The following is a 40,672-nucleotide window of genomic DNA, read 5'->3' on the forward strand; positions in this document are numbered from 1 at the left end:
CCCGATCGGGAGGCGGCCCTCGGCGTCTCCGGCTAGTGGCTGGCGACCTTGCGGTATTGCAGCAGCGCCGCGGGCATGGCGACGGCCAGGATGACCAGTGAGCAGATCACCGCGTAGAGCACGCAGTTGTCGGCGGGCCAGCCGGTGGGGGTGCCGAAGCTGGGTGGGGCGTCGTTGTCGAACAGCTTGCGGCCCGCCGCCGAGACCGCGGTGATCGGGTTCCATTCGGCGATGGTGCGCAGCGGCCCGGGCAGGGTCTGGGCGGAGATGAACGCCGAGGAGATGAACGACAGCGGGAACATCCAGATCAGGCCCGCGCTCTGGGCCACCTCGACCGTCGGCGAGATGAGGCCGGTGAGCGCGCCGACCCAGGACATGGCGAAGGCGAACAGCAGGATGATGCCGAAGGCCAGGGCCGCGTCGGCGATGCCGCCGTTGATCCGCCAGCCCACGATGTAGCCGCAGATCACCATCACGCCCAGGCTGAGGATGTTGACCACCAGGTCCGAGAGCGTGCGGCCCATGAGCACCGCCAGCCGCGACATCGGCAGTGTGCGCATCCGGTCGATGATGCCCTTCTGCAGGTCACCGGCCAGGCCGACGGTGGTGAAGGCGGCGTTGAAGGCGACCGTCTGGGTGAAGATGCCCGCCAGCAGGAACTCGCGGTACTGGTCGCCGCCGAGCGAGGCACCGAAGATATAGGCGAACAGGAACACGAACATCAGCGGCTGCACGGTGGCGGTGACCAGCAGGGTCGGTACGCGCAGGATGGTCAGCAGGTTGCGGTAGGCCACGATGCCGCTGTCGCGCAGGAAGCGGGCGCGCGGCTGCGCGTCGACGGGCACCGCCGGGCGCGGGGTGGGCTGCTGGATGGGCAGGTCGCGCGTTTCGTAGTCGTCGACCGCGAGGTCCGGGGCACTCACGACAGGATCTCCTCTTGCACATCGTCGGTTTCGGGTTCCGGGGCGGGCGCGGCCGGGGTTCCGGTGAGGGACAGGAACACGTCGTCGAGGGTGGGCCGCACGACGTTGGCGTCGAGCACGCAGACACCGGCGTCGTCGAGGCGGCGCAGCGCTTCGACCATGGTGCGCGAGCCGTTGCCGACCACCACCGAGACCTCGTCGGTGCCGGGTTCGTGGATCGGCTCGCCGACGCCCACCTGTTGCAGCACCGACACCGCGGGCCACGGGCTCTGCCCGGCGGCGAGGGTGACGGTGAGCCGGTCGCCGCCGATGGAGGTCTTCAGCTCGTCGGCCGAGCCGCGCGCGATCACCCCGCCCTTGTCGATCACGGTGATCCGGTCGGCGAGCAGGTCGGCTTCCTCGAGGTACTGGGTGGTGAGCAGCACCGTGGTGCCGTCGTCGACGAGGTCGCCGATCACCTTCCACATGTCCAGCCGGCCGCGCGGGTCCAGGCCGGTGGTCGGTTCGTCGAGCACCACCACCGGCGGCCGGGCCACCAGCGCGCCCGCGAGGTCCAGGCGCCGGGCCATGCCGCCGGAGTAGGTGCCCGCGCGCCTGCCCGCGGCGTAGTCCAGCCCGAACGCGGTGAGCAGTTCCTCCACCCTGGCCACCGCCTGCTTCTGCGACATGCCGTACAGGCGCGCCACCATGCGCAGGTTCTCGTAGCCGGTGAGGTTCGCGTCGACCGCCGCGTACTGGCCCGAGAGCCCGATGCGGGTGCGTGCGGTGGCCGGGTCGGCCAGCACGTCGACGCCGGCGACGCGGATGGAACCGGCGTCGGGTCGCAGCAGGGTGGTGACGATCCGCACGGTCGTCGTCTTGCCCGCGCCGTTGGGTCCCAACAGGCCCAGGACGGTCCCCGCCGGGATCTCCAGGTCGATCTCCTTCAGTACGCGCACCTTGCCGTAACTCTTGGCCAGGCCACGCACTTCTACCGCCAGACTCACGGACGCATCTCCTTCTGGCCGCCGCCGCACACGGTGATCTCGGGGACCGCGTCGAGGTGGCGATGCAGCACGGGGCCGATCGCCGCCAGCGATTCCGGAGTGGTCATCGCCGCGTGCCTGCAGGGCAGGTCGTGGTTGTGGATGTTGCCGGTGACGAACGGCTGCCAGGCCTCGGCGCAGCGGCCGGGGTCGGCGGCGTTGATCTCGTCCGCCGCGGCGGTGAAGAACAGCAGGTCGCCGTCGAACAGGCGCGGCCGGAACTTGTTGGCCATCACCGTGCCGTCGGCGTAACCGGTGTAGAGCCGCTGCAGGTTGTCCACCGAGAGCGCGGCGAACGGGCCCGGCTGGGACCGCAGCAGATCCGCCGCTTCGTGCAGATCCAGATCGGCGGGCAGGGGTGCCCCGTCGAGCAGATCGGCACCGAACTCGCCGAGGATGTCGGCCACGCTGGGCAGCGCGGTGTCGAGCCAGCGGTCGCCGAGCTGGTAGCTGTCGAGCATGGCCAGCAGCGCGACGTCCTCGCCCATCTCCTGCAGCTGGACCGCCACCTCCTGCGCGATCAGGCCACCGAGCGACCACCCGAGCAGGTGGTAGGGACCGTGCGGCTGGATCGACTTGATATGGGCGACATAGTGTCCCGCGGCCTCGGGGATCGAGGTGAAGCTGTCGTCGCCGGAGACGTGCGGGGCCTGCAGGCCGTAGAGCGGGCGCTGCGGGGCCAGGTGCGCGAGCAGGCCCGCGTAGCACCAGGACAGGCCGATCGCGGGGTGCACGCAGAACAGCGGAGTGTCGTGCGGGCCGGTCGACGGGCGCAACGGCAGCACCGGCCCGGTGGCCGCGGCCATCACCGCGGCCGCGTCGCCGGAGTCGAGCCGCTGCGCGATGCCCGCCGGGCTGGCATCGCCGAACATCATCTGCACCGGCATGTCGTAGCCCCGGTCTCGCAGCGCGGCAACGACCTTGGTGGCCAGCAGCGAGTTGCCGCCGAGTTCGAAGAACCCGTCCTCGGCACCCACCCGCTCGAGCCCGAGCACCTCGGCGAACACCGCGCACAGCGCCACCTCGGCGGGGGTGACCGGCGCGCGGTAGCCCTCGGTGGTGCTGAACACCGGCTCGGGCAGCCGGGCCCGGTCGAGCTTGCCGACCGGGTTGAGCGGCACCTCGTCGAGCAGCATGATCACCTGCGGGACCATGTAGTTGGGCACGTGCGCGCCCACGTGCTCGCTCAGCTCGGCCACGGTCGGCGCCGCACCGGCCCGCGCCTTGACATAGGACACCAGCGCGGTGACACCGGCGGCGGTCGTGTGCCCGATGGTGAGGGCGAACTCGACCTCGGGGTGCCTGCCGAACGCGACATCGATCTCGCCGAGTTCGATCCGGAAACCGCGCACCTTCACCTGGTGGTCGGTGCGCCCGACGTATTCCACCTCCAGCGCCGAACTCGCGCCCGCCCGCCAGCGCACCAGGTCACCGGTGCGGTACATGCGCTCGCCGGGGGCGCCGTACGGATCGGCGACGAAGCGCTGCGCGGTCAGGCCGGGCCGGTTGTGGTAGCCGCGGGCCAGCGCCGAACCGGCCAGCTGCAGCTCCCCGGTGACCCCGATCGGCGTCGGGTGCAGACGCCGGTCGAGCACGGTGGCCGCGACCCCGCGGATCGGGCCGCCGATGGTGATCGGCCCCTGCGGGCTCATCGGCTGCGGCATCAGCGTGACGATGGTCGTCTCGGTGGGGCCGTAGACGTTGTAGAAGTTGCGTCCCGGCGCCCAGCGGGCGAGCAGGTCCGGCGGTAGTGCCTCGCCGCCGACCAGCACGTGCGCGAGCGAGTGCACGCCCGCCGGGTCGACGGTGCCCAGCGCGGCGGTGGTGATGAACGCGTGGGTGATCCGCTCCCGGATGAACAACTGCCGCAGGTCCTCGCCACCGATCACCCCGGCCGGGGCGATCACCAGGGTCGCGGCGCCGCCCAGCGCGAAGAGGATGTCGAGCTGCGCGCCGTCGAAACTCGGGGTGGCGAAGTGCAGGATCCGGCTGCCCGGGCGCACGTCGTACCGGTCGGCGGTCTCGGCGGCGAAGTTCGACAGGCCGCCGTGGGTGACGACCACGCCCTTGGGCGTGCCGGTCGAGCCGGAGGTGTAGACGACGTAGGCCGGGTTGGCCAGGCGCAGCGGCCGGATCCGGTCGGCGTCGGTGATCGGTGAGTCGTCGGTGCCCAGGACGGTGGCCCGGGTGTGCGGGTCGTCGAGCACCAGCCAGCGGGTGTCACCGGGCAGCCGGTCGCGGTGCGCGAGCAGGGTGAGCCCGAGGGCCGCGCCGGAGTCGGTGAGCATGTGACTGATCCGCTGCGGCGGGTAGTTCGGGTCGACCGGCACGAACGCCCCGCCCGCCTTGGCGACCGCGAGCATGGTCGCCACCGATTCCACCGAACGCGGAATACCGAGGGCCACCAGGCTTTCCGGGCCGATGCCGTGGCCGATGAGCACCCGGGCCAGCCGGTTGGTCCACCGGTCGAGGGCATCGTAGGTGACCACGGTGTCGCCGGCGCTGAGCGCGACGCCGTCCCGCGAACGGGCGACCGCGGCGCCGAACACCACGGGCAGAGTGACCGGGCGGTCGGCCCTGGCGCCGTGGACCGGTGCCAGCGCGGTCCACTCGACGGCGTCGAGCAGGGCCAGGTCGCCGACGGCGGTGTTCGGGTCGGCGGCCACCGCGGTGAGCAGCCGCACCAGCCGGTCACCGAGCCTGCGGGCGGTGACCTCGTCGAACAGGTCGGCGGCGTAGTTCACCGACAGGGCGATGCCGTCACCGACGCGGTCGGCGGTCTGGGTCTCCTGGAAGGTGAACTGCAGGTCGAACTTGGCGATGCCGGCGTCGGTGTCGACCGCCTCGATCCGCAGGCCGGGCAGCTCCAGCATCCGCACCGGGGTGTTGCGGACCGAGAGCATCACCTGGAACAGCGGGTGATGCGCCTGCGACCGGGCCGGATTGAGGACCTCGACGAGCCGTTCGAAGGGCAGATCGGCGTGCGCGAACGCGTCGAGATCACCGTCGCGCACGGTGCGCAGCAGCTCGACGAAGGCCTGGTCGTCGGCGACTTCGGTGCGCAGGACCAGCGTGTTGACGAACATGCCGATCATCGCGTCGAGCGCGGGATGGCCGCGGCCCGCGCTCGCGGTGCCCACCGCGATGTCGTCGGTGCCGGTGACCCGGTGCAGCAGCACCGCGAGCGCGGCGTGCAGCACCATGAACATGCTGACGTTGTTGGCGGTGGCGATGCTGCGCAGCGCGCGGTGGGTGGCCGCGTCGACCGCGCAGTCCACGGTGCCGCCCCGGTAGGAGGGCACCGGCGGGCGGGATCGGTCGGCGGGCACGGAGAGCAGTTCGGGCAGGCCGTCGAGCACGCCGCGCCAGTGCGCGAGCTGCTTGCTGATCAGCGCGTCCGGGTCGTCCTCGGTGCCGAGCAGCTCGTTCTGCCACAGCGTGTAGTCGGCGTACTGGATCTCCGGGATCTCCGCGCCGAACGGTTCGCCCGCCCGGATGCCGCGGTAGGCCGCGGCCACCTCGGCCGCCAGCGGTTCCAGCGACCAGCCGTCCATCGCGATGTGGTGCACGACCAGCACCAGCACGTGCTCCTTGGACCCGGCCACGGCCAGCTTGGCCTGGGCGGGCACCGGCAGCCCGGTGTGGTCGACGGTGATCAGCGCCGCGCGCATCGGGACCGCCGACGCCAGATCGAAACCGGGCGTGGCGAACCGGGTGACGGCACTGTCGACTTCGTGCGGTGCCGCCGTGGCGTGGAACAGGGTCACCGCGGCGATCTCCGGATCGAGCACCAGCTGCTCCGGCTCGCCGGCGTTCTCCGGGAACACCGTGCGCAGCGTCTCGTGCCGTCGTTGCACCGTGTGCAAAGCGGCGATGAGTGCGTCGAGATCGACAGTGCCGTGCAGGCGCAGCACGACCGGGATGTTGTAGGCGCCCACCGACTGGCTCTCGCCCCCCGCACCGGCGTTGAACCGGTTGAGGAACCACAGCCGGTGCTGGGCGGCCGACAGCGGAATCCGTTCCGGACGCGACCGCCGCACCAGTTCGGGGCGGCCGTCGTCGCCGGAGGGACCGGACTCGATCAGCGCGGCCAGTTCGGCGACGGTGGGCGCGGCGAACACCGTGCGCACCTCGAGCCGCACATTGCTGGCCGCGGCCAGCCTGGCCACCAGCTGAGTGGCCAGCAGCGAGTTGCCGCCGACGTCGAAGAAGCTGTCGGTGGCCGAGACCTCGGTGACGCCGACCAGCTCACCGATCACCCGGGCGACCAGCCGCTCCGATTCCGTGCGCGGGGCCCGGCCCGCGGCGGTGGTGAACTCCGGCTCGGGCAGCGCGCCGCGGTCCAGTTTGCCGACCGGTGTCAGTGGCACCCGGTCCAGCAGCGTCAGCGCGGCGGGCACCATGTGCCCGGCCAGCCGCGCCGCCGCGTGGCCGCGCACGGCGGCCAGCTCGGCCGGATCGGTGCCCTCGGCGAGCTGGACCCAGGCCACGATCCGGTCGTCGCCGGCGATCGTGCGCACCTCGGTATGGGCGAAGCGGACGTCCGGGTGGCTGCCGAGCACGGCGCTGATCTCGCCGAGCTCGATGCGGAATCCACGCACCTTCACCTGGTGGTCGCTGCGGCCGAGGTAGTCCAGCTCGCCCGCGGGCGTCCAGCGCACGACATCGCCGGTGCGGTACATGCGGCTGCCCGCCGGGCCGAACGGATCGGCGACGAACCGTCCCGCGGTGAGGCCGAGACGCCGGTGATACCCCTGGGCGATCCCCGCACCGCCGATGTAGAGCTCGCCGGGCACCCCGACGACGACCGGTCGCAGCCGCTCGTCGAGGACCAGCGCGCGCGAGCCGCGCACCGGCGTGCCGATGGTCACCGGAACACCCACGCGCAGTTCGGACATGGCGGCGATGACGGTGAACTCGGTGGGCCCGTAGGCGTTGACGAACCGCCGTCCCGGCGCCCAGTTCTCCACCAGGTCCGGCGGCACCGCCTCGCCACCGGCCATCAGCCCGCGCAGGTGCGGCAGCGGCCAGCGCTGGGCGTCGATCGAGGCCAGCACGGCGGGGGTGAGGAAGGTGTGGGTCACGTGCTCGCGCTCGAGCAGCGCGCCGAGTTCGTCGCCGCCGTAGATGTCGATCGGGCCGATCACCATCTCGGCGCCGGAGTAGACCGCGAGCAGCATGTCCAGCACCGAGACGTCGAAGCTCGGGGTGGAGAAGAAGAACGTCTTGGAGAAACGGTCCAGGCCCATGCGTTCGCGCAGGTCCACCGCCAGGCTCACCAGACCGCCGTGGGTGACGGTGACGCCCTTGGGCAGACCGGTGGAACCGGAGGTGTAGATCTGATACGCCAGATCGGCCGGTCGCACCGGGCGGACCCGCTCGGCGTCGGTGATCGGCGCGCCTGGGTATCCGGCCAGCTCGGTGTGCAGGGTCTCGTCGTCCATGAGCAGCCACTGCGTGTCCAGCGGCCCGGCGGCCTCGCGCAGCGCCTCGGCGTCGGCGCTGCTGGTGAGCACCGCCCGGGCACCGGAGTCGGTGAGCATGTGGCGCACCCGGTCGGCCGGGTAGCGCGGGTCGACCGGCACGAACGCGGCACCGCTGGAGGCCACCCCGAAGATCGCCAGCGCGCAGTCCAGCGAACGGGTGAGCCCGACCGCCACGCGGTCGCCGGTGCCGATGCCCCGCGCGATCAGCGCCCGGCCGAGCCGGTGTGCCCGGTGGGCGACGTCGGCGTAGTCGAGTTCGCCGATCTCCCCGGCGACGCTGCCCCCGGCGAACCAGCGCAGCGCGGGCCGGTCCGGGAAGAGCGTGGCGGCGCGTTCGACGATGTCGGACAACACCATCGGGGTCACCATGGCGGGTCCCTGCGCGGGCACCAGGGTGCGGTGCTCGGTGACGGTGAGCGGATCGAGTTCGCGCACCAGCTGCCGCGGGTCGGCGGTCACCTGGGTGAGGATCTGCACGAACCGTTCGGCCAGCGTCTGGATCGTCGACTCGTCGAAAAGCTCGGCGGCGTAGACGAATTCGTAGCGACGCTCGTCGGTGCCGGGCGCGACGCGCAGTTCCAGGTCGAACTTGGCGCGGGCGATGTCGAGTTCCTCGGCGCTCAGGCGCAGACCGGGCAGCTCCAGTTCCGGTGTCCGGTCGTCCTGCATGCTCAGCGCGACCTGGAACAGCGGATGCCGGTTGCTGGCCCTGCTGTCGCGACCGAGCGCGTCGACGACCCGCTCGAACGGCAGATCGGCGTTGGCCAGCGCGGCCAGTTCGGTGTCGCGGTCGGTGTGCAGCAGGTCGGCGAAACTGCGGTCGGGGTCGACGTCGGAACGCAGCACCAGGGTGTTGACGAACATGCCGACCAGCTCGTCGAGCTGGACGTCGGTGCGCCCGGCCACCGGGGTTCCGATCGGGATGTCGCGCCCGCCGGTGACCCCGCGCAGCAGCACCGCCAGCGCCGAGCGCACCACCATGAACAGGCTCACGCCCGTACGGGAGGCCAGTTCCGCCATGGCGTCCTGCAGGGGTGCCGACACCGCGCAGGTGACGGTGCCCGCCTCGCCGACCGGCTCGGCCGGACGCGGCCGGTCGAAGGGGAGCGGCAGCTCGTCGGGCAGTTCGGCCAGCGCCTCGCGCCAGTACGCGGCCTGGGTGGCGGCGATGCTCTCCGGGTCGTCCTCGGCACCGAGCACGGCCCGCTGCCACAGGCTGAAGTCCGCGTACTGCACCGGCAGCGGCTCGCGCAGCGGGGCCGAGCCCGCGGCCCTGGCGACATAGGACACCGCCAGATCGCGGGTGAGCGGGCCGAGCGACCAACCGTCGGCGGCGATGTGGTGCACGACCACGCCGAGCAGGTGTTCGTCGGCGGCGGTGCGCTGCAACGAGATCCGCAGCGGGGTCTGGCGGGTGAGGTCGAACCCGGTGCGCGCCAGGGTGGTCAACGCCGCCCGCGCGCCTTCGTCGTCGGTGTCGACGGCCTCGACGGTCGGTACCGCCTGAGCCAGCGGCAGGACCACCTGCTGGGCGCCGGACAGGTCCTCGGGGAACACCGTGCGCAACACCTCGTGCCGGGCCACCAGGTCGGTGAGCGCGGCGCGCAGGGCGCCGATGTCCAGATCTCCGCCGATTCGCAAGACGAATGCGATGTTGTAGGCGCTGGATTCGGGAGACAATCGGTTGAGGAACCACAGCCGCTGCTGCGGCAGCGACAGTGGTATGCGTCCCGGGCGCGGGGTGTGTACCGCCAGCGCCACCCGCTGCGTCCGGGGCGCTTCCGCGATCAGCCCGGCGATGCCCGCGACGGTGGGCGCGTCGAAGATCTGGCGCACCGGCAGGTCCACCTCGAAATCCGCGTGCAGGGCCGCGGCGAGCCGGGTGGCCAGCAGCGAGTTGCCGCCGATGTCGAAGAAGCTGTCCTCGGCGCCGGGGACGGGCCGTCCGAGCACCTCGGTGAACACCGCGGCGACCCGCATCTCCAGGTGGGTGCGCGGGGCACGCGAGCCACCGGCGGCGGCGAATTCCGGTGCGGGCAGGGCCTTGCGGTCCAGTTTGCCCGCGGGAGTCACCGGCATCCGGTCGAGCACCGTCAGCGCGGCGGGCACCATGTACCCGGGCAGGCTGCCCCGGGCGGTGTCGAGCACCGCGGCGGGGTCGACCGGGCCGTCGACGGTGACATAGGAGGCCAGCCGCTGCTGGCCCTGCTCGTCGACGTGCACCAGCGTCAGCGCCGAACGCACCCCCGGGTGCTCGCGCAGGACGTGGTCGATCTCGCGCAGTTCGACGCGGAAGCCGCGGATCTTGATCTGGTCGTCGGCGCGGCCGAGGAAACGCAGCCGCCCGATGCTGTCGGCGACCACCAGGTCACCGGTGCGATACATCCGCTCCCCCACCCGTCCGTGCGGATTGGCGACGAAGCGCTGCGCGGTGAGCGCGAGCTTGCCCAGGTAGCCGCGCGCCAGACCGGGCCCGGAGACGTACAGCTCGCCCGGCGTGCCCGGCGGCACCGGGTGCAGCCGCGCGTCGAGCACGAACAGCCGCATCCCGCGCACCGGACCGCCGAGCGGCACCGGCTCCCCCGGCACCATGGCCGTGCTGGCGGTGACGGCCACGGTCGCCTCCGACGGGCCGTACATGTTGTGCATCCGGTAGCGGCCAGCCCAGGTGGCGACGAGCTCGTCGGAGCACGCCTCACCACCGACGATCACCGTGCCCAGCTCGGGGAAGTCCCCGGCGGGCACGGTAGCCAGCGCGGCCGGGGTGATGAAGGCGTGGGTGATGTGCTCCGAGCGCAGGAACGCGGCCAGCTCCGCCCCGCCGTAGAGGTCGGCGGGGGCGACCACCAGGGTGGCGCCCGCGGCGAAACCGAGCAGCAGTTCCAGGACCGAGGCGTCGAAACTGGGTGAGGAGAAGTGCATGGTGCGCGAGGCGTCGCTCACCTTGAACAGCTGGGTCTGCTCGCTGGCCAGCGACGCGATGCCCGCGTGGGTCACCACGACGGCCTTGGGCGTGCCGGTCGAGCCCGAGGTGTAGATGAGGTAGGCGGGCTGGCCCGGCCGCATCGGATACCTGCGGTCGGCGTCGGTCACCGGGCCCGCCGCGCGGCTCGCGCAGTCGGCCTCGAAGTCGGCGGTGCCGAAGACCAGCCATTCCGGGGCGCGGCGATGCTTGCCGGTGGTGGTGGGCAGGGCGGCGAGGTGCTCGGGCAGGGTGAGCCCGAGCACCGCGCCGGAATCGCCGATCATGTGCGCGATGCGTTCGGCCGGGTAGGCCGGGTCCACGGGCACGTAGGCGGCGCCGGTCTTGGCGACCGCCCAGATGGCGACGATCGATTCGAGGCTGCGCGGCAGGGCCACCGCGATCACGGCCTCGGGGCCCGCACCGTGCGCGATCAGGCTGCGCGCCAGCCGGTTCGAGCGTTCGTCGAGTTCCCGGTAGGTGGTGTCGAAGCCGAGGTAGCGCACGGCGACGGCGTCGGCGAGGCGCTGGGCGGTGTCGCCGAACAGCCGCGCCAGGGTGCCCGCCGGCTCCGCGGGGGCGCCGGCGATGGGAACCAGCCGCGCGATCTCGCGGCGGTCGAGCAGGTCGAGATCACCGATCGGGGTGGTCGGGTCGGCGATCACCGCGGCCAGCAGGGCGGTGAACCGCCGGGCGATCGACTCCACCGTGCCACGGTCGAAAACATCGGTGGCGAAGCCGAATTCGGCTTCCAGCGGTCCGTCGTCGTGGTTGTCGCGTACCTCGAGTTGCAGGTCGAACTTGGCGACGCCGGTCTCGAGCGGGACGAGTTCGGCGGCCACGCCGGGCAGCTCGATGCGCAGTTCGGGGGTGCGGTCGTAGGACAGCATCACCTGGAACAGCGGGTGCCGGGCGGTGGAGCGCTCCGGGTTCACCAGTTCGACGAGCCGCTCGAACGGCACGTCGGGGTTGGCGAAGGCGTCCAGATCGGTGTCGCGGACCTGGGCCAGCACGCGGTCGAAGCCCGCGGCCGGATCGAGTTCGGTGCGCAGGACCAGGGTGTTGACGAACATGCCGACCAGCTCGTCGAGCGCCGGATCGGACCGGCCCGCGATCGGCGTACCGACGGTGACGTCGGTGCTCGCGCACAGCCGCGACAGCAGGGTGGCCAGCGCGGCGTGCAGCACCATGAACATGCTGACCCCGTGTGCGGTGGCGAGATCGGCTGCCGCGCGCCGGATCTCGGCGTCGAGGGTGAAGGCGACGGTGTCGCCGCCGGTGTCGCGTTGCAGCGGCCGCGGGCGGTCCAGGGGCAGGTCGAGCTGATCGGGCAGGCCGGCCAGCGCCTGGCGCCAGTGCCCGAGCTGCTTGCCCAGCGGGGCCTCGGGATCGGTTTCCGCGCCGAGCAGTTCGCGCTGCCACAGTGCGAAGTCGGCGTACTGCACGGGCAGCGGCGTCCACTGCGGTGCGGTGCCGCCCGCCCTGGCGCCGACCGCCACCATCAGATCGCGCGCGAGCGGGGCGACCGACCAGCCGTCACCGCTGATGTGGTGCAGCACCACCAGCAGCAGGTGATCGTCGGTGCCCACCCGGTACAGCGCCACCCGCAGCGGGGTCTCGGTGCGCAGGTCGAAGCCGCGACCGGCGACCTCGGCCGCGAGGGTGGGCACGTCGGCGGCGATCGCGTCGACGGGCTCGAGGTCGATGGCCACGGCGGGCTGGATCAGCTGATAGGGGCCCTCCGGCCCTTCGGGGAAGCTGGTGCGCAGGCTCTCGTGCCGGTCGAGCACGTCGCGCAACCCGGCGCGCAGGGCACCCAGATCCAGCGGTCCGGTCAGCCGCAGGGCCAGCGGCATGTTGTAGGCGGCGGCGTGTTCGGCGAAGCGGTTGAGGATCCACAGCCGCTGCTGGGCCAGCGAGAGCGGCACGCGCTCGGGCCGGTGCACCGGAACCAGTTTGGGCGTGGAGGTTTCGGGCCGGTGGGTGCTGATGTAGGCGGCCAGGGTGGCGATGGTGGACGCCTCGAACAGGTGACGGATGGTCAGGTCGGCGTCGAGGGTGGTGTTGATCCGGGCCACCGCGCGCGCGGCGACCAGCGAGTTGCCGCCGAGGTCGAAGAAGCTGTCCTCCACCCCGATCTCGGTGCCGTCCAGGGCGAGGACCTCGGTGAAGATCTCGGCCAGCGCGCATTCCAGTTCGGTCTGCGGCGCGGCGGCACCGGTGGTGAGCCGCACTCCGGAGGCCGGCGCGGGCAGCGCCTTGCGGTCGACCTTGCCGTTGGCGCTCAGCGGCAGTTCGTCGAGGACGACCAGCGCGGAGGGCACCATGTAGGACGGCAGCCCACGCCGCAGTCCCGACAGCAGCGCGGTGACATCGGGCGCCGGGGCACCCGTGGCCGCGACGACGTAGGCCACCAGCTCGTCTTCGCCGGTGCGGCTCGCCCTGGCCACGCAGACCGCGCGAGCGATTCCGTCCCGGGCGAGCAGCGCGGATTCGATCTCGCCGAGCTCGATGCGCAGGCCGCGGATCTTGACCTGGAAGTCGGTGCGCCCCAGGTACTCCAGCACACCGGTCTCGACCTGCCATCGAGCCAGGTCACCGGTGCGGTACATCCGGGTGCCGGGGGTGAACGGGTTGGCGACGAACCGGTCGGCGGTGAGGTCGGGGCGGCCGAGGTAGCCGCGGGCCAGCTGGACGCCGGCCAGGTACAGCTCACCGACCACCCCGGGCGGCACCGGCCGCAGGTGCGCGTCGAGCACGTAGGTCTGGGTGTTCCAGACCGGCGAGCCGATCGGCACCGTGCTCGCCTCGGCCGGACACGGCCAGTAGGTGACGTCCACCGCGGCCTCGGTGGGCCCGTAGAGGTTGTGCAGCTCCGGACCACCGAGGGGGCCGTGCAGGGCGGCGTGGAAATCGGCGACGGTGGCGCCGGGCAGCGCCTCGCCACTGCAGAACACCCGCCGCAGTCCGGCCCCGCCGCGCACGCGCGGATCGGTGACGAACAGCGACAGCATCGACGGCACGAAATGCGCTGTGGTGACGGACTTCTCGGTGATGATGCGGGCCAGGTAGGCCGGGTCGCGGTGCCCGTCGGGCGCGGCGACGACGAGCCGGGCACCCACCTGCAGCGGCCAGAAGAACTCCCACACCGACACGTCGAAGGTCGCCGGGGTCTTCTGCAGCACCGCGTCGGTGTGGTCGAGGGTGTACTCGGCCTGCATCCAGCGCAGCCGGTTCACGATCGCGGCGTGGGTGATGCCGACGCCCTTGGGCCTGCCGGTGGAGCCGGAGGTGAAGATGACGTAGGCGAGCTGGTCGGCCCGCAGCGGCGCGCGGCGGTCGGCGTCGGTGATCGGGGCGATGCTGTGGCCGGTGACGTCGAGGGTGTCCAGATCCAGGCGCACCGTCCCGGTGGGCAGCGACACCCCGTCGCGGGCGGCGGTCAGCACGAACACCGGACGGGCCTGGGTGAGAACGGCGTCGATGCGGTCGACCGGGTGTTCGGGGTCCAGTGGCAGGTAGGCGGCGCCGGTCGCCAGCACCGCGTACATGCCGATCACCATCTCGATACTGCGGTGCAGGCACAGCCCGACCGTGGTCTCCGGTCCGGCGCCGCGGGCGACGAGCTCGCGGGCCAGCTGGTTCACCCGGTCGCCGAATTCGGTGTATCCGATGGCGCGGTCACCGAATTCGAGCGCGACGGCGTGCGGGCTGCGGCGGACCTGGTCCTCGAACAGCGAGACGAGGGTGGCGGGCGGCACCGGCATCTCGGTGGCGTTCCAGGTACGCAGCACCGTGGTCTGCTCGGCGGCGGTGATCGCGGTCAGCGCCTGTGCCGGGGTGCCCGGGTCGGCGGCCAGGAAGCGGGCCAGGAAGTCCAGGTACCGGCCGTGGTGGGCGGCGACCTCGGCTTCGCCGTAGAGCCGGGGGTTGGCTTCGAAGTCGAGCTGGATGCGGCCGCCGTCGCCGTTGTAGATGTTGATCGACAGGTCCTCGACCGGACCGGTGGCGAGCACGTGAAGCTGACCGGCGATGTCGTCGAACTTCAGCTCGTCGTGGAAGAGCATGATGTTGACCATCGGGCCGAAGAATCCGCGGGCGTCCCGCGAGTAGCCGCAGTCGCGGCGGATGTCGTCGGAGCGGTAGCGCTGGTGGCGCAGCGCGCCGGTGATCTGCAGTTCGGTCTGGCGCACCACGTCGGCGACGGTGGTGTGCTCGTCGAAACGCACCCGCAGCGGCACCACGTTCGACACCACGCCCGCCGAGCGGCGCAGCGCGACCGTCGTGCGCGCGGAGACCGGCAGGCTCAGCACCACGTCGGGATCGCCGGTGACCGAGCGGACGTAGGCGGCCAGCGCGGCGACGATGAGCGCGGAGTTGGCCGAGCTGTGCGTGGCGATCGCGTCGGTGAGCAGGGTGTCGACCTCGGGCGCGAGCACCGCGGTGGCCCGGTGCCTGCCCGGATCGTGGGTGTCGCCCGCGGCGGTGACCGAGGACAGCGTCATCGGCTCGCCGACCCCGGCGAGCTGCTCCATCCAGTATTCCCGATCCGCGCGGAAGCGGCTCGACTCGCGGTAGCGGGACTCGTCGGCGTAGAGATCCACCAGCGCGGCGGCCCGGGACACGGACGGTTCCCGCTGTTCGCCGACGGCGGTGTAGATCTCGGCGGTGCGGGTGAGCGCGTTCATCGCACCGTAACCGTCGATCACGATGTGGTGACCACGTTCGTACCAGAACCAGTCCTCGTCACCGACCCGCAACACGACATTGATGGTGAGCGGTTCACGCTCCATGTCGATGGGGGTGCTGGCGTGATCGTTCATCCAGCGCAGTGCGGCGGCCCGGGGGTCGGGTTCGCCGCGAAGGTCGATCCGAGCCCAGCCGGGCCGCCAGGAGGGGTCGACCCGCTGATGGGGTACCCCGTCGACCTCGAGTAGGCGGACGTGTCCGACCTGGGATTCGGCACCGTAGCGCTCCACGGCGTAGAGCAGCCTGCCGACGTCGAGAGCGCCGTGCAGTTCGACGTAGTGGGCGATGGTGAGCGGGATGTCGGGCCTGATCCGTTGCGCGTACCAGAGCGCCGTCTGGCCGGGTGAGAGGGCGAACGGTTGGCCGACATCCCCGTCGGTGACGCATGAGCTGACGCGGTCGGTGGCCACTGAACTCATCAAGCACTCCGTTCTGCCTTGTGTCACGACTCCCCGAGCAGCGCCCGGGCACAAGAGGGCCCAGGGCGTGGCTTTCCACGCCCATGATTCGGAGTACTCCGGCAGCCGGATGGCTACCGATGTGGATTTATTTCGAGCTCAACGGATTACACCCCTACAGCGGCGACTTTCGCCCGCTTCCCCCGGGTTGAAACAAACCGCTTATTCAGAATTGTCCGAACTCCGAGCATCTCGCGTCGGATTCGCTCGGCGGCGACGGAAAAACACCAGTCCGACGCCGATCGCGCACAGGATAACGGAAGCCAGTTCCGGGGCTGGGCCGATTCGCGAAGCGATTGTCGACGTGTCGCGCAACGGTAGGCTCGCCACCAGAGCGGCCGGGACCACCTGCGCGCTCTGCTGGGCGAGCGCGCCGTCGGCGGTGATGATCCCGCTGACGCCGGTGGTCGCCGCGACCACCAGGGCCCGGCCGTGTTCGACCGCCCGCACCCGCGACATCGCCAATTGCTGGTAGGTCATTTCGCTCTCGCCGAAGGTGGCGTTGTTGGTCGGCACGGTCAGCAGTTGCGCACCCGATGCCAGAGATTCCCGGAATGCCCGATCGAAGGCGACTTCGTAACAGGTGGCCACACCGATCGGAATCCCAGCGGCCGTGACCGTTCCGTCACCTGTTCCCGGAACGAAATATCCGGCGCGGTCGGCATAGGAAGAGAACAAACGGAAGAAACCTCGCATCGGCAGGTATTCGCCGAAGGGCTGGATGATCTTCTTGTCGTGCCGCTCCCCCGGTCCCTGGGCGCCGTTCCAGACGATCACCGAGTTGGTGGTGGTGCGGTCACCGTTCACCAGGACCGCGCCCACCAGGATCGGGGCGCCGATCCGGAGGGAGGCGCGGGTGATGAGGGCGGCGGCGTCGGCATTGCGCAGCGGGTCGATGTCGGAGGAGTTCTCCGGCCAGATGACGACGTCGGGGCGCGGGGCGCTGCCACGGGCGACCTCGTCGGCGAGTTCCTCGGTGCGGCGCACGTGATTGTCGAGGACGGCGCGGCGCTGGGCGTTGAAGTCCAGGCCGAGGCGCGGGACGCTGCCCTGGATGGCGGCCACCGTGACCGACCGATGGCCCGCGTCCGGGGCGGGCAGCGTCGGCCGCAGGAGCACGCCGGCCAGTGGCATGACCGCCACGGCGATCAGTGCCGTGGCGAATCCGCGGCGTACCGCCCGGTCGGCGGTGCGGGGTGCCGGGGTGCGCAGCCACGCCCGCACGCGCAGCGCCAGCGCGGCCAGGCCGGTGCCGGTCAGGGCGACGGCGAACCCGATCAGGGGTGCGCCACCGTAGGCGGCCAGTGGCAGGTACCAGCCGTCGGCCTGGCCGAAAGCGACCCGCCCCCACGGGAATCCGCCGAACGGGACGTTCGACCTGGCCCATTCGGCGGTGGTCCAGGCCAGCGCGAGCCAGACCGGCCAGCCGGGCAGCGCGCTCAGCCACCGGGCCAGCACACCCCACAGCCCGAAGAAGACGGCGCAGGCCGTCGACAGCGCCAGCCACGGCACCGGCCCCACGTAGATGCCGGTCCACGGCAGCAGCGGGAGGAAGAAGGCCAGTCCGCCGAGGAATCCGTACCCGAAGCCGCCACGCAGCGTGCCGGGGCCGCGCACCGCGAGGGTGAGCAGGGCGATGGCGACCGGCGCCAGGAACCACCACGGGCGCGGTGGGAAGCTGCCGTACAGCAGCAGCCCGCCCACCACGGCGGTGAGTACGCGCAGCGACAGCGCCCGATTCCACCGACCGCCCAGGCCCGAACGCCGGTCCCCGGCCGCCGGATCGTCGGCGGACTCGGTACGCTCCGCGTCCGAGCGCGTCGCCTCCGCGGCTCCGCTCGCCGACGAGGAGTCATGCGGCCCCGTCGCGATCGGGCCGAGGGACTCGGCATCGCGCCCACCTGGCTCCTCGGCAGCACCCTGGGCCGTGGACGAGACGCGCTGACCCACCGACTCGCCCGGGGCGGAGGTCTGCCGGGGGCCCGGGTGCGGGGTTTCGGGCTCGCCCGGTGTACCGGCCGCGGCGTCGGGGCGGTGGCCGGTGGCGGGGTCGATCATGGTGTGCGGCTCCGTGATTCGCGAGGTCGGCCGGTCAGGCGGTGTAGATCGTGGTGCCGTTGTGCACGGTGCGCAGGCAGGTGGGCAGGGTGGCGCCGGGCTCGAGCGAGGGCAGGCCGGGCACGCGGGAGCGGGGGTCGGTGGACCAGCGCTGGACGGTGTCGGCGGCCGCGGCGACGACGAGGTCACCGGCGTCCCACACCGCGTAGGACGCGGGTGCGCCGGGCGTGAGCGTGCCCGCCACACCGTCCCGGACTCCACCGGCACGCCAGGCGCCCCGGGTGGCGGCGGCGAACGCGGCGCGCGGCGAGAGCCCGTGGCCGGATGTGCGGTGGTGAGCGGCCGCACGGATCTGCTCCCAGGGATTCATCACTGTGACGGGAGCGTCCGAACCGATCGCGAGGGAGATACCCGCGGCGGCCATGGCGGCGAAGGGGTTCAGGCCCGCGGCGCGCTCGGCGCCGAGCCGGGTGGCGTACATGCCGTCCGGCCCACCCCAGGTGGCGTCGAAGACCGGCTGTACCGACGCGATCGCGCCGACGGCGGCGAGCTGGGCGATGGCGGCGGCGTCGATCATCTCGGCGTGCTCGACCCGGTGCCCGCGCGCGGCGACCGCCGGTCCGCCCAGTTCGGCGGCGACGCGGGCGAATCCGGCGGCCACGGTGTCCACGGCGGCGTCACCGATGGCGTGGAATCCCGCCTGGATGCCCGCCTCGGTGCAGGCGCGCAGGTGTGCGGTGAGGGCGTCGGCATCGAGGAAGCTCTTGCCGCAGCCGGCCGCGTCGGCGTAGTTCTCGCGCAGCAGCGCGGTATGCGAGCCGAGCGAGCCGTCGACGAACAGGTCACCACCGAGGGCGTGCACGCCGAGTTCGGCGACGAGCGCGCGGGCTTGTTCGGCGGTGCGCACGGCCTCGCCCCAGTAGGCGCGCACCTGCACGCCGTGGTCGAAGGCGAGCAGTTCGCGCACGTCGTCACGGCCGGAGATGTCGGGTCCGGCGCATTCGTGCACCGCGACGATGCCCGCGGCCGCGGCGGCGTCCAGGGCGGCCGCGCGGGCCGAATCACGCTGGGCGCGACCGAGTTCGGCGAGTGCGACGGTGCGCACGCGGTGGTGTGCGTCGGCGCGGACCGGCTCACCGCGGGTGAACCCCTCACCGAGCGGCCCGGCGGCGTCGAGCAGCGCCGAGGAGGCGACCGCCGAGTGGGCGTCGACGCGGGCCAGGTAGACCAGTCTGCCGGGGCCCGCCGCGTCGTCGAGTTCGGCGACGGTCGGCGGCCTGCCCTCCGGCCAGGTGGTGTCGTCCCAGCCCTCGCCGATGATCACCCCGTCGGGCTGTCGTGCGGCGTGCGCGCGGACCGCGGCGAGCAGGTCGGCCAGCGAGGCCGTCGCGCTGACGTCGAGTCCGGTCAGTTGCAGGCCGAGCGCGGTCAGGTGCACGTGCGGGTCGACGAACGCGGGCGCCACGAAGGCACCGTCGAGGTCGACGATCTCCGCGTCGGGGTGCAGGGCACGGCCCGGCGCCTCGGCGCCGAGCCACACCACGGTGCCGTCGGTGACCGCCATGGCGGTCGCGTCCGGGGAGCTGGAACTGTAGAAACGACCGCCGATCAGCAACTGGGTACTCACGGTGACCCAGTCTGCCGTATCGGCGAATCGTCAGGTCGGCAGGGACAGCAGGGCGTGTACGTCGCCGTGGCGCAGCCCGGCGGGCGTGTGCCCACCCGCCTCTGCGGCGATCAGTTCGAGTCGCCAGGCGGCGACGGTGAAATCCGACAGGGACTGTCCGGCAGCAGTGCTCGCTTTGCGCACCGCGTCGGCCAGTTGCTCGCTCACCGTGATGGTGATCTGCTCGGTGGCCATCCGGACACTGTAGACCCTCGCGCGCCGCCGGGCGGCATCGCCGGGATTCAGGCGGAGCCCAGTGCCCTTGGGCCGCTGGTGTGTCCGTCGTCGTACCACTGTCCGACGACCACCCCGTCGACCACATCGCCGCTGTCGGCGTCGACGACCATCCCGCGATACTGCGAGGGTGCGAAGGAGGGCAGCGGGCCGAAGCGGCGGGTGCCGAGCTTCTCTAGCACCGGGCGCAGCAATGCGCGGGTGGGCGGGAACAGCGCGAGCAGGCCGACGAGTCCGGTGACCAGGCCGGGCACGAACAGCAGCACCGAGCCGGTGGCGACGAGCAGTCCGTCGGCGACCGCGCTCTCCGCGGTGACCTCCCCGCGCGCGGCCCGCCGGAACCGGTCGAACACCCGTCTGCCCTGCGCCCCCAGCAGCAGCAAACCCACGCCGGACACCGCGACCAGCACCAGCAGCGCCCAGCCGACACCGATCAGCTGGGCGAGACCGATCAGGGCGGCGATCTCGACGACGAGGTAGAGCACGAACAGCACGGCGGTCATGGGCGATCCTTTCGGACGATCTCCCTCTACAACGCACGAGCGCCCGATTTTTCTCCCGGCCCGCTCAACCGCCCGGCCGGACCAGGCCCGTCTCGTAGGCCAGCACCACCGCCTGCACCCGGTCGCGCAGCCCCAGCTTGGTCAGCACGCGGCCGACATGGGTCTTCACCGTGGCCTCGGACAGGAACAGCGCGGCGGCGATCTCGGCATTGGACTGCCCCGCCGCGATCTGCTCGAGCACCTCGCGTTCGCGGGCGGTGAGCACGTCGAGCACGCCCGGGTCGCGCAGGCCGGCAGGGTCGTCGGCGACCAGGCGGTCGAGCAGGCGCTTGGTGACCTTGGGCGAGACGACCGCGTCCCCGGCGGCCACGCTGCGGATGGCCGAGATCAGGTCCTCGGGCGGGGTGTCCTTGAGCAGGAATCCGCTGGCGCCCGCGCGCAGGGCGCCCAGGGCGTGTTCGTCCAGGTCGAAGGTGGTCATGACGAGCACGCGGACGCCGTCACCGGCGGCGACGATGCGGCCGGTGGCGGTGACGCCGTCGACGACCGGCATGCGCACATCCATGAGCACCACATCGGGGCGCAGCTCCCCCGCCCGGCGCACCGCTTCGTCGCCGTTGCCCGCCTCGCCGACCACCTCGATGTCGGGGTGGGCCCCGAGCACCATCTTCAGGCCCATCCGCATGAGTTCCTGATCGTCCACCACGAGCACGCTGATCGGCATTTCCCTACCCTAACGGCCGATTCAGTCCTGGTCGGTCCGTAGTGGCAGACCCGCGCGGACCTGCCAGCGCCCGTCGTCGAGCCTGCCCGCCGAGAGCGTGCCGCCCAGTACCGCGACCCGCTCACGCATCCCGACCAGGCCCATTCCGCCCCCGGGCGCCGCGCTCGGCTGCACCGGAACGCCGCCGCTGTCGGTGACCTCGACCACCACCTCGTCGTCGCGGCGGTGCACCCGCACCACGGCCTTCGGACTGGCTCCGGCGTGGCGCAGGGTGTTGGTGAGCGATTCCTGCACGATCCGGTGGACGCCCAGACTCACCTCGGGCGCGATGTCGTCGAGTTCGCCCGCCAATTCCAGGTCGACCGCCAGTCCGGTCTCGCGCATCATCTCGACCAGCTTGGCGATGCCCGCGCTGCCGTGCTGCGGGAGCAGTTCCGGGGCGTGCTCGGTGCGCAGCAGGGCGACGGTGCGGCGCAGTTCGCGCAGGGCGTCGCGGCCGGTGCCCGCGATGGTGGCCAGGGCGCGTTCGGCGCTGTCGGGGTCGTTGCGCAGGGCGTACTTGGCGCCGTCGGCCTGCACGATGATCACGCTCACCGCGTGGGCGACCACGTCGTGCAGTTCGCGGGCGATACGGGTGCGTTCGGCGGCGACGGCGTCGTGGGCGCGGCGTTCCTTGTCGTAGTCGGCCACGGCCAGCCGGGCCGCGACCTCGGCGTCGTAGGCGTGGCGGGCACCGTTGAATTCCGCGAGCGTCCAGCACAGCGCGTAGATCGCGCCGACCAGCACGATGTCGCCGCCCTCCGGTTCGCGCAGCAACAGCAGCGAGAGCCCGAGGTCGATCCCGAGGCAGAGCAGGAAGATCAGCCCGTCGCGGCGCCCGACGTAGGCGACCAGTGTGTAGAGCATCACGCCGAGTCCGAGCAGCCCGATGTGCCCGGTCGTGGTGGTGCCGCCCTGCGCGGCGGTGACCAGCGTGCACAGCAGCGACAGCACGAACATCGCCGCCGCCATCGCGCGCGGATAAACCCGGCGCAGGATCAACGGCAGCGGCAGCACCACCGAGAACGCCAGGTAGACGACCGGATGCTGCTCGCCGCCCACCCCGAAGGCGTCGAGCACCATGAGGATGATCGCGAAGTGCAGATCGGCGACCACGGGCCGGTCGCGGAGCCACAGGCTGAAGCGGCGCACCGGCCCAGCCTAGGCGTGGGCTGGCTTTCCCCGCGTGATCTTGATTGCCTGGTGGGGTGCAACTCGGAGACTGGACGGTCCTGCTGGTGGCGGCGGCCGCGGCGGGCTGGGTGGACGCGGTGGTCGGTGGCGGCGGGCTGATCATCCTGCCGACGCTGTTCCTGGTCGTGCCCGGGATCGCCCCGCAGACCGCGCTGGGCACCAACAAGCTGGCCGCGCTCTCGGGCACGGCGACCGCGGTGGTGACCTTCGTGCGCCGGGTCCCGATGCAGTGGGCGGTGCTGATACCCGGTGCGGTGATCGCGGCCATCACCGCGGCCTGCGGTGCCGCGGCGGTCTCGCTGATCGACCGCGACCTGTTCATCCCGCTGGTCATGGTGGTGCTGGTCGGGGTGGCGGTGTTCGTCACACTGCGTCCCTCGGTGGGCATGACGATGGCCACCCATCCGCCGACGCGGCGCAAGGTGATCCTGGTGGTCGGGCTGGCCGCGGGCTTGATCGGCCTCTACGACGGCCTGCTCGGGCCCGGCACCGGCACCTTCCTGATCATCACCTTCGCGACTCTGCTCGGCACCGAGTTCGTGCGGGCGGCGGCGATGGCGAAGGTGATCAACTGCGGGTCGAATGTGGGCGCGCTGCTGTTCCTCGGCACGACCGGGCACATCCTGTGGGGTCTCGGGGCGGGCATGGCGGTGGCGAACGTGGCCGGTGCGCTGGTGGGTTCGCGCATGGCGCTGGCCCGCGGCGCCGGCTTCGTGCGGATCGTGCTGCTGGTCGTGGTGGTGGTGATGGTGATCCGGCTGGGCTGGCAGCAGTTCGGTTAGCGGACCGGTTCGACCGGCGCCGCGGCGGTCAGCCACGGCTGCAGGACCCGCGAGGTGGTCTCGTGGATCTTGCGGTGCAGGTGTTCGCCGTCCTCGATGCTGTGCTGTGGTTGCTGGAACAGCACCGTCAGCGCGCCCGAGACGGCACCGACCACCGCGCCGACCAGGGCCGCGGCGCCGATCTCGTCGAGTTCGTGTGGGAAGGCGGCGTGCAGCTGACGGGCGATCTCGCGCTGGGCGATCAGCTGGGCGTGCGCGGCGCGTCCGCTCACCGCGGGCACCGTCCGCGAGACCTGCGCGCGCAGGGCGGCGATGCGCGAGCTCAGGTCGCCCGCGCGGTGCTCGCCGAGGTTGTCGCCCGCGGCGCGCAGCGCCCGCAGCAGCACCTCCACCGGGCGTTCGCCGGGGCGCCGGGTGGCGATGGCGGCCACCGCCGCGCGGACCCGGTCGTCGGGTTCGGGGAAGAGCAGTTCTTCCTTGCTGGCGAAGTAGTTGAAGAAGGTCCGGGTGCCGACCTCGGCCTCGGCCGCGATGTCGGCCACCGTCGTCTCCTCATAGCCGCCGGCCTCGAACAAGTCGACCGCGGCCAGCAGAATCGCACGGCGGGTTCGTTCCCTTTTTCGATCACGCAGGGCGGAAGGCGGCACGGCGGGCACCCTACGGCATCCGCGCTGTTCCCGGCGGGAGGAGCGCGGTCCCGCGCGTCCGCGTCGGCGCTTGCCGGGACCGGGTTTTCGCGCCCGGTGGCGCGAAATCCGCACTGGCAGCGGACACGTTCGCGCGCACGGCTCCCGCGTGTCGGTGCCACCGGCTAGCGTAGGTCCGGTGAGCGATACCACGACTTCCAGGGATGTGGACGAGGAGTTCCGCGCGCTCGGTCTCGGCGCCCTCGCCGAGGCGGCGCTCTCGGCGGCGCGCGCGGCCGGTGCCGAGCACGCCGACCTGCGGGTGCAACGCCTGGTGACGCAATCGATCCGGCTGCGCGACGGCCGGGTCGAGGCGGTCACCGACGCGACCGAGGTGGGGCTGGCGGTGCGCGTGATCGTCGACGGCACCTGGGGTTTCGCCTCCCATGCCGCGCTCACCCCCGAGACCGCCGCGGAGGTGGCGCGCCGCGCGGTCACCGTCGCGCGCACCCTGCGCGCGCTCAACCGGGAGCGTGTCGAGCTCGCCGACGAGCCACGCTACGACGACGTGTCCTGGGTGTCGGCCTACGACCTGGACCCGTTCGCGGTGCCGACGGCGGAGAAAGTGGCGCTGCTGCAGGACTATTCGGAGCGGCTGTCGAGCGCCGACGGTGTCGACCACGTGACGGCCTCGGTGCTGCAGGTCAAGGAGCAGAGTTTCTACGCCGACACCGCGGGCTCGGCGATCACCCAGCAGCGGGTGCGTCTGCATCCGCAACTCGAAGCGGTGACCGTCGATTCGGCGGCCGGGGTGTTCGAGACCATGCGCACTCTCGCCGCGCCCGCGGGCCGCGGCTGGGAGTACGTCACCGGCGCCGACGGAACCTGGGACTGGACCGGCGAACTCGCGCGGATCCCCGGCTGGCTGGCCGAGAAGGTGAAGGCGCCCAGCGTCGTCGCCGGGCCCACCGATCTGGTGATCGACCCGACCAATCTGTGGCTCACCATCCACGAATCCATCGGCCACGCCACCGAATACGATCGCGCCATCGGCTACGAATCCGCCTACGCTGGCACTTCTTTCGCCACTCCCGACCAGCTGGGCACGCTGCGTTACGGCACGCCGATCATGCACGTCACCGGTGATCGCACCCAGGTCAACGGGCTGGCGACCGTCGGTTACGACGACGAGGGGGTGGCCGGGCAGCGCTGGGATCTGGTGCGCGACGGTGTGCTGGTCGGCTATCAGCTCGACCGGGTCTTCGCCCCGCGCCTCGGGCTGGACCGTTCCAACGGCTGCTCCTACGCCGATTCCCCGCACCACGTGCCGATCCAGCGGATGGCGAACGTGTCGCTGCAACCGGATCCGGTGCGCGACACCAGCACGGCCGAACTCATCTCCCGGGTCGAGGACGGGCTCTATATCGTCGGCGACAAATCCTGGTCGATCGACATGCAGCGCTACAACTTCCAGTTCACCGGGCAGCGGTTCTTCCGGATCCGCGACGGGGAGCTGGCCGGTCAGGTGCGCGATGTCGCCTATCAGGCCACGACCACCGATTTCTGGGGGTCGATGGAGGCCGTCGGCGGGCCGAGTACCTGGCAGCTCGGTGGGGCGTTCAACTGCGGGAAGGCCCAGCCGGGTCAGGTGGCGGCGGTCAGTCACGGCTGCCCCTCGGTGCTGGTGCGCGGGGTCAATATTCTCAACACCCGGACGGAGGGCGGACAGTGACCGGAGCGGGTGTGTTCCCGGCGGGCGCGGTGGTCGAGCGGGCGCTGGCGGCGTCCAAGGCCGACGAGGCGATCGTGATCGTCACCGACGCGCACGAGGCGTCGCTGCGCTGGGCGGGCAATTCGATGACCACCAACGGGTCCTCGGTCTCGCGGGACTGGGCGGTGATCTCGATCCTGCGTGACGGCCCGAACTCCGCGCGGGTCGGCAGTATCAGCTCCACGAGTGTCGATCCGGACGACATCGAGGCCGTGGTGCGCGCGAGCGAGCAGGCCGCCCGCGCGGCGACCCCGGCCCGCGACGCCGTGCCGCTGCTGGAACCGGCCGACGACGACACCGCCACCTGGGACGACGCGCCCGGCACCACCGCGATCGACGTGTTCACCGGCCTGGCCCGCGACCTGTCGACCGGTTTCGACGGCACCGACCGCCTCTACGGCTTCGCCCACCACCAGGTGCACACCACCTGGCTGGGCACCTCCACCGGTATCCGGCGCCGGTTCCGCCAGCCCACCGGCTCGGTGGAGATCAACGGAAAACGCGGCGAGGGCGCCGATCTGGCGAGTGCGTGGGTCGGGGTCGGCACCACCGATTTCACCGATGTCGACACTCCCGGGCTGCTCGCCGAGCTCTCGCGCAGGCTCGACTGGGCGCGGCGCCGGGTGGAGCTGCCCGCGGGCCGCTACGAGACGCTGCTGCCGCCCTCGGCGGTGGCCGATCTGATGATCTACCTGTCCTGGAGCATGGAGGGCCGGGGCGCGCACGAGGGCCACACCGCCTTCGCCCGCGCGGGCGGCACCCGGATCGGTGAACGGCTCACCGACATTCCGATCACGCTGTACTCCGATCCGGGCGCGAACGGTCTGGAGTACCGGCCGTTCGTGGCGACCCCGTCGTCGTCGGAGGCGCTGTCGGTGTTCGACAACGGCCTGCCGGCGCGGCGGGTGGACTGGATCGGGTCGGGGGTGATCGAGTCGCTGGTCTATCCGCGGGCCACCGCCGCGGAATTCGACGCGCCCGCCACGGTTCCCGGCGAGAACCTGCTGCTCACCGGCGGCAGCGACGCGTCGCTGGACGACATGATCGCCCGCACCGAACGCGGGCTGCTGCTCACCTGCCTGTGGTACATCCGCGAGGTCGATCCGGCCTCGCTGCTACTGACCGGCCTGACCCGCGACGGTGTGTATCTGGTCGAGAACGGGGAGGTGACCGGGGCGGTGAACAACTTCCGCTTCAACGAGAGTCCCCTGGATCTGCTGCGCCGGGTCTCGGAGGCGGGCGCTACCCAGGTCACCCTGCCGCGCGAGTGGAAGGACTGGTTCAGCCGGGCGGCCATGCCGCCGCTGCGGATCCCGGACTTCCACATGTCCTCGGTGAGTCAGGCCACCTGATCCACCGCTCGACCGGGGCTCCAGCCGGTCGTGACAGCATGGTCGGGTGACTCGCATCCGGCTGTTCGCCACCGACCTCGACGGCACCCTGCTGCGTTCGGACCGCAGCATCTCGCCGCGCACGGCCGCTGCCATGGCCGCGGCCCAGCGGGCGGGGATCGAGGTGGTGTGGGCGACCGCGCGGGCCCGGCACTCGGTGCACGAGTTCGCGCAATCGTGTGGTTTCCGCGGGAAGGTGGTGTGCGCCAACGGCGCCGTGCTGCTGGACCTGGCCACCGGTGAGCCCGAGATCGTCGACACCGTCGCCATCGACACCGAGTCCGCCGTGGCCGCGATGACCCGCATCCGCGCCTTGATTCCCGGTGTCGTGTTCGCGACGGTGGGCGCGACCGTGAGCCAGTTCGTCGCCGAACCCGCCTACGCCGCGCTGTGCGCCTTCACCGATCACCACCGCGACCCGCGGGAGATGACGGTGGCCGACGTGCTGCCCGCACGATCGGAGCCCATGGTGAAGATCGTGGCCCGGCATCCGGAGGTGACCGGCGCGGAGCTGTACCGGGCCACGGCCGCCGCGGGCGTCGGCGGGGTGGAGCTCACCCATTCCGGGGCGCCGTACATGGAGATGGCCGCGGCGGGCGTGTCGAAGGCCAGTGCGCTGGCACGGTTGTGCGCCGTCGACGGCATCGACCTGGCCGAGGTGGCCGCCGCCGGGGACGCCACCAACGACATCGCCATGCTCACCTGGGCGGGCACCGCACTGGCCCCCGCCAACGCCCGCCCCGAAGTGCTCGCCCTGGCCGATCGGGTGCTGGCGAGCAACGACGAGGACGGGGTCGCCGAGTACCTCGAGGAGCTGGCCGCGTCCTGAACGTCGCCGGATCGTCCCGCAGGGCGCCGGTCATCCCCACGGGCGTACCCGCGCCGGGTCACCAGGCGGTGGTCCGGCGGCGGCGCCCGACGCCGGGCGCCGGTTACCCGAGTGCCCCGCGGCGCGCGCGATCGATGTAGTGCTCATAGCCGGCGTCGGGTGTCGGCCGACCCGCGCTCAGGTGCAGGAGGGCGTCGGCTCCGGCGATGGTGTCCGGGTCGAGCGGGAAGTAGCCCTGGTCGGGAGTGGTGTCGGTGCGGGTCTGCGCCGGGCGGAGGGTGGATGTCGCGCTGAGACTCCAGGTTCCGGTGTCGTCCTGGAGCGCTGCCTCGTAGGTGCCCGGTGCGGGATCGGCGAGGCCGAGGGTGGCGCTGCGGCCGAGGCTGCCGAGTACCACCGTGTACTGCTCACCCAGGAGCGCGCCGAGGATCTCGCCCGCACCGGCCCAGGTGAGGTCCATGGGTCCCATGCGCATGGTGCTCGGGGTGCGGCGCAGGTGCAGGTTGTGCGCGTAGACCAGGGTCGGCCCGCGGCGGGTTTCGTCGGTGCGGAGGTCGAGGATGTTCTGGGCCATGAGGGCGTCGCGGGTGGCCGAGAGGCGGGACCAGCGCGCCGAGGCTTCCAGGGGCTGGGCGGCCACCCGGTGATAGCGCAGCAGGGCCAGCGCGGCGGTGAGATGGGTTGCCGCCCTGCGCCATTCGGCGTAGGAGGTGGTGGCGATCCGTTCGGGTGCCCGGGTGTGCAGGGTGACGAGCAGGTCGTCGGCCAGCACGCGCAGGCGGTCGGCCTCGGGGGTCGCGCCCGGGGAGCGGGCCGGGTCCAGGACCGCTTCGGTGCGGCTCCACCGTTCGTCCGCGCCGGCGAGGTCGGTGACGTCGAGGTCGAGATCCAGGTAGTCGCGGACGAATTCGAGGTAGCGGCGCGGGCTGGGGGCGCTCATGGTTTCCATCGGCGCGTCGAAGCCGTGGACGGTGACCTGTTCGGCGGCGGGCCGCCCCGCGTTGTGGGCGCGCAGCCAGATGACCAGCTCGCGGTTGGCCGCCGTCTCACCGAAGCCGTGGGAGAAGCCCGCCGACAGCACCTCGTCGAGGGTGCCGGGCCCACCGCACACGTAGTCGTTCACCGCGAGGGCGGCGACGCGATCGGATTCGAGGGCGATCGACCGGAAGCCGTGCGCGACCAGGCGGGCGAACAATTCGTTGCGGAGCAGGGCGAAACCGGGTTCGCGGTGGGCGGGCTCTCCCAGCGCCAGCACGACGCACGAGGACGGGACGAAAGTGGTGATTTCCTGGCTCATGTGTCTCGATCGTATCGTTGAAAGATCGGTGGAAACTTCGACCGGATACCACCTGTTCGGGTGCCGTAAAGTCTCCAACCAGTGAGAAACCTACGACCAGCCGACCTGGCCCGCGAGCACGGCCTCTCGACCCAGGCGGTCCGCAACTACGAGGAATCGGGCTTCCTGCCCGCGGCCGACCGCACGCCGTCCGGCTACCGGATCTACACCGAGGCACACGCGGCCGCACTGCGCGCCTACCTCGCGCTGATCGCGGCCTTCGGCCACGCGACGGCCGGGGCCATCATGCTGGCCCTGCACGGCGACGACATCGACAAGGCGCTGACGATCATCGATCGCGGCCACGCCCGGCTGCTGCGCGACCGCGAGACGCTCACCGCCGTCCGCCGCGCCGTCGGCCATCTCACCTCCGGACCCGGCGCCCAGCACACGCTCCCGACCGGTACCCGCACCATCGGCGAACTCGCCCACCGCCTGCAGGTGACTCCGGCGACCCTGCGCGCCTGGGAGGACGCGGGCATCCTCACCCCCGAGCGCGATCCCGCCACCGGCTACCGCCGCTACGGCCCCACCGACCTGCGCGACGCCGAACTGGCCCACCTGCTCCGCCGCGGCGGATACCTGCTCGGCCACATCGCCGACGTCGTCCGGCAGATCCGCTCGGCGGGCAGCACCGAAGCACTCGCCGCCGCCCTGGACCGCTGGCAGCACAAGCTCACGAACCAGGGCGTCGACATGCTGGACGCGGCCGCCGAACTCAGCCGCTATCGCGCCCTCGCGCCCCGATAGCAGCGCGAGTCCCGCTGTGGCGGAGGGACCGGTTTCGGCGTGCTCAGACCCGTTCGAGCACCGCCGAAGCGCCGATCCCGCCGGCCGCGCAGATCCCCAGCAGCGCGGTCTCTTTCCCGGTCCGCGCCAGCTCGTTGGCCATGGTCGTCACCATGCGCGCGCCGGTCGCGCCGAAGGGGTGGCCCAGCGAGATCGAGCCGCCGTGCACATTGAGCTTGTCGATGTCGACCGAACCGACCGGCTCGTCGCGGTCCAGACGTTCCTTGGCCCAGCGCGAACTCTCCAGCATGCTCAGCACCGACAGGGTCTGGGCGGCGAAGGCTTCGTGGATGTCGACCAGGTCGATGTCGGCCAGCGACAGCCCGGCCTTGTCCAGGGCGCGCGGCATCGAGATGGCCGGGCCGAGCAGCACCTGATCGGCGGGGTCGACGCTGACGAAACTCCAGGACCGGAACGCGGCCAGCGGCGTGAACCCCAGGGCGCGGGCCTTCTCCTCGCTCATCAGCAGCACCGCCGAGGCGCCGTCGGTGAGCGGGCTGGCATTGCCCGCGGTGACCGTGCCGTCGGTGGCGAACACCGGACGCAGGGTGGCCAGCTTCTCGATGCTGGTCCCGGCCCGGACCAGCCCGTCGGTCTCGATCCGGGTGCCCGACGGGGTGGTCAGCGGCACCACTTCGTCGTCGAAGCGGCCGGAGGCGATCGCGGCGGCGGCGCGGTGGTGCGAGCGCGCGGCGAAGGCGTCCTGGTCGGCGCGGCTGATGCCGTTGATGCGGGCCATCTTCTCCGCCGACTCGCCCATCACCTCCCCGGTGGTGCGCTCGGCGATCTTCGGCTGACGCGGCAGCACATCGGTGAACGGCGCGAGCTGGCGGACCACGTCGAGATAGTCCTTGGCCTTGGGTTTTCCGAGCGCGACCGGCGCGACCGCGTGCACGACCTTCTGCGGCAACTTGATCTCGGCATTGCTGGTGGAATCGCTGCCGCCGGCGATCATGATGTCGTATTCGCCGCGTTCGATCGCGGCCGCGGCCGAGGTGACGGCCTGCAGGCCGGAGGCGCAGGCACGGGTCACCGTGTAGCCCTCGCAGCCGAAGTCGAGGTTCAGATCGAGGGCCACCTCGCGCGCGATGTTCGGCGCGTGACTGGGCAGCACCACCCCGCCCCAGACGATCGACTGGATCTCCCCCGGCGCGATGCCACTGCGGTCGAGCAGGCCGCGCACGGCCGCGCCGGCGAGGGCGATGCTGTCGAGGCGGGTGAAGTCGGTGAACGCGCGCACGAACGGGGTGCGCGCGCCGGCGACGATGACAGCGCGGTTGCGTTTCTCGGCCATGCGCCCCACAGTATCCGATACCAGCGGTACCGGATACAGGTTCGGGGAAATCAGGCGGGCGTGATCTCGATGCCGATGGTGCCGTCCTTGCCGCGGCGCAGGTTGCTGGCCAGCAGCACGAGCGGCCCGGTCAACCAGTACTTGCGGCGCAGCCACGAGCGCACGTGCTCGGTTTCGGCGCCGTCGAGCACCCGGGCGGTGCCGGTGACGACCGCGCCGTGCGTGGCACTGCCACGGGCGTTGCAGGCCTGCACGGTGACCTCGGGATTGCGGCGGATCCGTTTGACCTTCCAGCTGTCGGTGACGGTCCAGACATACAGCTTCCCGTCGCGCTCCACCGCCCACACCGGCGTCGCCACCGGCGTGCCGTCCTTGCGGAATGTCGTGAGCTGCACGTAGTCCGCGGTAGCGGCCTCACCCAGGCGGTTCGTCATATCCGTAGCCTAGCGGCGCGGCCGCGGGCGGGCCCGGCGATCCGGGCGGAATCGGTACGGGCGCCATCGCGGAACTGTTCGTAGGGTCGACTCGGTGACCACTGATACTGCGGTGCCCATGCTCTGGAGCGACGATCTGCCCGGCACCCTCGTCTTCTATCGCGCACTCGGCTACACCGTCACCTACGAACAGTCCCGCCCCTACGTCTACGGCGCCGTCGAAAAGCACGGCTGCGGCCTGCATTTCAGTTCCCCGCCCGCCGGAGTGGAGTTGCCCGTCGAGCAGGTCGGCGCCCTGCTGATGGTCGACGATGTCGCCGCCCGGCACGCCGAGTACTCCGCGGCGCTGCGCGCGCACTACGGGAAGGTGCCCGCCAAGGGCTGTCCCCGGATCACCCGGTTCCGGCCCGGACAGTCGCGGTTCAGCCTGGTCGATCCGGTCGGCAACACGATCATCGTCATCCAGCGCGACGAACCCGCCGAGCTCGAATACGGCGGCTCGAAGGCTCTCACCGGGCTGGCCAAGGTGCTCGACAACGCCCGCATCCTGCGGGATTTCAAGAACGACGATCGCGCCGCCACCCGGGCCCTGGAAACCGGCCTGCGCCGCTTCACCGCCACGGCCGCCGCCACCGACCGGGCCAGGGCCTACGCGGCGCTGGCCGAACTCGCCGTCGCCGCGGAGGACACCGACCGGCGCGACCACTGGCGGGCCGAGTTCGCCGCGCTCGAGCTCACGGCAGGCGAGCGGGAAGCCCTGGCCGCGGACGCGGCGGCGCCCGGGCTCCTCGCCACCTGGCTCGGCGACGATCCGGCGAGGACCTACGTCACCCCGTAGGCTGCGGGGCATGCGTGGATCTCGGGGAATCCCCTGTGCGGCATCGGCACTCGCTCTGACCGCTCTGCTCGGGTGGGGAACCGCCGCACCGGCGCAGGCAGGTCCGCCCGCCTGCGCCGCGGGCTGGCAGGTCGACACGCTCGCCGCCGACCTGGGCGGGCTGGAGAACCTCGAATCCGACGGCCGGGGCGGGTTCTATCTCAGCGGTATCGTGCGCGGCGAGCTGCTGCACATCGACGGGAACGACACCGTCACCACGCTGCTCACCGGTCTCGACCATCCGGCCGGGCTGCGGCTCGACGGTGACACCCTCTATTTCCTCACCGGCGACGGCAGCACCCCCTCCGGCGGCGGCACGCTCAGCGCGCTGGACCTGCCGACCGGCGCGGTGACCATCCTGGTACCGGACCTGGTGCAGCCCAACGGTTTGCTGCTGCTGCCCGACGGTGACCTGCTCATCTCCCAGCTCTCGGTGCCCTGGCCACCGGTCGGCATCAGCCGCTACCGCCCCGCCACCGGCGAATTCACCCTCGCCTGGTCGCCGGTGCCGCGCCCCAACGGCCTCGCCCTGACCGCCGATCACCAGGCGGTACTCACCGAGGACGTCGCCACCTCCCAGATCCTGCGCGTCCCCCTCGACGCCCCCGACCGTCCCACCGTGATCGCCACCCTCGCCGACGGCCTGCTGTCCGGCCTCGACGATCTCGACCTCACCGCGTCCGGACTGGCCTTCGTCACCGGCGACTACGCGGGCAGCGCCTACCAGCTCGACACCACCACCGGCACCTGGTGCACCCTCGCCACCGGCTGGACCACCCCGCAGGACCTCGTCCCCGATCCCCCGCCGATCGGCCCCACCTCGGCCCGCCTCGCCCGCGACGGCGCGGGCTGGTCGGTCTACGTCACCAGCATCGACGGCACCCTGCGCCGCCTGCGCCCACCGGCACCGCTGGACCTCACCCCGTCCTCCGTGCGCTGATCCCCGGTCCGCCGAGGACAGTCGCCGCCCCGAGACGCCCGTACGCCTGATCCGCGTTCGGCTCACGGGCGATCCTCGCGCATGCCGGAACTCTGTGATGGACTGGGAGTTTCGTCCGGAGAGCGGGAGGGTTTCGTGTCGCCACAGTGGGCGCAGCAGCGGGGATTCGGTGTCCGGGTCGAATGGGGTCGCGCGGGAGCCGCGGCGATCGGGACGGGTGCCGCGTGCGTGGTGGTGATCGATGTGCTCTCGTTCACCACCTCGGTATCGCTGGCGACGGCGGCCGGGACCGCGGTGTACCCGTACCGGTGGCGTGACGAGTCCGCTCGGGCGTTCGCCGAGGAGCACCGCGCGGCGCTGGCCGTCGGCCGTCGCGAAGCCGGTCCCACGACACCGTGGTCGCTCTCGCCCGCCGCGATCCGCCGGGCACCGTTCACCGAGCGCCTGGTCCTGCCCTCCCCCAACGGTTCCGCGATCGCCACCACCGTGCGCGACACCCCGGTCGTGGCCGCGAGCCTGCGCAATGCGAGCGCGGTGGCGCGATGGCTGGCGAACCAGGACGGGTGGGGACACCCGGACCGGCCGATCGCCGTCGTCCCGGCGGGCGAACAGTGGCCGGGGACCGACGTGGTGCGACCCGCGATCGAGGACTGGCTCGGCGCGGGTGCACTGGTGACGGCCCTGCGCGAGCACGGACTCACCCTGTCCCCCGAAGCCCACGCCGCCGCGAGCACTTTCCGCGGCACACCGGCCGTGGACGCGCTGATCAGCGACAGCGCCTCCGGACGTGAACTCGCCGCGATCGGCTTCGCCGAGGATGTCGCCCTGGCCGTCGACCTCGACGCCGATCACACCGTCCCGCTGCTCGCCGACGGCGCCTTCGTCGACGCCACCCGCCGGTAGGACCAGCGACAGCTTGCGGTATTTAAATACCGCCCCTACCCTCGAACCCATGGTGCGTCTCCCCCTCAGCCCCGCCCAGGTCGAAGCGGGCCGCCGTCTCGGCCGTCGCCTGCGGTCCGCGCGCGGTGACCGTGAGCTCGCCGAGGTGGCCCTCGCGGCGGGCATCTCCCCCGAGACGCTGCGCAAGATCGAGTCCGGTCGCCTGCCGTCGCCCGCCTTCGGCACGGTCGTCGGGCTGGCCGAGGCCCTCGACATCCCCCTGACCGAGCTGGCCGGGATCTACCGCGCCGAGCCGATCGCCGAATCCGCCTGACCGCGTCTCCGGTCGAACGCGCCGGGCATATCAGTCGAGCGTGGTCAGAACGAGCGGGCCGTCGCCGGTGATGGCGATCGTGTGCTCGCTGTGCGCGCAGCGGGACCCGTCGGCCGAGCGGATGGTCCAGCCGTCGGGGTCGGTGACGACCTGCGCCGTGCCCGCGGCGAACCACGGTTCGATGGCGATGGTGAGGCCGGGCCGCAAGGGGAAGCCCCGGCCCGCCCGGCCGCTGTTGGCGACGTGCGGGTCCTCGTGCATGGTGCGGCCAAGGCCGTGGCCGCCGAACTCGGTGTTCACCGGGAAGCCGTAGTCGCGCGCGACCCCGGCGATGGCCGCGGAGACGTCACCGAGGCGTCCGCCGGGTCGCGCTGCAGCGATCCCGGCGGCCAGGGCGTCCTCGGTCGCGCGGACCAGGCGCTGATCGGCGGGCGAGGGCGTGCCGACGATGGTGGTCACCGCGGCGTCGGCGACCCAGCCGTCGATCGAGACGGCCAGGTCGGCGGTGAGCACGTCCCCGTCGCGCAGCGCGTAGTCGTGCGGAAGCCCGTGCAGCACCGCGTCGTTGACCGACAGGCACACGGTGTTGCGGAAGGGCCCGCGCCCGAACGAGGGCGCGTAGTCCCAGTAGCACGACACCGCGCCGCGCTCGCGAATGCGTTCCCGCACATACGCTTCCAGCTCCAGGAGATTCACCCCGACGGCCGCGGCGGCGCGCACCCCGGCCAGCACGTCGGCGACGAACCGGCCGGTCACCCGCATCCGCTCGATCTCCGCGGGCGACTTCAACTCCACCATCACGCCTCCAGTCGGTATTTTTATACCACCCTAGAGGGAGCGGTATAAAAATACCAATCCGGTGCGGTCAGCGGTTCAGGTTGCCCATGTCGACGGGGATCTGCGCGCCGGTGACCTGGGCGGCCTCGTCCGAGCACAGCCAGGCCACGGCCGCGGCGATATCGGACGGTTCGGTGATGTAGGTGGGCAGCGCGTTCATGAAGATGGGCGCCAGCGTGTGCGCGTACTTCTCCAGCAGCGGGCCCATGTCGAGGAGCTGCATGCCGGTCGCCACCCCGGCCGGGTGCACGGTGTTGACCCGGATGCGGTGCTCGCCGAGCTCGTTGGCCATGGTCTTGGCCAGGCCGGTGATGGCGTGCTTGGTGGCCACGTAGTGCCCGGTGAACGGCGTGCCCTTGAGGCCAGACACCGAGCTGATGAACACCATCGCGCCGCCCTCGCCCTGCGCGATCAGGTGCGGCACCGCGGCTTTGGCGGTGTGGAAGACGCCGGTCAGATTGACGTCGACCGTCTCCTGCCACTGCTCGGCGGTGATCTCCCAGGACAGCGCCGCCGAACAGATCCCGGCATTGGCGACGACGACATCGAGGCGGCCGAGCTGCGCGATGCCCTCGGCCAGGGCCGCGGAGAGCGCGTCGAAATCCCGGACATCAGCCTTGGTCGCGACGATCTTGCCACCGGCGGCCTCGACCAGGCGCGCGGTCTCGGCCAGGTCGGCCTCGGTGGCGCCCGGATACGGGGTGCTCGCGAATTCCGCGCACGCGTCGATCGCGATGATGTTCGCGCCCTCCTGCGCGAACCGGACCGCCTCGGCGCGGCCCTGGCCGCGGGCCGCGCCGGTGATGAAGGCGACTTTGCCTTCGTAGCGTCGCGTCATGTCGAACTACCTCCGAACGTTGATGTGCATTATGAACACTCCACCATTCCAGACGCCTGTCCGGAGGCGATTCAGCCGTTTTTCACGCGAACGTCCGGTCCGAGCGGGCGGGTGATCGACCACAGCTGGGTGAAGGTGCTGCGCGCGATCTTCCAGTGGCCCTCGACGAACCGGTACTCGTCGGAGTACTCGCCGGTGGCCACCGATTCTGTGCCGGTGAGCAGGTTGACCTGCCGGAACTTCAAGGTCCAGCGGCCCTCGGCGGTGGTGTCGTCGCGCACGGTGATGTCGGGGTGCACGCCGTGGTGCATGTCGAGCACCGCGGGTCCGCCGTCGACCTGACGCAGGGCGATCGAGGCGAACAGCGCGGCCATGCCCTCGGCGTCGTGCTTGCCGAGCGAGCCGTAGTCGAGTTCGGCGCCGGGCACGAAACAGCCGAGGAAGCCGTCCGGGTCCTTGGCGTCACACGCGCGGAAGTAGCGGTGCTTCAGCGCGGTGACGGCGGCGACGGCCTCGAGCCGGGCGATGCGGGCGGCGAGGTCGGGGGTGGTGTCGGGCATGACGCTCCTGCTCAGGGTCGGGCGTGGGCGAAGCTGGCCCACGCGCGGACGACGACGGTGCCTCCCGCGTCGGCCCCGGACAGGGTGACGTCGACGCGGGGTTCGCCGTCCTGCAGGTAACTCTGCGTGATGTGCCCGGCACAGGTCAGCACTTCGCCCGAGGACAGGCCCCGGGTGGCCCTGGTGCGGAAGCGGCGGATGTTCTCCGCGCCGAGCCAGTCGGTGGCGTAGGTGGCCAGTTGCGCGCCGGCCCTGGCGGTCGCCGGGTCGCCCACCAGCGCTTCGGCGGCCGCCCAGGATTCGGCGACGAGCCCGCCGGTGCGGTCGAAATAGCGGGTCAGCGATTCGGTCGGTGCCGCCGCCAGGATGGCCGTGAGCCGGTCACCGGCGCGCGGGGGTGGGCCGAAGAACCGGTGGTCGGTCTCGGTGCGGTCGCCGACGGCGCCGTCGGCGGGCAGGAAGGTTGGTGGGACCACCGGCCGGTCGGCGAGCCGGTAGGCCGGATTGTCCGAGCGCGCCGCCGCGGCGAACACCCGGATCGCCTCGGTCTCGAGCACCATCGCGACGTCACCCATGAGCAGTCCTCTCTTCGGCAGGTGCCCTCACGCTAGGACCGCGCGCAGGTTGTGACCGGTTCCTCTCCCGCTGATCGGGACACCACCCGGTCGCACCGAAAACATGTCCGCTGACCGGGAACACGGCGACCCGGGCACACCTTCGCGGCGCGACCATCGGCGCAGCTCATCCCGCTCCGTCAGACCATGGAGGTTTCGATGCCGGAGAACCCGCCGAACGGCCGCCCGCTGGACGCCACCGCCGAATACCGCCGGATCGAGGCCGCCGCGGCGCCCACCCGCTTCGCCCGCGGCTGGCACTGCCTCGGCCTGCTCTCGACGTTCCGCGACGGAAAGCCGCACGAGGTCAAGGCTTTCGGCACCACGCTGGTGGTGTTCCGGTCCGAGACCGACGGCGCATTGCACGTGCTCGACGGCTTCTGCCGGCACATGGGCGGCAATCTCGCGCACGGCACCGTCAAGGGCGACTCGATCGCCTGCCCGTTCCACGACTGGCGCTGGGGCGGCAACGGCAAGTGCACCGCGATTCCCTACGCGCGCCGGGTGCCGCCGCTGGCCAAGACCCGCTCGTGGCCGACACTCGAACGCAACGGCCAGCTCTACATCTGGCACGACCCGCAGGCCAGCGTGCCCACCGACGCGGTGACCATCCCCGAGATCGAGGGCTACGGCACCCCGGAGTGGACCGACTGGACCTGGAACTCGATGCTCATCGAAGGCTCGCACTGTCGCGAGATCGTCGACAACGTCGTCGACATGGCGCATTTCTTCTACGTGCACTACGCGTTTCCGCGCTACTTCAAGAATGTGTTCGAGGGTCCGGTCGCCACCCAGTACATGCGCTCGACCCCGCGCCACGACATCGAGGTCGGCACCAGCTACGACGACCCGAATTCGACTCTGCGGTCGGACGCTTCGTATTTCGGCCCGTCCTACATGATCGACTGGCTCTGGAGCGAGGCCAACGGCATGACCATCGAGACGGTGCTCATCAACTGCCACTACCCGGTCAGCGAGAACTCCTTCGTGCTGCAGTACGGCGCGATGGTCAAGAAGCCGCAGGGCATGTCCGACGCGGACGCGAACGCGATGGCCGCCCAGTTCGCCCAGGGCGTCGAGTACGGCTTCGAGCAGGACGTGGCGATCTGGAAGAACAAGGCCCCCATCGACAATCCGCTGCTGTCGGAGGAGGACGGGCCGGTCTACCAGCTGCGCCGCTGGTACAAGCAGTTCTATGTCGACCTCGAGGACGTCACCGACGACATGACCAAGCGCTTCGAGTTCGAGATCGACACCGAGCGCGCGGTGACCAGCTGGGAGGCCGAGGTCGCCGACAACATCGCCCGCGGCGCCGTCATCAACACCCTGTCCTGACCCGCCACCCCACCGACAGAAAGCACCACCTCCGATGACCAAGGTTCTCGACAACATCGCCGCGATCGCCGATCAGCTGCGCGCGCAGGCCCCCGAGGCCGAGCGGCTCGGGCAGCTGCCCGACGCCACGGCCCAGCTGCTCAAGCAGGCGGGCCCGATCCGGCTGCTGCAACCGAAGAAGTACAGCGGATTCGAGGCGCACCCGCGCGAGTTCGCCGAGACGGTGATGGCCACCGCCGCACTGGACCCGGCCAGCGGCTGGATCACCGGCATCGTCGGCGTGCACCCCTGGCAGCTGGCCTTCGCCGACCCGAAGGTCCAGGACGAGGTGTGGTCCGACGACCACGACACCTGGATGGCCTCGCCCTACGCGCCCACCGGCATCGCCCGCCCGGTCGACGGCGGCTACATCTTCAACGGCCGCTGGCAGTTCAGCTCCGGCACCGACCACTGCGACTGGATCTTCCTGGGCGCCATGCTCGGCAACCCCGACGGGTCGATGGCGCTGCCGCCGACCATGCTGCACATGATCCTGCCGCGCCAGGACTACACCATCGTCGAGGATTCCTGGAATGTGGTGGGACTCAGCGGCACCGGGTCCAAGGACATCATCGTGAAGGACGCGTTCGTGCCCGACTACCGGGTGATGAACGGCGATCACGTCATCGACGGCACCGCGCAGAAGGAGTACGGCGTCACCGAGACGCTCTACAAGATGCCGTGGTCGACGATGTTCCCGCTGGGCATCAGCTCGGCGGTGGTCGGTATCGCCGAGGGCGCGCTGGCCGCGCACCTGGACTATCAGCGCGACCGGGTCGGCGCCCAGGGCACCGCCGTCAAGGACGACCCGTACGTGCTGTTCGCCATCGGCGAGGCCGCCGCCGACATCAACGCCGCCCGTCAGGAACTGCTCGCCAACGCCGACCGGATCTTCGACCTGGTCGACGCGGGCGCGGAGATCGGCTTCGCCGAACGCGCGGCGGTGCGGCGCACCCAGGTGCGCGCGGCCTGGCGCGCGGTGACGGCCGTGGACCAGATCTTCGCCCGTTCCGGCGGCAACGCCATGCGCACCGACAAACCGTTGCAGCGCTACTGGCGCGACGCGCATGTCGGCCTGGCCCACGCCATCCACGTGCCGAGCACCGTCTACCACGCCTCGGCACTGAGCTCCCTGGGCCTCGAGCCCGCCGATCACCTGCGCTCGATGATCTGACCGAACCACCACGAAGGACACACGACATGACAGACATCAAGGGCCTCGGCTACGCCAAGATCCAGACCGCCGACATGGACCGCTGGCGCAGTTTCGCCTTCGACGTGCTCGGCTTCGCGCAAGGCAGCGGACCGGACGCGGACGCGCTGTATCTGCGGATGGACGAGCGATCGGCCCGGCTCACCGTGGTGCCGGGCGAGACCGACGCCGTGGTGACCATCGGCTGGGAGGTCCGCGATCACGCGGCGCTGGTCCGGGTGCGGGAGGCGGTGACGGCCGCGGGGATCGCGGTGAAACCGCTCTCGGTGGAGGAGGCCGACGCGCGCCGGGTCGAGGAGGTCATCACCTTCGAGGACCCGACCGGCGCCACCCTCGAGGTGTTCCACGGCGCGGTGCTCGACCACAGCCCGGTCGTGACGCCGTTCGGCGCGAAGTTCGTCACCGGGGCGCAGGGCCTGGGTCACGTGGTCCTGCCGACCATGGACCCGAACGGGGCGTTCGGCTTCTACACCGAGGTGCTCGGTTTCCTGCCGCGCGGCGCGTTCCGGATTCCGGCGCCGCCGGAGTTCGGGCCGATGCGGGTGCGGTTCCTGGGCGTCAACGAGCGGCATCACAGCCTGGCGCTGTGCCCGGCACCGCACGGTGGCGCGCCCGGCCTGGTGCACATCATGGTCGAGGTCGACAGTCTCGACGCCGTCGGGCAGGCCCTGGACCGGGTGACCAAGGACGGTTTCTCGGTGTCCTCGACGCTGGGCAGGCACACCAACGACAAGATGGTGTCGTTCTACGTGCGCGCCCCCGGCGGCTGGGACATCGAGTTCGGCACCGAGGGCATGCGCGTCGACGAACGGTATTACACCGCCGAGGAGATCACCGCCGACAGCTACTGGGGCCACGACTGGTCCGGCAGCGAACCGCTGGCGGCCATGTAACCCGCCCGGCCCCGAAGGCCCCCGATCCGCGCACCCG

General features: G+C 71.6%; 29 protein-coding genes. 12 read left to right on the forward strand and 17 right to left on the reverse strand.

All coding sequences use genetic code 11. The annotated features are described in order from the left end of the window. Window positions 1-32: 32 nt before the first annotated feature. The 9 genes from ACWEMY_RS23060 to ACWEMY_RS23100 all read right to left on the reverse strand — a co-directional run bounded on the left by ACWEMY_RS23060 (window position 33) and on the right by ACWEMY_RS23100 (window position 21,979). A complete protein-coding gene (locus ACWEMY_RS23060; protein WP_375935213.1) occupies window positions 33-812 on the reverse strand; it encodes an ABC transporter permease in 780 nt (259 codons plus the stop codon). A gap of 107 nt (window positions 813-919) precedes the next feature. Then, window positions 920-1,909 (reverse strand): ATP-binding cassette domain-containing protein, encoded by a 990-nt coding sequence (locus ACWEMY_RS23065; protein WP_375928073.1) that lies wholly within the window; start codon window positions 1,907-1,909, stop codon window positions 920-922. After that, window positions 1,906-15,564 (reverse strand): amino acid adenylation domain-containing protein, encoded by a 13,659-nt coding sequence (locus ACWEMY_RS23070; protein WP_452391686.1) that lies wholly within the window; start codon window positions 15,562-15,564, stop codon window positions 1,906-1,908. The genes ACWEMY_RS23065 and ACWEMY_RS23070 overlap by 4 nt, the downstream gene beginning before the upstream one ends. A 201-nt stretch (window positions 15,565-15,765) precedes the next feature. Beyond that, a complete protein-coding gene (gene lnt, locus ACWEMY_RS23075) occupies window positions 15,766-17,661 on the reverse strand; it encodes an apolipoprotein N-acyltransferase (protein ID WP_452391687.1) in 1,896 nt (631 codons plus the stop codon). A gap of 34 nt (window positions 17,662-17,695) precedes the next feature. Continuing rightward, window positions 17,696-19,288, reverse strand: a complete 1,593-nt coding sequence (locus tag ACWEMY_RS23080) for an amidohydrolase (protein WP_452391688.1) — start codon at window positions 19,286-19,288, stop codon at window positions 17,696-17,698. A 30-nt stretch (window positions 19,289-19,318) separates the two neighbouring features. Further along, window positions 19,319-19,522 (reverse strand): hypothetical protein, encoded by a 204-nt coding sequence (locus ACWEMY_RS23085; protein ID WP_452391689.1) that lies wholly within the window; start codon window positions 19,520-19,522, stop codon window positions 19,319-19,321. A 47-nt stretch (window positions 19,523-19,569) separates the two neighbouring features. Further along, the gene (locus ACWEMY_RS23090; protein WP_452391690.1) at window positions 19,570-20,064 is read right to left on the reverse strand and encodes an FxsA family protein; all 495 of its coding nucleotides are present in this window, start codon (window positions 20,062-20,064) and stop codon (window positions 19,570-19,572) included. A 64-nt stretch (window positions 20,065-20,128) separates the two neighbouring features. Next, window positions 20,129-20,788: a response regulator gene (locus ACWEMY_RS23095; protein WP_375928085.1), complete on the reverse strand. Its 660-nt coding sequence runs from the start codon at window positions 20,786-20,788 to the stop codon at window positions 20,129-20,131. 21 nt (window positions 20,789-20,809) lie between these two features. Continuing rightward, window positions 20,810-21,979 carry a sensor histidine kinase gene (locus ACWEMY_RS23100; RefSeq protein WP_452391691.1) on the reverse strand — a complete coding sequence of 390 codons (1,170 nt, stop codon included), beginning with the start codon at window positions 21,977-21,979 and terminating at the stop codon, window positions 20,810-20,812. A 56-nt stretch (window positions 21,980-22,035) separates the two neighbouring features. Between ACWEMY_RS23100 and ACWEMY_RS23105 the strand changes: the two genes are divergently transcribed. After that, window positions 22,036-22,803 carry a TSUP family transporter gene (locus ACWEMY_RS23105; RefSeq protein WP_452391692.1) on the forward strand — a complete coding sequence of 256 codons (768 nt, stop codon included), beginning with the start codon at window positions 22,036-22,038 and terminating at the stop codon, window positions 22,801-22,803. Here the strand turns inward: ACWEMY_RS23105 and ACWEMY_RS23110 are convergent. Further along, window positions 22,800-23,450, reverse strand: a complete 651-nt coding sequence (locus tag ACWEMY_RS23110) for a TetR/AcrR family transcriptional regulator (RefSeq protein WP_375928091.1) — start codon at window positions 23,448-23,450, stop codon at window positions 22,800-22,802. The genes ACWEMY_RS23105 and ACWEMY_RS23110 overlap by 4 nt on opposite strands. A 178-nt stretch (window positions 23,451-23,628) precedes the next feature. On the opposite strand from ACWEMY_RS23110, the gene ACWEMY_RS23115 reads away from it, so the two are divergent. Genes ACWEMY_RS23115 through ACWEMY_RS23125 form a run of 3 tightly spaced genes read left to right on the forward strand, consistent with a single transcriptional unit; the run spans window position 23,629 to window position 27,420 of the window. Next, window positions 23,629-25,161, forward strand: a complete 1,533-nt coding sequence (locus ACWEMY_RS23115; protein ID WP_452391693.1) for a TldD/PmbA family protein — start codon at window positions 23,629-23,631, stop codon at window positions 25,159-25,161. 11 nt (window positions 25,162-25,172) lie between these two features. Further along, complete coding sequence (locus ACWEMY_RS23120; protein WP_452391709.1) at window positions 25,173-26,552, forward strand: metallopeptidase TldD-related protein; 1,380 nt, start codon at window positions 25,173-25,175, stop codon at window positions 26,550-26,552. Window positions 26,553-26,598: 46 nt separating this feature from the next. Continuing rightward, window positions 26,599-27,420, forward strand: coding sequence for an HAD family hydrolase (locus ACWEMY_RS23125; RefSeq protein ID WP_452391694.1), 822 nt, complete (start codon window positions 26,599-26,601; stop codon window positions 27,418-27,420). A 103-nt stretch (window positions 27,421-27,523) separates the two neighbouring features. On the opposite strand, the gene ACWEMY_RS23130 is transcribed toward ACWEMY_RS23125, so the two are convergent. Further along, a complete protein-coding gene (locus tag ACWEMY_RS23130; RefSeq protein ID WP_452391695.1) occupies window positions 27,524-28,717 on the reverse strand; it encodes an erythromycin esterase family protein in 1,194 nt (397 codons plus the stop codon). 81 nt (window positions 28,718-28,798) lie between these two features. On the opposite strand from ACWEMY_RS23130, the gene ACWEMY_RS23135 reads away from it, so the two are divergent. After that, on the forward strand, window positions 28,799-29,506 hold the full coding sequence (locus ACWEMY_RS23135; protein WP_452391696.1) for a TioE family transcriptional regulator: 708 nt from the start codon (window positions 28,799-28,801) through the stop codon (window positions 29,504-29,506). Window positions 29,507-29,549: 43 nt separating this feature from the next. On the opposite strand, the gene ACWEMY_RS23140 is transcribed toward ACWEMY_RS23135, so the two are convergent. Next, complete coding sequence (locus ACWEMY_RS23140) at window positions 29,550-30,839, reverse strand: acetyl-CoA C-acyltransferase (protein WP_375928101.1); 1,290 nt, start codon at window positions 30,837-30,839, stop codon at window positions 29,550-29,552. Between the two features lie 50 nt (window positions 30,840-30,889). Beyond that, a complete protein-coding gene (locus ACWEMY_RS23145) occupies window positions 30,890-31,273 on the reverse strand; it encodes a PPOX class F420-dependent oxidoreductase (protein ID WP_452391697.1) in 384 nt (127 codons plus the stop codon). 94 nt (window positions 31,274-31,367) lie between these two features. Between ACWEMY_RS23145 and ACWEMY_RS23150 the strand changes: the two genes are divergently transcribed. The 4 genes from ACWEMY_RS23150 to ACWEMY_RS23165 all read left to right on the forward strand — a co-directional run bounded on the left by ACWEMY_RS23150 (window position 31,368) and on the right by ACWEMY_RS23165 (window position 34,306). Next, window positions 31,368-32,111, forward strand: coding sequence for a glyoxalase (locus ACWEMY_RS23150; RefSeq protein WP_452391698.1), 744 nt, complete (start codon window positions 31,368-31,370; stop codon window positions 32,109-32,111). 10 nt (window positions 32,112-32,121) lie between these two features. After that, window positions 32,122-33,090 (forward strand): SMP-30/gluconolactonase/LRE family protein, encoded by a 969-nt coding sequence (locus ACWEMY_RS23155; RefSeq protein ID WP_452391699.1) that lies wholly within the window; start codon window positions 32,122-32,124, stop codon window positions 33,088-33,090. 135 nt (window positions 33,091-33,225) lie between these two features. Further along, window positions 33,226-33,993 carry a 2-phosphosulfolactate phosphatase gene (locus ACWEMY_RS23160; protein ID WP_452391700.1) on the forward strand — a complete coding sequence of 256 codons (768 nt, stop codon included), beginning with the start codon at window positions 33,226-33,228 and terminating at the stop codon, window positions 33,991-33,993. 49 nt (window positions 33,994-34,042) lie between these two features. Beyond that, complete coding sequence (locus ACWEMY_RS23165) at window positions 34,043-34,306, forward strand: helix-turn-helix domain-containing protein (protein ID WP_452391701.1); 264 nt, start codon at window positions 34,043-34,045, stop codon at window positions 34,304-34,306. 30 nt (window positions 34,307-34,336) lie between these two features. Here the strand turns inward: ACWEMY_RS23165 and map are convergent, their stop codons facing one another. The 4 genes from map to ACWEMY_RS23185 form a co-directional block, all read right to left on the reverse strand. Then, window positions 34,337-35,104, reverse strand: a complete 768-nt coding sequence (gene map, locus ACWEMY_RS23170; RefSeq protein ID WP_452391702.1) for a type I methionyl aminopeptidase — start codon at window positions 35,102-35,104, stop codon at window positions 34,337-34,339. A gap of 67 nt (window positions 35,105-35,171) precedes the next feature. Then, window positions 35,172-35,981 carry a mycofactocin-coupled SDR family oxidoreductase gene (locus ACWEMY_RS23175; protein ID WP_452391703.1) on the reverse strand — a complete coding sequence of 270 codons (810 nt, stop codon included), beginning with the start codon at window positions 35,979-35,981 and terminating at the stop codon, window positions 35,172-35,174. Window positions 35,982-36,052: 71 nt separating this feature from the next. Further along, a complete protein-coding gene (locus tag ACWEMY_RS23180; protein ID WP_452391704.1) occupies window positions 36,053-36,541 on the reverse strand; it encodes a nuclear transport factor 2 family protein in 489 nt (162 codons plus the stop codon). A gap of 11 nt (window positions 36,542-36,552) precedes the next feature. After that, window positions 36,553-37,116: a hypothetical protein gene (locus ACWEMY_RS23185; protein ID WP_452391705.1), complete on the reverse strand. Its 564-nt coding sequence runs from the start codon at window positions 37,114-37,116 to the stop codon at window positions 36,553-36,555. 198 nt (window positions 37,117-37,314) lie between these two features. On the opposite strand from ACWEMY_RS23185, the gene ACWEMY_RS23190 reads away from it, so the two are divergent. From ACWEMY_RS23190 to bphC, 3 genes are read left to right on the forward strand one after another with little or no spacing between them, the layout of a single operon-like run. Continuing rightward, the gene (locus ACWEMY_RS23190) at window positions 37,315-38,490 is read left to right on the forward strand and encodes a Rieske 2Fe-2S domain-containing protein (protein ID WP_452391706.1); all 1,176 of its coding nucleotides are present in this window, start codon (window positions 37,315-37,317) and stop codon (window positions 38,488-38,490) included. A 34-nt stretch (window positions 38,491-38,524) separates the two neighbouring features. Continuing rightward, window positions 38,525-39,703 (forward strand): acyl-CoA dehydrogenase family protein, encoded by a 1,179-nt coding sequence (locus tag ACWEMY_RS23195; protein WP_452391707.1) that lies wholly within the window; start codon window positions 38,525-38,527, stop codon window positions 39,701-39,703. Between the two features lie 26 nt (window positions 39,704-39,729). Continuing rightward, window positions 39,730-40,635, forward strand: a complete 906-nt coding sequence (bphC, locus tag ACWEMY_RS23200) for a biphenyl-2,3-diol 1,2-dioxygenase (protein ID WP_452391708.1) — start codon at window positions 39,730-39,732, stop codon at window positions 40,633-40,635. Window positions 40,636-40,672: the final 37 nt, after the last annotated feature.

The sequence above is a fragment of the Nocardia sp. NPDC004415 genome (assembly GCF_053602435.1).

Coding starts and splice junctions, on each gene's coding strand:
- ACWEMY_RS23070 (WP_452391686.1), bottom strand. CDS start 15,564: ATGAGTTCAGTGGCCACCGACCGCGTCAGCTCATGCGTCACCGACGGG.
- lnt (WP_452391687.1), bottom strand. CDS start 17,661: ATGATCGACCCCGCCACCGGCCACCGCCCCGACGCCGCGGCCGGTACA.
- ACWEMY_RS23085 (WP_452391689.1), bottom strand. CDS start 19,522: ATGGCCACCGAGCAGATCACCATCACGGTGAGCGAGCAACTGGCCGAC.
- ACWEMY_RS23090 (WP_452391690.1), bottom strand. CDS start 20,064: ATGACCGCCGTGCTGTTCGTGCTCTACCTCGTCGTCGAGATCGCCGCC.
- ACWEMY_RS23095 (WP_375928085.1), bottom strand. CDS start 20,788: ATGCCGATCAGCGTGCTCGTGGTGGACGATCAGGAACTCATGCGGATG.
- ACWEMY_RS23130 (WP_452391695.1), bottom strand. CDS start 28,717: ATGAGCCAGGAAATCACCACTTTCGTCCCGTCCTCGTGCGTCGTGCTG.
- ACWEMY_RS23140 (WP_375928101.1), bottom strand. CDS start 30,839: ATGGCCGAGAAACGCAACCGCGCTGTCATCGTCGCCGGCGCGCGCACC.
- ACWEMY_RS23145 (WP_452391697.1), bottom strand. CDS start 31,273: ATGACGAACCGCCTGGGTGAGGCCGCTACCGCGGACTACGTGCAGCTC.
- ACWEMY_RS23155 (WP_452391699.1), top strand. CDS start 32,122: ATGCGTGGATCTCGGGGAATCCCCTGTGCGGCATCGGCACTCGCTCTG.
- ACWEMY_RS23165 (WP_452391701.1), top strand. CDS start 34,043: ATGGTGCGTCTCCCCCTCAGCCCCGCCCAGGTCGAAGCGGGCCGCCGT.
- map (WP_452391702.1), bottom strand. CDS start 35,104: ATGGTGGAGTTGAAGTCGCCCGCGGAGATCGAGCGGATGCGGGTGACC.
- ACWEMY_RS23175 (WP_452391703.1), bottom strand. CDS start 35,981: ATGACGCGACGCTACGAAGGCAAAGTCGCCTTCATCACCGGCGCGGCC.
- ACWEMY_RS23180 (WP_452391704.1), bottom strand. CDS start 36,541: ATGCCCGACACCACCCCCGACCTCGCCGCCCGCATCGCCCGGCTCGAG.
- ACWEMY_RS23185 (WP_452391705.1), bottom strand. CDS start 37,116: ATGGGTGACGTCGCGATGGTGCTCGAGACCGAGGCGATCCGGGTGTTC.
- ACWEMY_RS23190 (WP_452391706.1), top strand. CDS start 37,315: ATGCCGGAGAACCCGCCGAACGGCCGCCCGCTGGACGCCACCGCCGAA.
- ACWEMY_RS23195 (WP_452391707.1), top strand. CDS start 38,525: ATGACCAAGGTTCTCGACAACATCGCCGCGATCGCCGATCAGCTGCGC.
- bphC (WP_452391708.1), top strand. CDS start 39,730: ATGACAGACATCAAGGGCCTCGGCTACGCCAAGATCCAGACCGCCGAC.